This is a genomic window from Pseudomonas moorei (assembly GCF_042846945.1).
Classification (GTDB): Bacteria; Pseudomonadota; Gammaproteobacteria; order Pseudomonadales; family Pseudomonadaceae; genus Aquipseudomonas; species Aquipseudomonas moorei.
Genome location: NZ_AP035776.1, coordinates 1 through 55,528, shown reverse-complemented (window position 1 = coordinate 55,528; position 55,528 = coordinate 1). Strand labels below are relative to the sequence as shown.

53 protein-coding genes, 1 tRNA gene and 1 pseudogene are annotated in these 55,528 nt (G+C 58.8%); 35 read left to right on the top strand and 20 right to left on the bottom strand.

Annotation, left to right across the window (positions count from 1 at the left end; genetic code table 11):
- Nucleotides 1-118: 118 nt before the first annotated feature.
- Nucleotides 119-1,642, bottom strand: coding sequence for a fumarate hydratase (locus ACGJAX_RS00275; protein ID WP_090324817.1), 1,524 nt, complete (start codon nt 1,640-1,642; stop codon nt 119-121).
- A 424-nt stretch (nt 1,643-2,066) separates the two neighbouring features.
- On the opposite strand from ACGJAX_RS00275, the gene ACGJAX_RS00270 reads away from it, so the two are divergent.
- The 3 genes from ACGJAX_RS00270 to ACGJAX_RS00260 are packed head-to-tail and all read left to right on the top strand — an operon-like array spanning nt 2,067 to nt 4,880.
- Nucleotides 2,067-3,173, top strand: a complete 1,107-nt coding sequence (locus ACGJAX_RS00270) for a diguanylate cyclase (RefSeq protein WP_090324815.1) — start codon at nt 2,067-2,069, stop codon at nt 3,171-3,173.
- Nucleotides 3,166-4,101 carry an iron-sulfur-binding ferredoxin reductase gene (locus tag ACGJAX_RS00265; protein WP_390957150.1) on the top strand — a complete coding sequence of 312 codons (936 nt, stop codon included), beginning with the start codon at nt 3,166-3,168 and terminating at the stop codon, nt 4,099-4,101. The genes ACGJAX_RS00270 and ACGJAX_RS00265 overlap by 8 nt, the downstream gene beginning before the upstream one ends.
- 29 nt (nt 4,102-4,130) lie before the next feature.
- Nucleotides 4,131-4,880 (top strand): enoyl-CoA hydratase-related protein, encoded by a 750-nt coding sequence (locus ACGJAX_RS00260; RefSeq protein ID WP_248916045.1) that lies wholly within the window; start codon nt 4,131-4,133, stop codon nt 4,878-4,880.
- A 188-nt stretch (nt 4,881-5,068) separates the two neighbouring features.
- Here ACGJAX_RS00260 and pyk read toward each other — a convergent pair whose 3' ends face one another.
- Nucleotides 5,069-6,520 carry a pyruvate kinase gene (gene pyk, locus ACGJAX_RS00255; protein ID WP_090324811.1) on the bottom strand — a complete coding sequence of 484 codons (1,452 nt, stop codon included), beginning with the start codon at nt 6,518-6,520 and terminating at the stop codon, nt 5,069-5,071.
- Between the two features lie 173 nt (nt 6,521-6,693).
- Here pyk and ACGJAX_RS00250 point away from each other — a divergent pair, with 173 nt between their 5' ends.
- The 3 genes from ACGJAX_RS00250 (at nt 6,694) to sbcB (ending at nt 9,228) form a co-directional block, all read left to right on the top strand.
- On the top strand, nt 6,694-7,077 hold the full coding sequence (locus ACGJAX_RS00250; RefSeq protein WP_090324809.1) for a tol-pal system YbgF family protein: 384 nt from the start codon (nt 6,694-6,696) through the stop codon (nt 7,075-7,077).
- 247 nt (nt 7,078-7,324) lie between these two features.
- Nucleotides 7,325-7,684, top strand: a complete 360-nt coding sequence (locus ACGJAX_RS00245) for a PilZ domain-containing protein (protein ID WP_198132529.1) — start codon at nt 7,325-7,327, stop codon at nt 7,682-7,684.
- Between the two features lie 113 nt (nt 7,685-7,797).
- A complete protein-coding gene (gene sbcB / locus ACGJAX_RS00240) occupies nt 7,798-9,228 on the top strand; it encodes an exodeoxyribonuclease I (RefSeq protein ID WP_390957149.1) in 1,431 nt (476 codons plus the stop codon).
- A 100-nt stretch (nt 9,229-9,328) separates the two neighbouring features.
- Here sbcB and mvaT read toward each other — a convergent pair whose 3' ends face one another.
- Nucleotides 9,329-9,706, bottom strand: coding sequence for a histone-like nucleoid-structuring protein MvaT (gene mvaT / locus ACGJAX_RS00235; RefSeq protein WP_007933316.1), 378 nt, complete (start codon nt 9,704-9,706; stop codon nt 9,329-9,331).
- A 335-nt stretch (nt 9,707-10,041) separates the two neighbouring features.
- Between mvaT and purU the strand changes: the two genes are divergently transcribed.
- Entirely contained in the window at nt 10,042-10,890 is an 849-nt protein-coding gene (gene purU / locus ACGJAX_RS00230) for a formyltetrahydrofolate deformylase (RefSeq protein WP_020797876.1), read from the top strand.
- Nucleotides 10,891-10,979: 89 nt separating this feature from the next.
- Nucleotides 10,980-11,156: a hypothetical protein gene (locus ACGJAX_RS00225; protein ID WP_247257348.1), complete on the top strand. Its 177-nt coding sequence runs from the start codon at nt 10,980-10,982 to the stop codon at nt 11,154-11,156.
- Here ACGJAX_RS00225 and ACGJAX_RS00220 read toward each other — a convergent pair.
- The 5 genes and pseudogenes from ACGJAX_RS00220 to ACGJAX_RS00200 form a co-directional block, all read right to left on the bottom strand.
- The gene (locus ACGJAX_RS00220; protein ID WP_390957148.1) at nt 11,143-12,138 is read right to left on the bottom strand and encodes a flippase-like domain-containing protein; all 996 of its coding nucleotides are present in this window, start codon (nt 12,136-12,138) and stop codon (nt 11,143-11,145) included. The genes ACGJAX_RS00225 and ACGJAX_RS00220 overlap by 14 nt on opposite strands.
- Nucleotides 12,135-12,911, bottom strand: coding sequence for a DUF2334 domain-containing protein (locus ACGJAX_RS00215; RefSeq protein WP_390957147.1), 777 nt, complete (start codon nt 12,909-12,911; stop codon nt 12,135-12,137). The genes ACGJAX_RS00220 and ACGJAX_RS00215 overlap by 4 nt, the downstream gene beginning before the upstream one ends.
- A complete protein-coding gene (locus ACGJAX_RS00210; RefSeq protein ID WP_247257345.1) occupies nt 12,904-14,025 on the bottom strand; it encodes a glycosyltransferase family 1 protein in 1,122 nt (373 codons plus the stop codon). The genes ACGJAX_RS00215 and ACGJAX_RS00210 overlap by 8 nt, the downstream gene beginning before the upstream one ends.
- Before the next feature lie 142 nt (nt 14,026-14,167).
- Nucleotides 14,168-14,932: a methyl-accepting chemotaxis protein gene (locus ACGJAX_RS00205; RefSeq protein ID WP_390960034.1), complete on the bottom strand. Its 765-nt coding sequence runs from the start codon at nt 14,930-14,932 to the stop codon at nt 14,168-14,170.
- 141 nt (nt 14,933-15,073) lie between these two features.
- Nucleotides 15,074-15,913 (bottom strand): annotated as a pseudogene (locus ACGJAX_RS00200) (cache and HAMP domain-containing protein); the annotation flags it as partial.
- Between the two features lie 333 nt (nt 15,914-16,246).
- Here ACGJAX_RS00200 and ACGJAX_RS00195 point away from each other — a divergent pair.
- Entirely contained in the window at nt 16,247-17,734 is a 1,488-nt protein-coding gene (locus tag ACGJAX_RS00195) for a helicase HerA-like domain-containing protein (protein WP_390957146.1), read from the top strand.
- 28 nt (nt 17,735-17,762) lie between these two features.
- Here ACGJAX_RS00195 and ACGJAX_RS00190 read toward each other — a convergent pair whose 3' ends face one another.
- A complete protein-coding gene (locus ACGJAX_RS00190) occupies nt 17,763-18,218 on the bottom strand; it encodes a DUF721 domain-containing protein (RefSeq protein ID WP_090324796.1) in 456 nt (151 codons plus the stop codon).
- Nucleotides 18,219-18,527: 309 nt separating this feature from the next.
- Between ACGJAX_RS00190 and secA the strand changes: the two genes are divergently transcribed.
- The 4 genes from secA to ACGJAX_RS00170 all read left to right on the top strand — a co-directional run bounded on the left by secA (nt 18,528) and on the right by ACGJAX_RS00170 (nt 24,323).
- Nucleotides 18,528-21,263, top strand: coding sequence for a preprotein translocase subunit SecA (secA, locus tag ACGJAX_RS00185; RefSeq protein ID WP_090324794.1), 2,736 nt, complete (start codon nt 18,528-18,530; stop codon nt 21,261-21,263).
- 121 nt (nt 21,264-21,384) lie between these two features.
- The gene (gene argJ, locus ACGJAX_RS00180) at nt 21,385-22,602 is read left to right on the top strand and encodes a bifunctional glutamate N-acetyltransferase/amino-acid acetyltransferase ArgJ (RefSeq protein WP_090324793.1); all 1,218 of its coding nucleotides are present in this window, start codon (nt 21,385-21,387) and stop codon (nt 22,600-22,602) included.
- 147 nt (nt 22,603-22,749) lie between these two features.
- Nucleotides 22,750-23,382, top strand: coding sequence for a glutathione S-transferase N-terminal domain-containing protein (locus tag ACGJAX_RS00175; RefSeq protein WP_390957145.1), 633 nt, complete (start codon nt 22,750-22,752; stop codon nt 23,380-23,382).
- Nucleotides 23,379-24,323: a Nudix family hydrolase gene (locus tag ACGJAX_RS00170; RefSeq protein ID WP_248916039.1), complete on the top strand. Its 945-nt coding sequence runs from the start codon at nt 23,379-23,381 to the stop codon at nt 24,321-24,323. The genes ACGJAX_RS00175 and ACGJAX_RS00170 overlap by 4 nt, the downstream gene beginning before the upstream one ends.
- Before the next feature lie 64 nt (nt 24,324-24,387).
- Here ACGJAX_RS00170 and ACGJAX_RS00165 read toward each other — a convergent pair whose 3' ends face one another.
- From ACGJAX_RS00165 to ACGJAX_RS00155, 3 genes are read right to left on the bottom strand one after another with little or no spacing between them, the layout of a single operon-like run.
- The gene (locus ACGJAX_RS00165) at nt 24,388-24,969 is read right to left on the bottom strand and encodes a cob(I)yrinic acid a,c-diamide adenosyltransferase (RefSeq protein WP_390957144.1); all 582 of its coding nucleotides are present in this window, start codon (nt 24,967-24,969) and stop codon (nt 24,388-24,390) included.
- A gap of 2 nt (nt 24,970-24,971) precedes the next feature.
- Entirely contained in the window at nt 24,972-27,008 is a 2,037-nt protein-coding gene (locus tag ACGJAX_RS00160) for a HAMP domain-containing sensor histidine kinase (RefSeq protein WP_248916037.1), read from the bottom strand.
- A 45-nt stretch (nt 27,009-27,053) separates the two neighbouring features.
- Nucleotides 27,054-27,971: a putative 2-dehydropantoate 2-reductase gene (locus ACGJAX_RS00155; RefSeq protein WP_090324788.1), complete on the bottom strand. Its 918-nt coding sequence runs from the start codon at nt 27,969-27,971 to the stop codon at nt 27,054-27,056.
- Nucleotides 27,972-28,105: 134 nt separating this feature from the next.
- On the opposite strand from ACGJAX_RS00155, the gene ACGJAX_RS00150 reads away from it, so the two are divergent.
- Nucleotides 28,106-28,591 carry a YajQ family cyclic di-GMP-binding protein gene (locus ACGJAX_RS00150; RefSeq protein ID WP_047532521.1) on the top strand — a complete coding sequence of 162 codons (486 nt, stop codon included), beginning with the start codon at nt 28,106-28,108 and terminating at the stop codon, nt 28,589-28,591.
- Between the two features lie 137 nt (nt 28,592-28,728).
- Nucleotides 28,729-29,571, top strand: a complete 843-nt coding sequence (locus ACGJAX_RS00145; RefSeq protein WP_390957143.1) for a mechanosensitive ion channel domain-containing protein — start codon at nt 28,729-28,731, stop codon at nt 29,569-29,571.
- A 229-nt stretch (nt 29,572-29,800) separates the two neighbouring features.
- Here the strand turns inward: ACGJAX_RS00145 and ACGJAX_RS00140 are convergent, their stop codons facing one another.
- On the bottom strand, nt 29,801-31,126 hold the full coding sequence (locus ACGJAX_RS00140) for an OprD family outer membrane porin (protein WP_390957142.1): 1,326 nt from the start codon (nt 31,124-31,126) through the stop codon (nt 29,801-29,803).
- 907 nt (nt 31,127-32,033) lie between these two features.
- Here ACGJAX_RS00140 and ACGJAX_RS00135 point away from each other — a divergent pair.
- Both ACGJAX_RS00135 and ACGJAX_RS00130 read left to right on the top strand, forming a co-directional pair.
- Complete coding sequence (locus ACGJAX_RS00135; protein ID WP_390957141.1) at nt 32,034-32,459, top strand: HIT domain-containing protein; 426 nt, start codon at nt 32,034-32,036, stop codon at nt 32,457-32,459.
- Nucleotides 32,460-32,462: 3 nt separating this feature from the next.
- Entirely contained in the window at nt 32,463-32,669 is a 207-nt protein-coding gene (locus tag ACGJAX_RS00130; RefSeq protein ID WP_090324784.1) for a SlyX family protein, read from the top strand.
- A gap of 62 nt (nt 32,670-32,731) precedes the next feature.
- Here ACGJAX_RS00130 and ACGJAX_RS00125 read toward each other — a convergent pair whose 3' ends face one another.
- Complete coding sequence (locus ACGJAX_RS00125; protein ID WP_090324782.1) at nt 32,732-33,334, bottom strand: cold-shock protein; 603 nt, start codon at nt 33,332-33,334, stop codon at nt 32,732-32,734.
- 455 nt (nt 33,335-33,789) lie between these two features.
- Between ACGJAX_RS00125 and ACGJAX_RS00120 the strand changes: the two genes are divergently transcribed.
- The 18 genes from ACGJAX_RS00120 to nadA all read left to right on the top strand — a co-directional run bounded on the left by ACGJAX_RS00120 (nt 33,790) and on the right by nadA (nt 48,210).
- Nucleotides 33,790-34,140 carry a ribbon-helix-helix domain-containing protein gene (locus ACGJAX_RS00120; RefSeq protein WP_390957140.1) on the top strand — a complete coding sequence of 117 codons (351 nt, stop codon included), beginning with the start codon at nt 33,790-33,792 and terminating at the stop codon, nt 34,138-34,140.
- A 124-nt stretch (nt 34,141-34,264) separates the two neighbouring features.
- On the top strand, nt 34,265-34,486 hold the full coding sequence (locus ACGJAX_RS00115; protein ID WP_007977333.1) for an FmdB family zinc ribbon protein: 222 nt from the start codon (nt 34,265-34,267) through the stop codon (nt 34,484-34,486).
- Nucleotides 34,487-34,597: 111 nt separating this feature from the next.
- On the top strand, nt 34,598-36,373 hold the full coding sequence (gene aspS, locus ACGJAX_RS00110) for an aspartate--tRNA ligase (RefSeq protein ID WP_390957139.1): 1,776 nt from the start codon (nt 34,598-34,600) through the stop codon (nt 36,371-36,373).
- 122 nt (nt 36,374-36,495) lie between these two features.
- The gene (locus ACGJAX_RS00105) at nt 36,496-37,242 is read left to right on the top strand and encodes a YebC/PmpR family DNA-binding transcriptional regulator (RefSeq protein ID WP_247257333.1); all 747 of its coding nucleotides are present in this window, start codon (nt 36,496-36,498) and stop codon (nt 37,240-37,242) included.
- Between the two features lie 148 nt (nt 37,243-37,390).
- Entirely contained in the window at nt 37,391-37,915 is a 525-nt protein-coding gene (gene ruvC, locus ACGJAX_RS00100) for a crossover junction endodeoxyribonuclease RuvC (RefSeq protein WP_034149140.1), read from the top strand.
- A 113-nt stretch (nt 37,916-38,028) separates the two neighbouring features.
- Entirely contained in the window at nt 38,029-38,637 is a 609-nt protein-coding gene (gene ruvA / locus ACGJAX_RS00095) for a Holliday junction branch migration protein RuvA (RefSeq protein ID WP_046818808.1), read from the top strand.
- Nucleotides 38,638-39,699 (top strand): Holliday junction branch migration DNA helicase RuvB, encoded by a 1,062-nt coding sequence (ruvB, locus tag ACGJAX_RS00090; RefSeq protein WP_390957138.1) that lies wholly within the window; start codon nt 38,638-38,640, stop codon nt 39,697-39,699.
- A gap of 127 nt (nt 39,700-39,826) precedes the next feature.
- Nucleotides 39,827-40,294 (top strand): tol-pal system-associated acyl-CoA thioesterase, encoded by a 468-nt coding sequence (gene ybgC / locus ACGJAX_RS00085; protein WP_390957137.1) that lies wholly within the window; start codon nt 39,827-39,829, stop codon nt 40,292-40,294.
- Complete coding sequence (tolQ, locus tag ACGJAX_RS00080) at nt 40,284-40,979, top strand: protein TolQ (RefSeq protein ID WP_047532507.1); 696 nt, start codon at nt 40,284-40,286, stop codon at nt 40,977-40,979. The genes ybgC and tolQ overlap by 11 nt, the downstream gene beginning before the upstream one ends.
- Nucleotides 40,980-41,002: 23 nt before the next feature.
- Nucleotides 41,003-41,455, top strand: a complete 453-nt coding sequence (gene tolR, locus ACGJAX_RS00075; protein WP_161793955.1) for a protein TolR — start codon at nt 41,003-41,005, stop codon at nt 41,453-41,455.
- Complete coding sequence (gene tolA, locus ACGJAX_RS00070) at nt 41,455-42,534, top strand: cell envelope integrity protein TolA (protein WP_390957136.1); 1,080 nt, start codon at nt 41,455-41,457, stop codon at nt 42,532-42,534. The genes tolR and tolA overlap by 1 nt, the downstream gene beginning before the upstream one ends.
- A gap of 17 nt (nt 42,535-42,551) precedes the next feature.
- Entirely contained in the window at nt 42,552-43,832 is a 1,281-nt protein-coding gene (gene tolB / locus ACGJAX_RS00065; protein ID WP_162842395.1) for a Tol-Pal system beta propeller repeat protein TolB, read from the top strand.
- 52 nt (nt 43,833-43,884) lie between these two features.
- Nucleotides 43,885-44,382, top strand: a complete 498-nt coding sequence (gene pal, locus ACGJAX_RS00060) for a peptidoglycan-associated lipoprotein Pal (RefSeq protein WP_090187413.1) — start codon at nt 43,885-43,887, stop codon at nt 44,380-44,382.
- Between the two features lie 6 nt (nt 44,383-44,388).
- Nucleotides 44,389-45,231: a tol-pal system protein YbgF gene (gene ybgF, locus ACGJAX_RS00055; protein WP_390957135.1), complete on the top strand. Its 843-nt coding sequence runs from the start codon at nt 44,389-44,391 to the stop codon at nt 45,229-45,231.
- Nucleotides 45,232-45,398: 167 nt separating this feature from the next.
- On the top strand, nt 45,399-46,046 hold the full coding sequence (gene queE / locus ACGJAX_RS00050; RefSeq protein ID WP_390957134.1) for a 7-carboxy-7-deazaguanine synthase QueE: 648 nt from the start codon (nt 45,399-45,401) through the stop codon (nt 46,044-46,046).
- Nucleotide 46,047: 1 nt separating this feature from the next.
- Nucleotides 46,048-46,740 carry a 7-cyano-7-deazaguanine synthase QueC gene (queC, locus tag ACGJAX_RS00045; RefSeq protein WP_090324765.1) on the top strand — a complete coding sequence of 231 codons (693 nt, stop codon included), beginning with the start codon at nt 46,048-46,050 and terminating at the stop codon, nt 46,738-46,740.
- 63 nt (nt 46,741-46,803) lie between these two features.
- Nucleotides 46,804-46,879 (top strand) — tRNA-Lys (locus ACGJAX_RS00040).
- A gap of 272 nt (nt 46,880-47,151) precedes the next feature.
- A complete protein-coding gene (gene nadA / locus ACGJAX_RS00035; protein WP_248915958.1) occupies nt 47,152-48,210 on the top strand; it encodes a quinolinate synthase NadA in 1,059 nt (352 codons plus the stop codon).
- A gap of 133 nt (nt 48,211-48,343) precedes the next feature.
- Here nadA and ACGJAX_RS00030 read toward each other — a convergent pair whose 3' ends face one another.
- The 6 genes from ACGJAX_RS00030 to gcvH all read right to left on the bottom strand — a co-directional run bounded on the left by ACGJAX_RS00030 (nt 48,344) and on the right by gcvH (nt 55,522).
- Entirely contained in the window at nt 48,344-48,832 is a 489-nt protein-coding gene (locus ACGJAX_RS00030; RefSeq protein ID WP_390957133.1) for an RDD family protein, read from the bottom strand.
- A gap of 95 nt (nt 48,833-48,927) precedes the next feature.
- Nucleotides 48,928-49,140: a cold-shock protein gene (locus tag ACGJAX_RS00025; RefSeq protein ID WP_010220199.1), complete on the bottom strand. Its 213-nt coding sequence runs from the start codon at nt 49,138-49,140 to the stop codon at nt 48,928-48,930.
- A 402-nt stretch (nt 49,141-49,542) separates the two neighbouring features.
- Nucleotides 49,543-50,667: a glycine cleavage system aminomethyltransferase GcvT gene (gene gcvT / locus ACGJAX_RS00020; protein WP_248915956.1), complete on the bottom strand. Its 1,125-nt coding sequence runs from the start codon at nt 50,665-50,667 to the stop codon at nt 49,543-49,545.
- Nucleotides 50,668-50,703: 36 nt separating this feature from the next.
- Nucleotides 50,704-52,080 carry an L-serine ammonia-lyase gene (locus ACGJAX_RS00015; protein WP_390957132.1) on the bottom strand — a complete coding sequence of 459 codons (1,377 nt, stop codon included), beginning with the start codon at nt 52,078-52,080 and terminating at the stop codon, nt 50,704-50,706.
- A 203-nt stretch (nt 52,081-52,283) separates the two neighbouring features.
- Nucleotides 52,284-55,136 carry an aminomethyl-transferring glycine dehydrogenase gene (gene gcvP / locus ACGJAX_RS00010; protein ID WP_390957131.1) on the bottom strand — a complete coding sequence of 951 codons (2,853 nt, stop codon included), beginning with the start codon at nt 55,134-55,136 and terminating at the stop codon, nt 52,284-52,286.
- Nucleotides 55,137-55,147: 11 nt separating this feature from the next.
- A complete protein-coding gene (gcvH, locus tag ACGJAX_RS00005; protein WP_390957130.1) occupies nt 55,148-55,522 on the bottom strand; it encodes a glycine cleavage system protein GcvH in 375 nt (124 codons plus the stop codon).
- Nucleotides 55,523-55,528 lie beyond the last annotated feature (6 nt).

Genomic DNA, 55,528 nt, shown 5'->3' with positions numbered 1-55,528 from the left:
AGACCGTGTCGTCCATGGGTCCATCGCGAGCAGGCTCGCTCCTACAGGGGCACGCGTCTGGCAATAAAAAAGGCGACAGGGGTAGCCCTGTCGCCTTTTCGGTGGTCAGTCGAAAGGCTTACTGCACTTCCACTGCCAGGCTGTCACTGATCTTTTTCTGCCAGATGGCAGGACCGGTGATGTGTACCGACTCGCCGTTGCTGTCGACTGCAACAGTGACCGGCATGTCTTTCACGTCGAACTCGTAGATTGCTTCCATGCCCAGTTCGGCGAAAGCCACCACGCGGGATTTCTTGATGGCTTGCGCCACCAGGTAAGCCGCGCCACCGACAGCCATCAAGTAGACGGCCTTGTGGTCCTTGATCGCGTCGATGGCGGTCGGGCCACGCTCGGATTTACCGATCATGCCCAGCAGGCCGGTTTGCTCGAGGATCTGACGGGTGAACTTGTCCATCCGCGTGGCGGTGGTCGGGCCAGCCGGGCCAACCACTTCTTCGCGGACCGGATCGACCGGGCCGACGTAATAGATGAAGCGGCCCTTGAGGTCTACCGGCAGGGTTTCACCCTTGTTCAGCATCTCGACCATGCGCTTGTGCGCGGCGTCGCGACCGGTGAGCATCTTGCCGTTGAGCAGGATGGTTTCGCCCGGCTTCCAGCTCTGCACTTCTTCCGGGGTCAGGGTGTCGAGGTTGACGCGACGAGCCGACGGACCCGCTTCCCAGACGATTTCCGGGTAGGCGTCCAGCGGTGGCGCTTCCAGGGATGCCGGGCCGGAACCGTCGAGCACGAAGTGTGCGTGGCGGGTGGCGGCGCAGTTCGGGATCATGCACACCGGCAACGAAGCGGCGTGAGTCGGGTAATCCATGATCTTCACGTCGAGCACGGTGGTCAGGCCGCCCAGGCCTTGTGCGCCGATACCCAACTGGTTGACCTTCTCGAACAGCTCCAGACGCATTTCTTCGATGCGGTTCTGTGGGCCGCGGGCCTTCAGTTCGTGGATGTCGATGGATTCCATCAACACTTCCTTGGCCATCACCGCGGCTTTCTCGGCGGTGCCGCCGATGCCGATGCCGAGCATGCCCGGTGGGCACCAGCCGGCGCCCATGGTCGGAACGGTCTTCAGCACCCAGTCGACGATCGAGTCGGACGGGTTGAGCATGGCCATTTTCGATTTGTTCTCGGAACCGCCGCCCTTGGCCGCCACGTCCACTTCCACGGTGTTACCCGGAACGATGGAGTAGTGGATAACGGCCGGGGTGTTGTCCTTGGTGTTCTTGCGAGCGCCTGCCGGGTCGGCAAGGATCGAGGCACGCAGGACGTTTTCCGGCAGGTTGTAGGCGCGACGAACGCCTTCGTTGATCATGTCGTCCAGGCCCATGGTGGCGCCATCCCAACGTACGTCCATGCCCACACGGACAAACACGGTCACGATGCCGGTGTCCTGGCAGATCGGACGGTGGCCGGTGGCGCACATGCGCGAGTTGATCAGGATTTGAGCGATGGAGTCACGGGCGGCCGGCGATTCTTCACGCAGGTAGGCCTCGTGCATCGCCTGGATGAAATCCACGGGGTGGTAGTAGGAAATGAACTGCAGGGCGTCGGCAACGCTCTGAATCAGGTCGTCTTGCTTGATCACGGTCATGAGTCGCGCTCCTCTAAAAGACGGGAACATTCAATAAGGTGCTTGCAGCTTGGGTGCATCGGTCGGTTGCAAGCACCTTTCAAGGCACGCCGGGCATGCTGGCGCGACGCTAAAAAGGCGCGGCAGTATAACGCGCCTCGGTTCTGTAAACACCCGCCGGCAATCAATCGTTGGTCGCATAAGTACGCATAATCCCTGCAGGAACTGACTTGCCAGCGAAAGCGGCAGGTCTGGCAATAACGGTGTAGCCTGCGAGAACGCCTTCGCTGGCAAGTCAGTTCCTGCACAGCAGATGCCGATAAGGTTGAATCGGTTATTCGTCCCTGAAAATTGAATGGTCATTTATCGGCCATGCCACTAAAGTGACATACGGTCTGTAGAGTAGGACGCTCTGTCAGTCTCCTTTCATTCGGTGAGTCAACGATTGACCCATAACGCCATCCAGCGACTGTTGCTCAAACGTTTCGCCCTTGCGGCCGGCACCTATGGCCTGGCATTGGTATTGCTGTGGCTGGCGTTTTTCACCGGCCATTACGAGGAGTCGTTGTCGGACGTCGCCATTGGCAGCGCACTGGTGGTCATCAGCCAGGCGACGCTGTTTGCGCTGTTCTATTCGGGCTTGAACCTGCGTTTTGCCGACCCCAGCCTGACCGAAGCCCAAGTGTTGCTGGGGCTGGGGTGGCAGACCTGGCTGATCGCGCATCTGGGGGATGCCCGTGGGGCGTTTCTGGTCTTTTATGTACTGATTCTGCTGTTTGGGCTGTTCCATCTGTCCCGTCGCTCATTTGTGCGTTGTGCCGTGCTGGTTTTTCTCAGTTTCAGCGCGATCACGCTGTGGGAGGGTTACCACTTCCAGTTGCCTGACCCGGCATTGGCGGCGTTGCAGGTGTGCGTGCTGTTGATTGTGCTGGTGTGGCTGGTGCTCTATGCCGGTTATGTGCAGGCCTCGCGACACCGCATGCGTCAGCGGCGATTTGCCTTGCAGGCGCACCAGGACACATTGCGCGGGATGATGCGCCAGCTCGAGGATCTGGTGGCCACCGATGAGTTGACCGGGTTGTTCAATCGCCGGCATTTCCTGCGCCTGGCGTCCCGCGAGTTGAACGCCATGGAGGTGGGTGTCGTACATGGCCTGGCGTTGATCGACCTCGACCATTTCAAACGTATCAACGATCTGCACGGCCATGCCGCAGGCGATCAGGTGTTGCAAGCCTTTGCCGGCGTGGCCTCGGCCTGTCTTCGCGACGGTGACGTGCTGGCCCGCTACGGCGGCGAGGAGTTTGTGGTGCTGCTGCCCGATTGCAATGCCGAGCGCTTGACCTCGTGCTGCGAACGGCTGCGCATCGCGTTCACGGATGTCGAATTGATTGGGTTGAATGTGCGCAACCTCAGCTTGTCTGCCGGCATGACCCTGCTGGAACTCGGCGATGATCTCGACGATGCCTTGCAGCGCGCCGACCAGGCGCTTTATCGCGCCAAGCGTGACGGCCGCAACCGTTGCGCGGCGGCCTGGGAAAACGTCGATGCCTGAGTTACGTGTTGGCGACCGTCAATGGTCGGTGGCGGCGGGCAGTAATCTGCTGGATGCCCTGAATCAGAACGGCGTGTCGGTGCCCTACAGCTGTCGTGCCGGCAGTTGCCATGCCTGCCTGGTCCAGTGTGTACAAGGCCTGCCGAGCGACAGCCGGCCCGATGCCTTGAGCGCGGAGCAGCGTCAGCAAGGCTGGCGTCTGGCGTGTCAGTGCCAGGTGGTCGAGGACCTGCAGGTGCACACCTTCGACCCGCAGCGGGATGGCCAGCCGGCCGAGGTCGCCGCCGTCGATTGGCTGAGCGCCAGCGTGCTGCGCTTGCGCCTGACCCCCCAGCGGCCATTACGCTACAGCGCCGGCCAGCATCTGGTGTTGTGGGCGGGCAATGTGGCGCGGCCTTACTCCCTCGCCAGCCTGCCGCAGGATGATCGTTTTCTGGAGTTTCACCTCGATTGTCGACAGCCGGGGCAATTCAGCGATGCGGCGCGTCAACTGAAGATCGGCGATGGAATCCGTCTTGGTGAGTTGCGTGGCGGGGCCTTGCATTACGACCCGGCCTGGCATGAGCGGCCCCTGTGGCTAATGGCTTCCGGCACCGGGTTGGGACCTTTGTTCGGGGTGTTGCGTGAAGCGTTGCGCCAAGATCACCAGGGTGCGATACGTGTCATTCACCTGGCCCATGATGCCAATGAGCATTATCTGGCCAAACCCCTGCAAGCCCTGGCGGCGAACCGGCCGAACCTGAATATCGAGCTATGGACCGCGGCCGAGTTGCCAGCGGCTTTGGCGCAACTGCGGCTTGTTTCCCGGCAAACCCTCGCCTTACTCTGCGGGGCTCCCGACAGCGTCGACGCCTTTGCCCGGCGCCTGTACCTGGCGGGATTGCCGCGCAATCAACTGCTGGCCGACGTCTTCCTGCCCCGTGGTTGAGCGCTGATCTTTCAGACGCGAGACCTGCCATGACCAATGCCATCCAGATTGAACGCGAACGCGGCCTGCTGACCCTGCGGCTCAATCGCCCCGACAAGAAAAACGCCCTGACTCGTGCCATGTACAGCCATTTGGCCGAAGCGCTGAAACTGGCCGACAACGATCCTGAAATCAATGCCGTACTGATCACGGGTTCCAGTGATTGCTTCACCGCTGGCAACGACATTGCCGACTTCATCCAGCAACCGCCGAGCAACCTCGACAGCCCGGTGTTCCAGTTCATGCTCAACCTGCTTGAATGCCGCAAACCGGTGATCGCTGCCGTGGCGGGCGCGGCGGTGGGCATTGGCACGACGATGTTGCTGCATTGTGATCTGGTGTACGTCAGCCGCGACGCGCGCTTGCGTATGCCGTTCGTCAATCTCGGGTTGTGCCCGGAATTCGGTTCCAGCCTGATCCTGCCGCGCTTGCTCGGGCAGGCCAGGGCGGCGGAGTTGCTGTTGCTGGGTGAAGGATTCAACGGTGAGCAAGCCGCCGCATGGGGCATTGCGTCCGAAGCCTTGGGCAGTGGCGAAGAGGCCTTGGCCAAAGCACGGGAAATGGCGCTGCGCTTCGAGTCGCTGCCGCCGGAAGCGGTGCGTATCAGCAAGCAATTGATGAGAGCGCCGGATCGGGAGCAGTTGCGCAAGGTCATAGAAGAAGAGGGTGCATTGTTCACCCAGCGGCTGCGTTCGCCGGAGGCATTGGCGGCGTTGGCGGGGTTTATCAACAGGCATTGATTTTTCGGTGTCTGGGCGGGCCTCATCGCGGGCAAGCTCGCTCCCACAGTGGTATGTGGCGTTCACAAAACCTGTGGGAGCGGGCTTGCCCGCGATGAGGCCGGATCAAGCCACGTATCTACTGGATCAGAAAATAAAAAGCCCCGCCATTCACATGGCGGGGCTTTTGTTTTTCAGCGTTCGGTCACTCAGACCATCGGGTCGCCAACGTGCAGGATTTTCATGCCGTTGGTGCCGCCGGTGGTGTGGTAGCTGTCGCCCTTGGTCAGGATGACCCAGTCGCCTTTCTCCACGACGCCGCGCTTGACCAGCTCGTCGATTGCCTTCTGGCTGACTTCGTTCGGTGCCAGCGAAGCCGGGTCGAACGGAATGGTGTACACGCCACGGAACAGCGCCGCGCGGGCCTGGGCTTCGCGGTGTGGGGTGAACGCGTAGATTGGCACCGAGGAACGGATGCGCGACATGATCAGCGGGGTGTAACCGCTTTCGGTCAGGGCGATGATCGCTTTCACGCCCGGGAAGTGGTTGGCGGTGTACATGGTCGCCAGGGCAATGCTCTCGTCGCAGCGGGTGAATTCCTTGCCGATGCGGTGGCTGGAGGTCTTGCTGGTCGGGTGCTTTTCGGCGCCGACACAGATGCGGGCCATGGCCTGCACGGCTTCCAGCGGATACAGACCGGCGGCGCTTTCCGCGGACAGCATCACGGCGTCGGTGTAGTCGAGCACGGCGTTGGCTACGTCGGACACTTCGGCGCGGGTCGGCATCGGGTTCTGGATCATCGACTCCATCATCTGGGTCGCCACGATCACGGCCTTGTTGTGGCGGCGTGCGTGCAGAATGATTTTCTTCTGGATGCCCACCAGCTCGGCGTCGCCGATTTCCACGCCCAGGTCACCACGGGCCACCATCACGGCGTCGGATGCCTTGATCAGGCCATCGAGGGTTTCGTCATCGGCCACGGCTTCGGCACGTTCGATCTTCGCCACCAGCCAGGCGGTACCGCCGGCTTCGTCGCGCAGTTGACGGGCGTACTCCATGTCGGCGGCGTCACGCGGGAACGACACGGCGAGGTAGTCGACCTGCATTTCGGCGGCGAGCTTGATGTCTGCCTTGTCTTTTTCGGTCAGGGCCGGAGCGGTCAGGCCACCACCGCGACGGTTGATGCCTTTGTGATCCGACAGTGGGCCGCCGATGGTCACGGTGCAGTTCAGTTCGGTGGCGGTGGCGGTATCGACACGCATTACCACGCGGCCGTCGTCGAGCAGCAGCTCGTCGCCCACGCCGCAGTCCTTGACCAGGTCCGGGTAGTCGATACCGACCACTTGCTGGTTGCCTTCGGTCAGCGGATGGCTGGTGGAGAAGGTGAATTGATCACCGATCTTCAGCTCGATACGTTTGTTGGCGAATTTGGCGATACGGATTTTCGGGCCTTGCAGGTCACCCAGCAGGGCGACGAAGCGACCGTGCTTGGCCGCGAGGTCACGCACCAGCTGCGCGCGAGCCTTGTGCTCGTCGGGGGTGCCGTGGGAGAAGTTCAGGCGGGCGACGTCCAGGCCAGCCAGAATCAGCTGTTCGAGAACTTCCGGCGAGTTACTGGCCGGGCCAAGGGTGGCAACGATTTTGGTACGACGGACGGACATGCAAAGACTCCTGAGTTCAAGCGCTGAGTGAGGCTACTATGGTCCGAAGTTGTAGTCATTGTTCGTATGCACTACTTATTGCTTTCTTTATTGAACACCACAACTTTGCATCCCGGCCGCCTGAAGATTTCCGACCATGGGTCGATACAGCGTTCAAGACAGGAGATTTCCCCATGCGTTTCGTACTCGTTGCTGCCCTTGCCATCAGCGCTTTTAGCGTCACCGGTTGCACCCGTTGGGCGATGAATCATCATTTGAACAATGCCTACAGTGCCTATGACCGGGGCAATTGCGAGCAGGTGATGCTTGAGTTGTCCAAGGTCGAGCGCGACAGCCGCGCGCGCCCTTATGTGTGGCCGGAAGTCTCGATGATGCGCGGGCAGTGCCTGGAGCGGCAGATGATGTTTATCGACGCAGCCCAGACGTACCAGTTCATCATCGCTTCGTATCCGCAGAGCGAATACGCCTACCGTGCCCGCGCACGTCTGGAAACCTTGCAGAGCCTGGGCCACTATCCGACTCGCAGTGCCGCAACGGTACGCCCGACGCAGTTCTGATGTCAGTGGTCATCTGATGGCTGGCCGTCCGGCGGCGGTGAGCTATAGTCGAATGGATCGGTTTTAGAGTCTTGTCTCTAAACCGAGGTAACACCTGTGATCGGCAGAAGTAAGCGGCAGCGGTTTTCGAGGACTGCGGCACCGGGATCGGGGAGAGCGTGCCAGTGCCCATCCGCGCAACAGCCGGCAAGCACGTTCCGAAGCATTAGTGCGGTCCTGCTTAAGGGCCTTGCGTAGTGAATTCAGCATGTTCACCGACCGCCGGATCGAGCGGCATCAGTTGCCGTATTTTCTCAGAGTGTTCAACAGCATCACCGACAAGCCCATCGGATTCCTGGGCAACGTGTCCGAGGACGGGCTGATGCTCATCAGCCAGTTGCCCATGATGATCGGCGCGGATTTCGATTTGCGCCTGAAAATTCCCGCCATCGACGGATGCCAACAGGTCATCGACCTGCGGGCGTGCTGCCTGTGGTGCCACGAAGACGCAACCCCTCAGCACTATGACGCCGGGTTCAGCCTGCAACGGCCGCCGCCGGAGTATGGGCAGTTGGTAGAGGCATTGAGGCAGTACTTCAGTTTTCAGACGTTGCCGGCTTCGGCGTGAGCGACAGAAACTAACGCACGCCAACCAGGCAACGCTGCCTGAATAACAAGATTGCTGGCCGGGGCGGGATGTGAACGCCTAGACTTTGCCGATCTTCAGTTCAGGAATAGCCCGTGACCTCCATCTTCTGGTACGACTATGAAACCACGGGTATCAACCCCCGTTGCGATCGCCCATTGCAAATGGCAGGGCTGCGTACTGATTTCGATCTCAATGAAATAGACGAGCCGGTCAATCTCTATTGCCAACCCAGTGACGACATCCTGCCGCATCCGGCGGCCTGCGCGATCACCGGCATTACCCCAGGCCAACTGGCCGGGCAAGGCCTGAGTGAAGCCGATTTCATGACCCGGGTGCATGCGCAACTGGCGGCTCCCGGCACTTGCGGTGCGGGTTACAACACCTTGCGTTTCGACGACGAAATGACCCGATACAGCCTGTATCGCAATTTTTTCGACCCATACGCGCGGGAGTGGCAGGGCGGTAACAGTCGCTGGGATTTGATCGATGTGGTGCGTGCCGCCTATGCCTTGCGCCCCGATGGTCTCGTCTGGCCAACCGACGACGAAGGGCGGGTGACCCTCAAGCTCGAACGCCTGACCGCTGCCAATGGCATAGATCATGGCAATGCCCACGAAGCGCTGTCGGACGTTCGCGCCACCATCGCCTTGGCGCGACTGATCCGGGAGAAGCAGCCGAAGCTGTATGACTGGCTGTTCAATCTGCGCAGCAAGCAAAAGGTCCTGGATCAGATTCGCCTGCTGCAACCGATGGTGCATGTTTCCGGGCGCTTTTCTGCGGCGCGCAACTACGCGGGCGTGGTGTTGCCCCTGGCCTGGCACCCGCGTAACAAGAACGCCTTGATTGTCTGCGACCTGCACCTCGACCCTCAGGCATTGCTTGATCTGGATGCCGAAACACTGCGCCAGCGCTTGTATACCCGTCGCGAAGATCTGGCCGAAGGTGAGTTGCCGGTTCCACTCAAGCTCATCCATATCAATAAATGCCCGGTGGTGGCGCCGATGTCGGTACTTCGCCCGGAAGATCAGCAGCGGTTGGGGCTGGATATGGCGCTCTATCAGCAGCGTGCACTGCGGCTAAACGACGCGCAGAAAGTCTGGCAGGATAAAGTTTCGGCGATATATGCCCGCGAGGATTTCTCCGCAAGCCAGGACCCGGAGCAACAGTTATACGACGGCTTTATCGGTGATCGCGATCGACGTCTGTGCGAACAAGTCCGAACGGTTGATCCTGGGCAATTAGCGCAAGAGCAATGGCCTTTCGATGATGAACGTTTACCGGAATTATTGTTTCGATATCGCGCACGTAACTTTCCCGATACGTTGAGTGCCGACGAGCAAGAACGCTGGCGATTATTCTGTCAGAAACGTTTGTCAGTGCCGGAGTGGGGCGCGCCCAATACCCTGGAAAGTTTTGTCGAGGCCGCAGCCCAATTGAATGTTACAGCGACGCCGTTTCAGCGATCAGTGCTGAATGAATGGCAGGAATATGTCCAGGCCTTGCGTAAACGTTTGAATCTTTGAAATCGAAAATATCCGGAGCTTGAACTCCGGGCATAAAAAAACGCCAGCGCATGCTGGCGTTGTTTTTTGCCACAGATCAGTTTGCGACAAGCGCTGCGGCTTAGCCCAGCAGGGTCGCCCAGCCTTCAACCACGTCGCCGCCCCACTTGGCTTTCCACTCTTTCAGAGTCTTGTGGTTGCCACCTTTGGTTTCGATGACTTCGCCGTTGTGCGGGTTTTTGTATTGTTTAACTTTGCGAGCACGCTTGGTGCCGGTAGTTTTGACTGCGCCGCCGCGTGGTGCCTTGGTTTTGGATTCTGGGTCCAGCAACGCGATGATGTCACGCAGGGACTTGGAGTATTCGCCCATCAGGGTGCGCAGTTTGCCTTCGAATTCCAGCTCGGTTTGCAGTTTGTCGTCTTGGGACAGGTTCTTCAAACGGGCTTGCAGCTCTTTGATGGCTTCTTCGGTGGCGCGATATTCGTTGATCAAGGACATGATGACTACCTTATGCAGGTCAAAGGATGTAGGGGAACAGTGCCGCAATAATAGTCAGGGTGTTTCATCAAGTAAACATTAAACCGGAGTTTATTTAATTTAATCGTGGTGAATTCGCACATTGAATGTGCGGATAAATAATTCGATACATCCGGCACACATATTCACAATTGGATGCTTGTAAGTGGCCGACAACGCACTGTTTGCCCGCGCTGCCGGCGTCAGCAGATTCCTTGTCGCCGACCTTCGGCCAGGCCGAAACGTCATCATTACTTCAGTTTTTCTGCGCAATCGCTAGAATGGCCGCCTTTGCGAAGTTCTGGAGTTTCCCCCTCATGCGCACTTTTCGGCTGGTGATTTCTTGCCCGGACCGCGTCGGCATCGTTGCCAAAGTCAGTAACTTTCTGGCGTCCCATAACGGCTGGATCACTGAAGCGAGCCATCACTCGGACAATCTCAGTGGCTGGTTCTTCATGCGTCACGAAATTCGTGCCGACTCGCTGCCTTTCGGTATCGAAGCCCTGCGCGAAGCCTTTGCGCCGATTGCCGAAGAGTTCTCGATGGACTGGCGCATCACCGATACCGAGCAGAAGAAGCGCGTGGTCCTGATGGCCAGCCGTGAGTCCCACTGCCTTGCCGACCTGCTGCATCGCTGGCACAGCGATGAACTGGACTGTGAAATCGCCTGCGTGATTTCCAACCATGACGACCTTCGCAGCATGGTCGAATGGCACGGCATTCCGTACTACCACGTGCCGGTCAATCCACAGGACAAGGAGCCGGCGTTCGCCGAAGTTTCGCGCCTGGTCAAACAGCACGATGCTGAAGTGGTCGTACTGGCCCGCTACATGCAGATCCTGCCGCCGGAACTGTGCCGCGAATATGCGCACAAGGTCATCAACATTCACCACAGCTTCTTGCCATCGTTCGTCGGTGCCAAGCCGTATCACCAGGCTTCCCTGCGTGGTGTGAAGCTGATCGGTGCGACCTGCCACTATGTGACCGAAGAGCTGGACGCCGGTCCGATCATCGAGCAGGACGTGGTGCGCGTCAGCCACAGCGACAGCATCGAAGACATGGTGCGTTTCGGTCGCGACGTCGAGAAGATGGTGCTGGCCCGCGGTCTGCGTTATCACCTGGAAGACCGGGTGCTGGTGCACGGCAACAAAACCGTGGTGTTCTGACCGTCGCCACACGACACGGTTGAAATCCGGAGGGCCTGGGCGTTCAATCGCTTCAGGCCCTTCGCCGTTTCTACACTGAGGATATGTCTATGGCCGATCCACTGGACAAAGCTACGTCAAAGGCTCCCGCGACATTGGGTGAGGGCTGTTTGAGTCGTTATGACCCGGATGACATGAGCCCGGAAGATGGCACGGAGTTCCCCGGCGCGGCCGAACTGTGGGAGCAGTTACAGGAACAGCCGGAAAAACCGTCTAAGCCTGCTTGAGGTTCATCAGTTTCTTAAGCAATGGTCGGCCAAGCATCAATAGAAACACGGGCCCACCAACCAGCAGATAGAAGTAGTAAGTCACCGCGCGCCAGATCAGGATCGCCGCTGCCGCTGTGGATTTGCCCACCATGGGCGCCAACAGCGCCGCCGACGTCAGTTCCGCCGCCCCCGCACCTCCCGGCAACAGAGTGAATTGCCCGGCACTCAGGGAGAGCATCTGGATCAGAAAACTCCAGGCCCACTGCAAGTCCGCGCCGAGCCCACGCAGTGCCAGATACAACACGCTGTAGCGCAAGACCCAATGCAGGCAGGTCAGGGCAAACACGGTGATCAATGTCTGAAAGGGCAGCTTCAGTGTGTCGGTGAAGGCTGCAAGGAAATGCAGGAGCTTGCGAGCCCAGCGAACCCGGGTGCTGGCTTTGACATTGAGACGAGCCAGCAATCGACCCATCAGGCGAATCAGCCCGCGATGATAGCGAGCCACGACGATGCAACTGATCAATCCGCCGAACATCGAGACCGCGCTGACGATCAGTAACCATTCCATTCGCTGGCTCAGGTGCTGGAACAGGGCATAAATCAGAATCCCGCTCAGTGCGCAGAGAAAGAACAGCAAGTCACTGAGCTGGTCCATGGCGAACACCGCGCTGCCTCTGGCCGGTCGCACGCCGTTGCGCGCCAGCAGCGCCATGATCGTCAGCGGTCCGCCGCTGCCGCCCGGCGTGGCGCAGTAGGCAAATTCGGCGGCCATCACGACGCCAAGGCTTTTGACCGGGCTCACCTTGTTGCGTTGATCTCCCAGCAACAGACGCAAACGCAGCGTATTGACCACCCAGCACAACAGGATCATGCCGAACATGATCAACAATTCGCTCAACGGAAAACTCTGCAGTCGCGACCAGGTCTCGCTCCCGCCCAATAGCCAGGGGATCAGCACCGCCGCGAGCAGGCCGACGAACAGCAGAAAACCGCGGCTCATGCGGCACGCCCCATGCGTTCGCTGTGCCGTGCCAGCCAGCGTGCCTTGGTCATTGGTACTCGACCCTCGGCGATCAGGCGCTTGAGGGTTTGCAGCCAGTACGTGCGCGAGAACTCATGACGCATGTCCACCGGGTGCAGGCCGAGTCGAATCACCGGCGCTTGTCGCCAGCGCTGTTCGCGTTGATCGCTGAGCAGTTTCGACAATCCCCGGCGCCAGGCACTGCGCGCGCTCCAGACCAGTCCCGGGGCATCGACGACGGCAAAATCCGGCAGTCGATAGAGGTGCTGCGGGTCGCTGGTGTAACTCAGCGGCAACTGACGCAGGGCTTGGCGCGTCCCTTCGCTCATCAGCCACGCGGGAGCGACGAAGCCATGCAGGGGCCAGTGGTAACGCTGAAACATGTCGATGCCGGCGTGCAGGCGGGTGAGGGCCGCTTCCCTGGACAGGCTGTAGAACTCGCCTTCGTGGGTGTAGACCCGGCGCATGAACCAGTCGCGGGGATTGCTTGCCATCGGTCCGTCGTCGCAATGGAAATAGCCGTGCAACGCCAGCTCGTCACCGAGGGCGAGGCGTCCGCTGAGCAGGCGACGAAATCCCGGGTGCGCCTCCAGGTCATTGTGTTTGTGGAAATTCGGCACCACCAGCCAGGTCATCGGCACATTGCCCAAGGCATCGACGGCTTCGACAAAGGGCTGATAATCGGCCCAGGTTGGTGGTGCGATGTCGTGCAGCACCAACAACAGGCTGGGCGGGTCCTTGGGCTCAACCATTGGCCACCTGCGGCCATTGGCTGCCGAGCACGGCGTGATAGTGACCGAGCAGGCTGTTGACCACCGTATCCCAAGAGTAATGTCGTTCGACATGGCGCCGCGCTTGTTGGCCAAGGGCGGCACAGCCCTGTTCGAACAGTTCGCGCACGGCGTTGGCCATCGCTTGCGGATCGTTCGGCCTGCAGAGCAAGCCGCATTGATCGGTGACAATTTCCTCAAAGGCCCCGGCCGCCACGGCCACCACCGGAATACCGCTGGCCATGGCTTCGAGGATCACCAGGCCAAAGGTCTCCTGATCACCGGCATGCAGCAGCGCATCGGCACTGGCCATCAGGCGGGCGACTTGTGTGGCGGGGCAGAATTCGTCGACGACTGTGACATTGCCCGGCACCGCAGCTGGCATCGAAGAACCAACCAGCAGCAAGTGGTAGCGCCGGCCCAGGCGTTTCATGCAGGCAAGCAGCACAGGCAGGTTTTTTTCCTTGGAACCGCGCCCGGCAAAGATCAACAGGTGGGTGTTTTCATCAATGCCCAGTTCGGCCCGCAGTCCGGGATCACGGGCGCCAGGGTGGAAGGTCTGCAAATCGACGCCCAAAGGCTGCACGAAAACGTTCTTCACCCCCAGGCCCGTCAGCTTTTCAGCCATGACCCGGCTCGGCGCCAGCACCCGGTCGAAATTGCCGTAGAGCTTCCTGACATAAGCCTCGATGTTGGTGGTGACCCAATTGCCCATGCGGTTGCTGATCAACAGCGGCAGGTCCGAGTGGTAAAAGCCAATGACCGGCACGTCCAGTTGCCGCCGGGCATCGAGGGCGGCCCAGGCGGTGAGGTAAGGGTCGCCGACCTCAATCAGCTCCGGTTGCAAATCCTGGAGGACATTGCGCCAGGGCGCGAGACGCAGAGGGAAACGATACCCCTTGCCGAAGGGCAGGGCGGGCGCCGGAACGGTATAAATGCCATCGCGTTCACTGAAGGACGCGCCGGGGATCAACAAACTGTGGCGGATGCCCGGCCGGGTGAACAAGCGACGGTGCTTGGCATCCAGATAAGTGCGCACGCCACCGCTGGCAGGGGCGTAGAACATGGTTATGTCAGCGATATGCACGATGAACATCCCTCCGGTCCGTTGCTCTCCCTTGATTGACCTTAATGAAGAATAGTTGTTCGGCTGGGGATTTGTGGACGGGGGACTGAGGTAACAGCAATGTTGTGGCGAGGGAGCTTGCGCCCTCGCCACAGGGGCGGGTGATCCGGCGTCAGATCCGGAAACTGCCCACCAACTGCTGCAAGCGCGCCGCCTGCTGTTCCAGATCGGCACAGGCACGCAAGGTCGATTGCAGGTTTTCCACACCCTCTTGATTGAGGGTGTTGATTTCGGTGATGTCCACGTTGATCGACTCGACCACGGCAGTCTGTTCCTCGGTCGCCGTGGCCACCGACTGGTTCATGCCGTCGATTTCGCCGATGCGCTGGGTCACGCTGCTCAGGCGCTCGCCCGCCAGGTTGGCGATTTCCACGCTGTCCTGGCTGTGGCGCTGGCTGTCGCTCATGGTGCTGACGGATTCGCGCGCGCCAATTTGCAGCTCCTCGATCATGGTCTGCACCTGTTGCGCCGACTCCTGAGTGCGATGCGCGAGGTTACGCACTTCGTCGGCGACCACGGCAAACCCGCGTCCGGCTTCACCCGCCCGTGCTGCTTCGATGGCTGCATTGAGGGCTAGCAGGTTGGTTTGCTGGGAGATGCTGGTGATGACTTCGAGGATTTGCCCGATGTTCACGGTTTTGCTGTTGAGCGACTCGATGTTGCTGCTGGAGGCGCTGAGCATGCTCGATAGCTGATTCATCGCGGCAATGCTGCGATCTACCACCTGCTGGCCGTCTTCGGCCAGGCTGCGGGCATCGCTGGCCTGGTTCGATGCTTGCGCGGCGTTGCGGGCAATCTCCTGGGCGGCGGCGCCGAGCTGATTGATTGCAGCGGCCACGCTGTTGGTGCGCGAAGCCTGCTGGTCGGAGTTGTACATCGACGAGTTCGAGGCCGCGACGACCCTCAACGCGACTTCGTTGACCTGCCCGGTGGCCGAGCACACCTCGCGGATCGAACCGTGAATGCGCTCCACAAAACGGTTGAACGCGGTGCCAAGGATGCCGAATTCATCGTGGTTCACGATGGTCAGGCGTTTGGTCAGGTCGCCTTCGCCGTCGGCAATATCGGCCATGGCGCGGGTCATGACGTGCAATGGCTGGATCAGGATGCGGATCAGCATGCCCAGCAGGGCGATGATGATCACTACGGCAATGACGGTTGCTACGACCGCCGATGCGCGGAATTCGCTGAGCGTGGAAAAGGCTTTGTCCTTGTCCACGGATAAGCCGATGTACCAGTTCACCGACGATAACCCTTTGATCGGGGTGAAGGTCATGATGCGGGTTTTGCCATTGACCTGAATTTCACTCAGGTCGCTGCTGATGGCAGGCGTGTCCTGCGGGTAAACATCCTTGAGCGATTTCATCGCCAGCGCTTTGTCGGGATGTACCAGGATCTTGCCGTCCGAGCTGACCAGGAAGGCGTAACCCATGCCGCCGAAGTCCAGCGCGCTGAGGGTGTCGGCGATCACTTGCAAACTCAAGTCGCCACCGACGACGCCGATGTTCTGTCCGTCCTTGACCACACTGTCAACGATGGAAATCACCAGTTGGCCAGATGCCAGATCAATATAGGGTTCGGTCAATGCAGGGCCGTTCGCGCTTTGCGCACTCTTGTACCAGGGCCGGGCACGCGGGTCATAGCCATCGGGCATCTTGCTGTCCGGACGGATCATGAAGGAACCATCCTTGTTGCCCAGATAGGCGCCCATGAACGTAGACGTTACGGCCTTCTGTACAAGCAACTTGGAAACGTTATCGGCATCAGGGTTCAGTGCCACGGTTTGCGACAGGTTTTCGATCAACAAGCTGCGACCGGCCAGCCAGGTCTGGATATTGTTGGCAGTGACTCTGCCCATCTCCTGCAGATTATTGCCCAGGTCCCTTCGAATGGCGTTGCGCTGCAAATAATCGTTGTAGAGCGTGAACGAGGCGAAGGCAGTAATGACGATGAGGGCGGCGGCAAGCAGGATTTTGTGGCTGAAACGCAGGTTTTTGTTCATGACTTGGGGTTCCGCTAAGGTCTTAATGCCCAACGCGTGCTTTTATAAAGGGACGCAAGACGGGCAAGGTTGAAAGCAAGTGATATTTCCGTCGCTCCTTAAGGGAAATGTCCTACCAGATTGTGTCTGTCTGCTTTGTCGATATTTCTATCGGCCGTGTAGGACCAAAGATTAACCATGGGTGACCAAATGCCTGACTCATTGCAACTCGTCATCGGCGCCGATCTTGCGGGGCAGCCGATCGCCCAGGCCATGCGTCTGGCCAATCGCCACGGTTTGATCGCGGGCGCCACCGGCACAGGCAAGACCGTTACCTTGCAACGCATGGCCGAAGCTTTCAGTGATGCCGGCGTCGCGGTCTTCGCCGCCGATATCAAAGGCGATTTATGCGGTCTGGGCGCTGCCGGCAATCCCCAGGGCAAGATCGCCGAGCGGATTGCCGGGATGCCTTGGCTGAAGCACAAGCCTCAGGCTTATCCGGTAACGCTGTGGGACGTACACGGTCAGTCAGGTCATCCGTTACGCACGACCTTGAGTGAAATGGGGCCGCTGTTGTTGGGAAGTTTGCTGGAGCTGACAGATAGCCAGCAGTCGGCACTGTACGCCGCCTTCAAGGTGGCAGACCGTGAAGGCCTGTTGCTATTGGACTTGAAGGACTTGAAGGCGCTGCTCAATCACCTCAAGGACAATCCGGCGTTGCTCGGCGACGACGCGGCGTTGATGACCACCGGCTCCAGTCAGGCGCTGTTGCGGCGCCTGGCTACCCTGGAGCAACAGGGCGCCGAAGCGCTGTTCGGCGAACCGGCGCTGAAACTCGAAGATATTCTGCAACCGGCCGCCGATGGCCGCGGCCGCATTCATTTGCTCGATGCCAGTCGTCTGGTTCATGAAGCGCCCAAGGTCTACGCAACGTTCCTGCTGTGGCTGTTGGCTGAATTGTTCGAGCAATTGCCGGAACGCGGCGATGGGGACAAACCACTGCTGGCGCTGTTCTTCGACGAGGCGCACCTGTTGTTCGCCGGTACGCCGAAGGCATTGCAGGATCGCCTGGAGCAAGTGGTACGGCTGATTCGTTCGAAAGGTGTCGGTGTGTATTTCGTCACTCAATCGCCGGGCGACTTGCCGGATGATGTACTGGCGCAGTTGGGGCTACGCATCCAGCACGGGTTGCGCGCATTCACGGCCAAAGAACAGAAATCCCTGCGCGCGGTGGCCGAGGGTTTCCGTCCGAACCCGGCCTTCGATACCCTGTCGGTGCTGACCGAGCTCGGGATTGGCGAGGCCCTGGTCGGCACCTTGCAGGACAAGGGCACGCCGGAGATGGTCCAGCGGGTGCTGGTAGCGCCACCGCAATCGCGGATCGGGCCGCTGAGTGACGCTGAGCGCGCGGCATTGATTGCCAGTTCGCCATTGCAGGGGCGATACGACAAGCCAATCGACCGCGAATCGGCCTATGAAGTGCTGATGGGGCGCAAAGGCCTGGCGCCTGAAGCTGAAGCCGCACCCGGCAAAGCGGCTCCGCAAGAGCCAAGCTTCACCGAGCAGGCCGGGGAATTTCTCGGCACGGCGGCCGGGCAGGCGCTGAAGTCGGCGATGCGACAGGCGGCGAATCAGTTGGGGCGACAGCTGGTGCGCGGGTTGATGGGATCATTATTGGGCGGCAGTAAACGCCGCTGATCCGAGCTGGGGTATTAAATAGCCAGTATCAGCCCTTGGGCCTGGCGTGCGCCGCCAATCGTTCCAGCGCGGCCCGCAGTTTCGGGTCGCTGATGCCATCGGCCGTCGCCTGGATGGTGGCGGCGGCATCATTGGACAAATCCATGGTATGCCCGGCGGCACCTTGCTGAATGGTGGGCGGCTGTACCTTGAACAGGATTCGCGTGAGGTTGGCGAACTCGTCGAACATCTGCAATTGCCGCTGCAGGCGCTTTTGTTGATAACGCAGGCGAGTGGCCCAATGACCATCGGTGACAATCAGCAACAAACTGCCTTCGCGCCACGACGCAACGTGACAATGTTCACGGGCGGCCGGCTGCAATTGGCTTTCCAGCAGGCGTTGCAGATGACCCAGGCGTTGGGCGTGGCCGAGAATGGCCTTGAGCGGCTTGGCTTCGCGAAGCAGAACGGCGGGTGCTCTGGCCGTAAGAGGGCGAAATGCCATGATCAGACACCTGAAGTAACAGAGCCGCCATGGTAGCAGAAAGCGCCGGATGCACCTGCCCCCATTGCTTTTATGCGTGCTTTGCCCATTAAATCAACGAGTAACTTCTGTGCTGTATCGCTTGAAGTTCAGCCATTTGCCCCTATTTTAAGTGAGCCCCGTCACAGCGCTGTGCCAGCATCGTGGAATAACGCCACTTTCCTCACCATCGTTTCCGGGTAGAATGCTCGTTCGCATGCGGCCATGAGGGCTGCACGGGCGACTCACGGGGCCGCCCTCCATCCCTTTAGTGTGGAAGATCCTGCCGATATGTTTGCGCCTTTGTTAAAGAAACTTTTTGGAAGCAAGAACGAGCGTGAAGTCAAACGCATGCTCAAGACGGTGCAACTCGTCAATGCCTTCGAAGAGCAAATGGTGGCCCTTTCGGACGATCAATTGCGTGCCAAGACAGATGAGTTCAAGGCCCGCATCGCCAAAGGGGAAACCCTCGACAAGCTGCTGCCAGAAGCCTTTGCGGTCGCCCGCGAAGCCGGTAAGCGCGTCATGGGTATGCGCCACTTCGATGTCCAGCTGATCGGTGGCATGACCTTGCATGAAGGCAAGATCGCCGAAATGCGTACCGGTGAGGGCAAGACCCTGGTGGCAACACTGGGCGTTTATCTCAACGCATTGTCCGGCAAGGGCGTGCACGTTGTGACGGTGAACGACTACCTGGCTCGCCGTGACGCCAACTGGATGCGCCCGCTTTATGAGTTCCTCGGCCTGACGGTCGGCGTGGTCACGCCGTTCCAGCCGCCGGAAGAGAAGCGCGCCGCTTACGCCGCCGACATCACCTACGGTACCAACAACGAATTCGGTTTCGACTACCTGCGCGACAACATGGCGTTCAGCATGGAAGAAAAATTCCAGCGCGAACTCAATTTTGCCGTGATCGACGAAGTCGACTCCATCCTCATCGACGAAGCCCGTACTCCGCTGATCATTTCCGGTCAGGCCGAGGACAGCTCCAAGCTGTACATCGAGATCAACAAGCTGATCCCGCAGCTGGAGTTGCATATCGAAGAGGTCGAAGGCGAAGTCACCAAGGCCGGTCACTACACCATCGACGAGAAGACCCGCCAGGTCGAACTCAACGAAGCCGGTCACCAGTACGTCGAAGAGACGCTCACCCGCATCGGTCTGCTGGCCGAAGGCGAGAGCCTGTACTCGGCACACAACCTGAGCCTGCTGACTCACGTGTATGCCGGTCTGCGTGCGCACAAGCTGTTCCATCGCAACATCGAATACATCGTGCAGGACGGTCAGGTTGTCCTGGTCGACGAACACACCGGTCGTACCATGCCGGGCCGTCGTTTGTCCGAGGGCCTGCACCAGGCCATCGAAGCCAAGGAAAACCTCAACATCCAGGCCGAAAGCCAGACCCTGGCATCGACCACGTTCCAGAACTACTTCCGTCTGTACAGCAAACTGTCCGGCATGACCGGTACGGCTGACACCGAAGCGTTCGAGTTCCATCAGATCTATGGCCTGCAGGTCATGGTCATTCCACCGAACAAGCCGTTGGCCCGTAAGGACTACAACGACCTGGTGTTCCTGACCGCCGACGAGAAATACGCGGCAATCGTCGCCGACATCAAGGAAAGCATGGCGGCCGGTCGTCCGGTGCTGGTGGGTACTGCGACCATCGAAACGTCCGAGCACATGTCCAGCCTGCTTGTGAAGGAAGGCATCGAACACAAGGTTCTGAACGCCAAGTTCCACGAAAAAGAAGCCGAGATCATCGCCCAGGCCGGTCGTCCAGGCGCGCTGACCATCGCCACCAACATGGCCGGTCGTGGTACCGACATCCTGTTGGGCGGCAACTGGGAAGTGGAAGTGGCTTCGCTGGAAGACCCGACCCCTGAGCAGATCGCCCAGATCAAGGCCGACTGGCAGAAACGTCACCAGCAAGTGCTCGAGTCGGGCGGTTTGCAGGTGATCGCGTCCGAGCGTCACGAATCGCGCCGTATCGACAACCAGTTGCGTGGTCGTGCCGGTCGTCAGGGTGACGCCGGTTCCAGCCGTTTCTACCTGTCGCTGGAAGACAGCCTGATGCGCATCTTCGCCTCCGATCGGGTGAAGAACTTCATGAAAGCCCTGGGCATGCAGCCCGGTGAAGCGATCGAGCACCGCATGGTGACCAACGCCATCGAAAAGGCTCAGCGCAAGGTTGAAGGTCGCAACTTCGATATTCGTAAACAACTGCTCGAGTTCGACGACGTCAACAACGAACAGCGTAAAGTGATCTATCACATGCGTAACACGTTGCTGGCCGCGGACAACATCGGTGAAACCATCGCCGACTTCCGTCAGGACGTGCTCAACGCCACCGTCAGCGCACACATTCCACCGCAATCGCTGCCGGAACAGTGGGACGTGGCCGGGCTGGAAGCGGCGTTGCAGAGCGACTTTGGCGTCGCGCTGCCGATCCAGCAATGGCTCGACGAAGACGATCACCTGTACGAGGAGACCCTGCGCGAGAAGCTGATGCAGGAACTCGTGGCGGCGTACAACGAGAAAGAAGACCAGGCGGGCGCCGAGGCGCTGCGTACTTTCGAGAAGCAAATCGTTCTGCGCGTTCTGGACGACCTGTGGAAAGACCACCTGTCGACCATGGATCACCTGCGTCACGGCATTCACTTGCGTGGCTACGCCCAGAAGAACCCGAAGCAGGAGTACAAGCGCGAGTCGTTCACGCTGTTCTCCGAGCTGCTGGATTCGATCAAGCGCGACTCGATCCGTGTGCTGTCTCACGTTCAGGTTCGTCGCGAAGATCCGGCCGAAGAAGAAGCCCGTTTGCGTCAGGAGGCCGAAGCACTGGCGGCGCGCATGCAGTTCCTGCATGAAGAAGCCCCAGGTCTGGAGCAGCCGGAAGCGTTGGGTGAAGAGGTCGATGTGGCCCTGGCCACCGCACCGGTACGCAATGAGCAGAAGCTGGGCCGTAACGAGCTGTGCTACTGCGGTTCGGGCAAGAAATTCAAGCATTGCCACGGGCAGATCCAGTAAACCTCGTTTCATACGCTGAAATACCCGCGCCGCGACCGGCTCATGCCGTCGCGGCGTTTTGCCATTTAAACCACCGCTCTTCCTGAAGCGGTGCAGACATCATCTATTAAGGAGCGCATTCATGGCTGTTGGTCTTGGTCCTTTGCCAACGTTGCACCCGGTTGCCGGTTTTGAACTCGGTATCGCCTCTGCCGGTATCAAGCGCCCGGGGCGCAAGGATGTTGTGGTCATGCGCTGTGCCGAAGGCTCGACAGTCGCCGGCGTGTTCACCCTCAACGCCTTTTGCGCGGCACCGGTGATCCTGGCCAAGCAGCGTGTGCAAGGCCCGGTGCGTTACCTGTTGACCAACACCGGCAATGCCAACGCCGGTACCGGCGAGCCAGGCCTGGCCGCCGCCGAGCGTACGTGCGCCAAACTGGCTGAGCTGGCGGGTGTGGATGCCAGCCTGGTGCTGCCGTACTCCACCGGTGTGATCGGCGAGCCACTGCCGGTCGAGAAAATCGAAGGCGCGCTGCAAGCCGCGCTTGATGACCTGTCGATCAACAACTGGGAAGCTGCCGCCACCGGCATCATGACCACCGATACCCTGCCCAAGGGTGCCAGCCGTCAGTTCCAGCATGACGGCGTGACCATCACCGTCACCGGTATCAGCAAAGGCGCGGGCATGATCCGCCCGAACATGGCAACCATGCTCGGCTACATCGCCACTGACGCAAAGGTCTCCCGCGATGTGTTGCAAAATCTGTTGCTGGACGGCGCCAACAAGTCGTTCAACCGCATCACCATCGATGGCGACACCTCGACCAACGACTGCTGCATGCTGATCGCCACCGGTCAGGCTGCGCTGCCGGAAATCACCCGCGCCGAAGGCGAGCTGTTCGCCAAGTTGAAACAGGCGGTGTTCGAAGTGTGCATGGACGTGGCCCAGGCCATCGTTCGCGACGGTGAAGGTGCGACCAAGTTCGTCACCGTAGAAGTCAACGGCGGCGGCAATCACCAGGAGTGCCTGGACGTCGGTTACACCGTGGCTCACTCGCCACTGATCAAGACCGCACTGTTTGCCTCCGACCCGAACTGGGGTCGTATCCTCGCCGCCGTAGGCCGCGCGGGTGTACCGAATCTGGATGTCAGCAAAATCGACGTGTTCCTCGGTGAAGTGTGCATCGCCAGCCGTGGCGCGCGTGCCGCGACTTACACCGAAGCCCAGGGTGCGGCGGTGATGCAACAGGAAGAAATCACCATCCGTATCGAGCTGGGACGCGGCGATTGCAGCGAAACCATCTGGACCACCGACCTGTCGCATGAGTACGTGAAGATCAACGCGGAATACCGTACTTAAGATCGCGTCGACACCATCGCGAGCAGGCTCGCTCCCACATTGGATTTGTGTACACCTGAACAATTGTGGGGGCTAGCCTACGAGCGATGGCGGTCTGCCAGTCACTCGCTAGACTGGCCTGCCCCCCTTCATCAAAAGGTCCCGAACATGAGCCTTCACCTGATCATCGGCGACAAACTGTATTCCTCCTGGTCCCTGCGCGGTGCCCTGGCTCTCGACCTGACCGGTGCTCCCTATACCGAGGAGCTGATCAAGCTCAACCAGCCGGACACCCGCGAGCGACTGCTCAAGCACTCGCCGACTGGCAAAGTTCCCCTGCTCAAAACCGAGCACGGCACCATCGCCGATTCGCTGGCGATTGCCGAGTACCTGGCAGAACGGTTCCCGGATGCCAATCTTTGGCCCAAGGACGTCTGCGCGCGAGCCCAGGCACGTTCGGCGTGTGCACAGATGCATGCCGGGTTCTTCGCCATGCGCGGCAATATGCCTTTCGATCTGAGTCGTGATGCACCGCTGTCGCCGGTTCCGGCCGACGTGCAGGCGGACATCGAGCGCATGTCCGCGTTGTGGGCCGAGTGCCGCGCCGTCGCGACGGAAAGCGGGCCGTACCTGTTTGGCCGGGCCACCCTGGCCGACGCGTTTTTTGCACCCATCGCTGTGCGCCTGCGTACCTATCAGGTGAAACTGTCCGCTGCTGACGAGGCCTATGTGCAAACCATCTACCAATGGCCGGCCTTCAAGGCCTGGCAGAAGGCCGGACTGGAGGAAATCAAGCGGTGAAACGAGTACACGTAGCTGCCGCCGTTATCCGTGATAACAGCGGCAAGATCCTCATCGCCCGCCGCGCCGACACTCAGCATCAGGGTGGGTTGTGGGAATTCCCTGGTGGCAAGGTCGAGGCCGACGAGTCCGTTACAACGGCTCTTGGTCGTGAGCTTCACGAAGAACTGGGTATTGTCGTCGACGTCGCGCGACCGTTGATCAAGGTTCAGCACGACTACCCGGACAAGCAAGTACTGCTGGATGTCTGGGAGGTCTCGGCGTTCACCGGCGAGCCTCATGGTGCCGAAGGCCAGCCTCTGGCCTGGGTGACGCCTCGTGAACTGTCGAATTACGAGTTTCCGCAGGCCAATCGGCCAATCGTTGCTGCTGCCCGTTTGCCCGACCAATACCTGATCACACCGGAGGATCTGGAAACCCCGGCCTTGCTGAGGGGAATCCAGAAAGCCATCGCTGGCGGCATCAAGCTGATCCAGTTGCGCGCACCGAACGGTTATGACCCCAAGTATCGTGATCTGGCTGTGGACGCGGTGGGACTGTGTGCCGGCAAGGCGCAATTGATGATCAAGGGCCCGTTCGAGTGGTTGGGGGATTTCCCTTCCGCCGGTTGGCACATCACGTCGGCGCAGTTGCGTAAATACGCGGCAGCCGGTCGACCTTTGCCGGCATCGCGCTGGTTGGCTGCGTCCTGTCATAACGCCGAAGAGCTGGCGCTGGCTGAAGAGATGGGCGTGGACTTCGTGACTTTGTCGCCGGTACAGCCGACCCTCACACATCCCGGCGCTCAGCCGCTGGGCTGGGAACAGGCCTCGACCTTGATCGAGGGCTTCAGCAAGCCGGTGTTTTTGCTGGGCGGCGTTGGGCCTGCGGAAGTTCAGAAGGCTTGGGCGGCGGGTGCCCAGGGTGTGGCGGGGATTCGGGCTTTTTGGCCTGAGGCCTGATTATGCAGTGATGCTGCCGGCGCCTTCGCGGGCTTGCCCGCGAAGGGGCCCTAATAGGCGACGACTAAACTTCAGGTTTCGCCGCGGGCTGCCAAAGAATCTCCGCAACCCCTTGGCGCCGGGCAATTACCCGCGCCACCACAAACAGCAAATCCGACAATCGGTTGATGTATGCAAGGCCCACTCCGGCCAAGGGTTCAATCGCGTTCAAATGCTGACAGCGGCGCTCGGCACTGCGAGCCAGGCTGCGGCAGACGTGCGCCTGGGCAATCAGCATCGAACCGCCCGGCAGGATGAAGTTCTCCAGCGGTCCCAGCTCCTCGTTCCACACATCGATCGCCGCTTCCAGGCGTTCGATTTCTGCGGCGTTCAATGCCTGATACTCCGGCATTGCCAGTTCGCCACCAAGGTCGAACAGTCGGTGCTGACAGGGGTCCAATACCTCGATCACCTCCTTCAATCCCGGATGCTCGACGCTCTGGGCGGCCAGCCCGGCGAGCAACACACCCACCTGACTGTTGAGCGAATCGACCTCGCCAATGGCCTCGATCCGTGGATGGTCCTTGGGCACGCGGCGGCCGTCGCCCAGACCGGTTTCGCCTTTGTCGCCGGTTCGGGTGTAAATCTTCGACAAGCGAAAGCCCATGGTTACCTCGATAGCTGATTGAGTTCTTGAGAGACGACCGGGGTGCCCGCCAATGGCAGGCGCAGCGTGAAGCAGGTGCCCTGGCCGAGGGTGGATTGCACTTCCATCTGTCCCTTATGGTTGTTGGTGATGATGAAGTACGAAACGGATAACCCGAGACCGGTGCCCTGGCCAATCTCCTTGGTGGTGAAGAACGGCTCGAACGTGCGTTTGCGCACGCTTTCGCTCATGCCGACGCCGTTGTCTTCGACCTGGATTTCGGCCCAGGGCGGATTGAGCTTGGTACGCAGGATTATCCGTCCCGGTTCGCTGTCGTCTTCGCGCTGGTGAATGGCTTGGGCGGCGTTTTTCAGCAGGTTGAGCAGTACCTGCTCCAGCTCGTTGGCAGTGCCGGGTACCGGGCCCAGTGCCGGGTCGAACTGGCGAATGATCGCCTGGCCCTTGAAGTCGAAACCGATGGCCAGGTCGAAGTCGTTGCCGGCGATTTCCACGGCTTGATCAATCAGGGCCGGTAGATCGCAAGGGGCCATTTGCCGAGTGCTTCGACGACTGAAACTGAGCATGTGGGTCACGATTTTTGCCGCTCGGGCGCCGGCCTGCTGGATGCCGTCGAGCAGCTGTGGTACTTCGCGCGCTTGCAGGTAGTTATTGACCGTCGACAGTTCGACGCCCACCTGTTCGGCCTGTTCGAGGTTTTTCGGCAAGTCGGGGGACAGGCGTCGACGAATGTTCTGCACGTTATGCAGGATCGCGCCCAGCGGGTTGTTGATCTCGTGGGCCATTCCGGCGGCAAGGCCACCGACGGAAAGCATTTTTTCCGACTGCACCATCATTTCTTCCAGGGACAGGCGCTGAGTGATGTCGTCGATCCGGATCACCACGCCGCGCCCGGCGCCGCCCATCAGCGGGTAGAAGGTCAGGGCGTAGTGCTTGGGTTCATCGTCCTTGACCCAGGTCACGCGCTCAATCTTCGCCACGGTGTGTTGTTCGACGGTCTGCTTGAGTTGTGGCAGAAACGGCTTGAGCGGTTCAAAGGCGAGAAAGATTGGCTGGTTCAAGGCTTCATCAAGGCGCGTGCCGGAGAGGGCGCTGGCTTCCTGATTCCACTGCGTTACATAGAGTTGTTCGTCGAGGGCGATCAGCGCCGAGGGCATGGAGTCGATGATGCTGTTGAGATAATTCTGAAACCCGGTGAGTTTCTTCTCGATCTTGCTGCGTACCTGGACTTCGAGTTCCAGTTTTCGGTTGGTGTGTCGGGTTTCTTCGGCCAGACCCTGAGCCTGGTCATAAGCGGCCTGAGAATCATCCCGCGCCCGCTTGAGTTGCTGCTCCCGGGCTTCGATGCGCGAAAGCATGGTGTTGAAAGCTTCGGCGAGACTGCCGATTTCGTCGTGATTACCTCGCGATGCGCGCAGGGAGTAATTCTCTTCCCGTGTCACTTGTCGGGAAAGTTCTTCGAGTTGATGGATCGGCTGGGTAATCAGGCGCTTGATCTGCCGGGCGATCACCAGCCACAGCAGCACGCTGAAGATAAGAATCCCGAGACTGGCGGTCAGGGTACCGGTATAAAACGCCATTGGCAGTTCGCTGCTTGCCACCAGCAGCAAATGGCCGGGCTCGGTCCCGGGTCGAGGCAGGGTGATCACTTGATTGCTGCGAAATTCAGTGGCTTGCCAGGCTTCGATGTGTCGGTAACGCTCGGGCAGGTTCAGGTGATCGCCATGTTGTAACTGCGCCAGACGTTCACCCTTGCCGTCATAGAGCGCGGCTGCCCGCAGCGGGGAATAGCTGTTGAGTTCATTGAGCAGGCGCTCGGCATTTTGTGGCGATTGCAAGGCATCGGCCACCAGGCTCGGGTTGGACACCAGTCGGCCGATGGTCTGCAGGGCCTGGGGCGCCATGCTTTCCTGGGAGATGTAATACGCGGCGCTGATAAAGGTCAGGTTGGCGACCAGCAGGACGGTGGTCAACAGCACCAACAGGGCGGCCAGCAGTTTCTGACCGACAGGTAGGTTTTCAAGGCGCTGGCGCAATGGCATCGGGTTTATCGCTGCAGAGGAACAAGTGGCCAGCGTAGCCGCTGCTCAGTCGCTGGGCAATCCAAGGCTGAGGAGGCGGGCGATCAGCCGCTGTTGCAATTGATTGAGGTGCGGCAGGTTCAACTGGTGTCTGTCAGAGGCTTTGCAGGCGTAACCGAGCAAATAACTGATTTCGGTTCGACGTCGGTTGCTCACGTCCTGATACATCGAGGAATAGTTGGCAGCGGTGGCGAGGATCACCCGCTCCACTTCCTGCTGCAGGTTCTCGGCCGCTGCCGGCTGGCCGCAGCGCTCAAGCAACTCGGTCAATTCGCCGCAGAGGGTGGCGACTTCGCAGTGATGCTCCAGCAGACCGCCATTGCGGCAATCGTGCAGCACCGTCAGCGGATTGATCGCGCAGTTGAGCGCCAGCTTGCGCCACAGCCTGGTCAGAATCTCGGTGCTCCACTCATGGGGAATGCCTGCGGCGCTCAAATCATCGAGCCAGATTGGTGCGACTGGATGGCCAGCATCGCCGAGCCAGGTAAAGCCGTGTCCGGCGAACACCACGCGCCAATCGCTGTCACGGAAGGCGCCTTCAGTGCTTGACGCGTAAATGCAGCGTGCCTGCGGTACTTGCGCTGCGACCGCGTCCTGACTGCCCAGGCCGTTCTGTAACAAAATCAGTTCGGCACCGGGGGACAGGCGCGGCGCCAGTTGCTCCACGGCTTTTTCAGCGTCGTAGGCTTTGCAGGCGACCAACAGGCGATTGATCGGCTCGATACCGTCGGGTGTTTCGGCCGGCACTGGATAGAGTTGTGCCTCGCCGTGTTCGACCAGGGTCAGTCCGCCTGCCATTTCGTAAGCCTGCAAGCGCGCGGTATCCCGCAGGATCAGTCGCACCGGCAATCCGGCCCGTGCCAGGCGAGTCGCCCACAACGTGCCAAGGCTTCCGGCCCCCAGGACATGCCAGGTGGTGGACATCAGCTTTTTGCTCTGTTTAAGGCGCGCATGGAAGGCTCACAGTGAATGATGGAAAAGACCCGTTATAATCAGCGCGGATTTTTACCGCAAGCCAGGTGTGCTTCATCGGCGCGCCCATTTATTGGAGAAATTACATGCCGTCGTTCGACGTGGTATCCGAACTGGACAAACACGAAGTCACCAACGCGGTCGAAAACGCCGTCAAGGAACTCGATCGTCGTTATGACCTGAAAGGCAAAGGCAGCTTCGAATTCAAGGAAAAGGACCTGACCGTCAACCTGACCGCCGAAGCGGATTTCCAGCTGGAAGCGATGATTGAGATCCTCAAGCTGTCGCTGGTCAAGCGCAAGATCGACGTGCAGTGCCTTGAAGTCAAGGATGCGTTTGCATCGGGCAAGTTGATGAAGCAGGAAGCCGTCCTCAAGGAAGGCATCGACAAAGAGCTGGCGAAGAAAATCGTCGCTCACGTCAAAGACGCCAAGCTCAAGGTCCAGGCCGCCATTCAGGGTGAGCAAGTGCGCATTACCGGCAAGAAGCGCGATGACCTGCAGGAAGCCATTGCAGTGCTGCGGGCCAAGGAATTCGGCATGCCGCTGCAGTTCAACAACTTCCGCGACTGACGTACAAAGCGGGAACCTCTCGGCGTTTTCGGCGTCCGAGGCCCAAGCAACGGTAGAAATGATCGACCTTGAGCGGGTCGGTGATTTCTGCCGTTTATTTTTCGTGTGCCGGATAGCCGGAATTCAGGAGAACGTAGATGGATTTGAATGCTGAAGTAGACAACCTGGTCAAGGTATCCCAGGCCTGGATCCCGATGATCATGGAGTACGGCAGTCGAGTGTTGCTGGCTGTGATCACCCTGGCCATTGGCTGGTGGCTGATCAACAAGGTCACGCAAAAACTCGGCGGCCTCCTGGCCCTGCGCAATGCCGATCTGGCCCTGCAAGGTTTTATCAGTAGCCTGGCGAACATCATTCTCAAAATTCTGCTGATCGTCAGCGTGGCATCAATGATCGGCGTCGAAACCACTTCGTTCGTGGCGGCGATCGGTGCGGCGGGCCTGGCGATCGGTCTGGCATTGCAGGGCAGCCTGGCGAACTTCGCGGGTGGCGTGCTGATTCTGTTGTTCCGGCCGTTCCGAATTGGTGACTGGATTGAAGCCCAAGGTGTCGCCGGTACTGTCGACAGCATCCAGATCTTCCACACCGTGTTGCGAACAGGTGACAACAAGACGATCATCGTGCCAAACGGTAATTTGTCGAACGGGATCATTACCAACACCAACCGGCAGCCGACGCGCAAAGTCGTGTTTGATGTCGGCGTTGATTACGAGGCGGACTTGCAAAAAGCCCGTCAGGTATTGCTGGACCTGGCTAAAGATCCGCGTGTTTTGGCTGATCCAGCGCCACAGGCAGTGATTTCGACGTTGGGTGACAGTTCGATCACGGTTTCCCTGCGAGTGTGGGTAAAAACAGCGGATTATTGGGATGTGATGTTCATGTTTAACGAGCAGTCCCGAGATCGTTTGAAAAATGCTGGCATCGATATTCCATTCCCGCAGCGGGTTGTTCGTGTGGTTCAGGAAGCGGCAGTGCAGTAATCCATACCAAGTTAGTTGGTTGTGTGGTCCGCTAGTGGCATTAAGCCCGAGAGACTAATTGTCTCTCGGGTTTTTTTGTGACTTTTGATCAGTTCATTGAAAAAAAGACTGATGTTATGAAATGAAGTTGTTTGCTGGTTTTTTACGAATATGGCAAGCATAAAAAAACCGCCCACCTGAGGAGGTGGGCGGTTTTATTTTTTAAAGTACTTGCGGTGTTACACCCTGATTAGAGGATGTTCAGCGGGTACTCTACGATCAGACGAGTGTCGTACAGGTCTGGCGAGTAGCCGCTGTACGCTGCGTTCGAACGGTAGTTGGCGTAACGAACACGGAACGACAGGTCTTTAGCAGGGCCTTCCTGGACTACGTACTTGGACTCGAGGTTCCATTCGTATTCCTTACCTTCACCCAGACCGTTGGTCGCGATGTTGTCACCTTTAACGTAACGGGTCATGAAGCTCAGACCAGGTACGCCGTAGGTAGCCATGTTCAGGTCGTAGCGAGCCTGCCAGGATTTCTCTTCGCGACCCACGAAGTCGGAGATCTGGATGGAGTTGGATACGAAGATGGTGCTGTTACCGTCAACGCCGTAGTAGTAAGCGTTGTCACCGCTGGATTGCTGGTAAGCAACGGTGAACTTGTGAGCGCCCAGGCTATAGGCACCGGCCAGGGACCACAGGTTGTTGTCCACACCCAGGGTGCCGTCACCGATAGCGTCAACCAGGTCGCCGCGGCTTTCGCCTTTGGTTTTGTAACCGTTAAGGTCGAAGTTCAGGGACTGGTTGTCAGCGATTGGCAGGGTCAAGTTCATGTTGATGTAGTACTTTTTGAAGTACTCATCTGCATCCGACGCAGCCAGGGCAGCGGTGAAGTTATCGGTGAACGCGTAGCTTGCACCGAAGATGTTGATGTTGGTCAGACCTTTGCCGCCATTGCCATCTTCATCTGGCAGACCGCCGATGCTGTCACGACCCATGCCGGTTTGTTTGCTCAGGGAAGTGAAGCGACCAGCGCTCAGTTCCAGGCCCTTGATTTCCTTGGAAGTGATCAGGGTACCGGTAGCAACTTCTGGCAGCAGACGGCTGTCATCGGTAGCGAACACTGGGCTGGCAACGAATTGCTGGCCGTATTTCACCACGGTGTCGGAGAGGCGGAGTTTAACAGCGCCACCGAGTTTGCCTTGGGATTTTTCCGGGTTGCCATCGCTATCGTTGGCGAACAGGCCGTTACCGCGGCGGCCCGAACCGCCGTCAAGTTTGACCGAGCCCATTGCCATGGCGTCGAGGCCGAAACCTACAGTACCTTGAGTGAAGCCCGACTCGTAGGTGAGCAGTTGGCTAACACCGGTGTCCTGACGGTAGCCGGAGGTACCCGAGGACGGGTTGCTAACACCGTTTTTGTAATCGCGGTTCATGTATTCCATACGGGTTTTCAGTTTCAGGCTTTCATCGCCGAAGAAACCCTTGGAATCGTCCTGGGAAGACGCTACTGCGAACTGCGAGGTGCCTGCTGCAACAGCCAGTGCGATCATGCTCCACTTCATCACGCGCATCGTGATTTGCTCCTTTGGTTTTTAGAAGAGTACTGCCGTCCCACCTGTTTTATTATCTGGGCGGCTCTTTCTTTTTGTGTCGGCGCAAACTTATATCACGCCGACAATATTGGCGATACTTGCGCATCTAACCTTTCAGCTTCTTTACGACCCTGTCGCGATCAGCTTGCTAGATGTCGCAAATTTACAGCCCCGATGCAACAGGACTGACAACTATAATGCTGTTTCTATGCTTTAGCATCGGTAAAAAGAGTCCCTGGTGAAACGTTTGAATCTCCATCGGGCTACCTGCCACTGTTTTTTTTGGTCTCAAGGTACCCACTTCCAGCGGTGCCCTTATAGACGATGTGGGTGTGAATGCAACAAGCGTGCACAAATCAGCTTTTTGCTGAAGTTTTTTTCTGTTTGCCTGCCTGGAGCTGTAAAAACCTCATAAAACCGGGGTCTCATGCTTCTGTTGTTTGAGCTTGACGTCACGGTTTGCATCGTGTTGTACCGTCATTTCCGGCGGCGTGACAACCAAAAACGTTACCGGTTCACCCCGTCGGTGGGTAATTGGCGGATGTCGAAGCAATCAGCGTAGACGCATTGTGCGATTTCGGTGCAAAAAAATTCATTCGCTGTACTGAATTCATACAGTGGTGTGTTTGCCACAGTCAGGACGAATCGTTGGTTGTTAGTCATTTCAGCGATTTTGGTTGAGGTATCGGATCAGTAATGGTGCGTATCGACAGGAAATGTCTCATCTCGGGGCGGGCATCCTGTGATTGGCAGCTCCTTGATGGGATCCGGCGTGGGTTCGTCGTGAAGCCGGCGGCGTTCGCGGGTATGCTGCCGTCCAGTCGCCTGGCGCGCGATCTTTCGGGATGGGCGCTAAGCTGAAAAATGATGACCGGGAGTGCGCACAGTGTTTGCTTTAGATCCACGACTTCAACAAGACACGTTACCGATTGGCGATTTCCCGTTGTGCCGATTGCTCTTGTCCAACGATTCGAACTATCCCTGGTTCATCCTGGTGCCTCGCCGTGACGATATCAGTGAGATATTTCAGTTGGATGCCGCCGATCAGCTGCTGCTTTGGCAGGAAACCACTGCGCTGGCAGAACTGCTCAAGGATGCCTTTAGTGCGGACAAGTTGAACGTTGCAGCCTTGGGTAACGTGGTCAGTCAGTTACACATGCATGTGATCGTGCGTAAACATGGGGATGTCGCCTGGCCGGCTCCGGTCTGGGGCAAGCAACCGGCCAAGCCTTACAATGCCGAGCAGGTCGCGGCGATTCGTGAAAGGTTGCGTCTGCTTTTAACCGACAATTTTACGTTTGTGGAGGGCTGAGTCATGAGCCTGGAAGAACGCGTTACCGACCTTGAGAGCCGACTGGCGTTTCAGGATGACACCATCCAGGCATTGAATGATGTGCTGGTAACGCAGCAGCGGGTGTTGGAGCGCCTTCAGTTGCAGATGGCCGCACTGCTCAAGCGTCAGGAAGAAATGGTCGGTCAGTTCGAGTCTTTCGAGGAAGAGGCGCCACCACCGCATTATTAAGTGTGCGGGCAATAAAAAACCGCGAACAGCCTGGCTGTCCGCGGTTTTTTTTGTGCCTTGAATCAGCGTCGCGGAAGTGCGGCGATGACATCTTCGGCTTGCAGACCTTTGTCACGGTTCATGACGGAAAATTCCACGCGCTGGCCCTCGACCAGGACGCGGTGACCTTCGCCGCGAATGGCCCGGAAGTGCACGAAAATATCGTCGCCGGAATCGCGGGAAATAAAGCCGAAGCCTTTGGAGGTGTTGAACCACTTGACGGTGCCGGTATCACGGTTGCTCATGTCATAGCTAGGCGACGCAGCGGCGGGTGAAGATTTGTAGAAGCTGACGGCCAGATGCAGGACAACGGCAATCAGGGCGGCTACCAGGCTAAACAAAACAGCAGGTTGACCGGCAATCACCGGCATCGGCGCAATCAGAGTGAGGGTTTGCAGGACGACAGCCAGAACCAGCAAGGCGCTGACCAGGTTTTGCAATTGATGGCGCGGGCCTTTGTTCCAGTTAGGGATAACAGGAGCGAGAGTCAGGTTTAGCAGGCCGAAAAAGGCCAGGTACAGAGCATCGGGTTGTTGCAGGTAAGGTGCGGCTTCAGATCGCAGGCTAGGGATGAAGGACAGCAGCAGAGCCGCTGCGCCCATTAGCAGGTGGACGATTTTCAACATTTTGATTAACTCACGTTAAGACGGATCACAAGGAAGAGCTGTTGGAATACGGTTCGCTTCAGAACAATAAGAGGCGTTAGGCACGTACCCGGTATCAGCCTATGCGCAGCACCCGGTAAATATAGGCGCAAACGACACGCTCCCTATTTAACAGCAAAGCCGGTAGCTACTCAAATCAGGGAGTCCAGCGGTGCAACGGCGGCGAAGCCCCGCAGGTGTGGTGCGCGCGCTGTCCTCCCTTTCACTAGGCAAAATGCCCTGATCGTTGAGTGATTCATGCACGGTGGGCGTAGGAAAAAGTCCGGAGTAGGACCCGCTCCGCGATCTGCCCTCCATTGTTGGCTTATCCTACGAGGATGGTCATAAAGTCATCTGGATATAACTTTGTCCTCGCGGTTTTATAAGCAGGTAGATGTGCTTATGGAGACCAGGGATGGCAAAGGAGTGTCAACGGTATGGTTTATGAAGACAGGCAAAGCGAGGAGAGGGTCGGTCCGCACAAGGATATAAGGATTGATCCGTTTGTCAGTGAATTCGATATGGGGCTGGCCCAGCCCTTGGCCCGGTCGGTGCGGCTGAATGGCTTTGCCACCTGTTTGCGACTGGAGCAGGTTTACTGGGATATTTTGGGTGAGATGGCCAAAGTCAATCATTGCTCGGTCAGTGCGCTGTTGTCCCATGTGGATCGAGAAGTGCATTTGCGTCATGGCGGAGTGAAGAATTTCAGCGCCCTGGTGCGGGTTGTCTGTGTTGTACACAGTCTCAAGGAAGGGAGTTGCGAGGTCGTGGCTTCGCAACCGCAGTGAAATTGGTGGAGTGTCGATCTGTGCAGTCTTACGGCTGCACAGGCTGCATTTAATGGATATAATCCCGCTCTTTGCCGCCAAACCCTGTGTGTGCGGTAGTAATCTGATCACCGAGACAACCCCCATGCCGATGTACGATTATCAATGTGCTTCCTGTGGTCATCAGTTGGAAGCCATTCAAAAGATCAGCGATGCACCGCTGGTCGATTGCCCTGCATGCCAGGCGCCAGAGCTCAAGAAGATGCTGTCCATGCCGGGCTTCCGCTTGAGTGGCACAGGCTGGTACGAAACCGATTTCAAGACCGGTTCCAAGAAGAATCTGGCCGGCGGCGATAAAGCCGACTAGGGTCTGGAACCTGAGTTGAACGACACGCGCGAGCCTTTGCATCATCTGCCGACTGGTATATGAGCAAAGCCTCCAACCGAATTTCGAATTACGAGAAGTGAAACCACTACCATGATGCGCAGCCATTATTGCGGCCAACTGAACGAGAGTCTGGACGGCCAGGAAATTACCCTTTGCGGATGGGTTCACCGTCGCCGTGACCACGGTGGGGTGATTTTCCTCGATATCCGTGATCGTGATGGTCTTGCCCAGGTGGTTTTCGACCCGGATCGTGCTGAAACCTTCGCCGCAGCCGACCGCGTGCGCAGCGAGTACGTCGTGAAGATCACCGGCAAGGTTCGCCTGCGTCCGGCGGGTGCTACCAACGCCAACATGGCGTCGGGCATGATCGAAGTTCTCGGCTACGAACTGGAAGTGCTGAACGAGTCGGAAACCCCGCCGTTCCCGCTGAACGAGTTCTCCGACGTTGGTGAAGAAACCCGCCTGCGCTATCGCTTCCTTGATCTGCGTCGTCCGGAAATGGCCGAGAAGCTGCGTCTGCGCTCGCGCATGACCACCAGCATTCGTCGCTACCTGGACGAAAACGGCTTCCTCGACGTCGAGACGCCGATCCTGACTCGCGCCACCCCTGAAGGTGCTCGCGACTACCTGGTGCCGAGCCGCACTCATGCTGGTTCGTTCTTCGCTCTGCCGCAATCGCCTCAGCTGTTCAAGCAACTGCTGATGGTGGCTGGTTTCGATCGTTACTACCAGATCGCCAAGTGCTTCCGCGACGAAGACCTGCGTGCCGACCGCCAGCCGGAATTTACCCAGATCGACATCGAGACCAGCTTCCTCGATGAAAAAGACATCATGGGCCTGACCGAAGGCATGATCCGCAACCTGTTCAAGGAAGTGCTGGATCTGGAGTTCGGCGAGTTCCCGCACATGACCTTCGAAGAGGCCATGCGCCGTTATGGTTCCGACAAACCGGACCTGCGGAACCCGCTGGAGCTGGTTGACGTTGCCGATCAACTCAAGGAAGTCGATTTCAAGGTGTTCAGCGGTCCGGCCAATGACCCGAAATGCCGCATTGCCGCCTTGCGCGTTCCTGGCGGCGCCAGCATGCCGCGCAAGCAGATCGATGATTACACCAAGTTTGTCGGCATCTACGGTGCCAAGGGTCTGGCGTATATCAAGGTCAACGAGCGCGCCAAAGGGGTCGAAGGCCTGCAGTCGCCAATCGTGAAGAATATCCCTGAAGCCAACCTCGATGTGATCCTTGATCGCGTCGGTGCGGTGGACGGCGACATCGTGTTCTTCGGCGCCGACAAGTCGAAGATCGTCAGCGAAGCCCTGGGTGCTCTGCGGATCAAGCTGGGTCACGATCTGGACCTGCTGACCTGCAAGTGGGCGCCAATGTGGGTCGTCGACTTCCCGATGTTCGAAGAAAACGACGACGGCAGCTTCAGTGCCTTGCACCATCCGTTCACCGCACCGAAGTGCACCCCGCAAGAGCTGGAAGCCAATCCGGGAGCCGCTCTGTCCCGAGCCTACGACATGGTTCTGAACGGAACGGAGCTGGGTGGTGGTTCGATCCGTATCCACCGCAAAGAAATGCAGCAGTCGGTATTCCGCCTGTTGGGTATCAACGAGGCTGAACAGGAAGAGAAATTCGGCTTCCTGCTCGATGCCCTGAAGTACGGTGCGCCGCCGCACGGTGGCCTGGCCTTCGGTCTGGACCGTCTGGTGATGCTGATGACCGGCGCCCAGTCGATCCGCGAAGTGATCGCTTTCCCGAAAACCCAGAGCGCGGCAGATGTCATGACTCAGGCACCAGGGCAGGTGGATGCCAAGGCATTGCGCGAACTGCACATTCGTTTGCGCGAAACGCCTAAGGCTGAGTAAGGCTGGCCTGAAGGGCGCATCTTCGGATGCGCCCTTTCTTTATAAGGGTCGAAATTTTTTGTTTGCCGGCCAGCGCGACGCCGCGTGGCGGGTAATGTGTCAAAGAGAATTCGGAGCGAGTTATGGCAGGTCATTCCAAGTGGGCGAACATCAAGCACCGCAAAGAACGTCAGGATGCCAAGAGAGGCAAGATTTTCACCAAGTGGATTCGCGAGTTGACCGTCGCTGCCCGTCAGGGTGGCGGTGATCCGGGCTCCAATCCGCGTCTGCGCCTGGCCCTGGACAAGGCCCTGGGTGCGAACATGAGCCGTGACATCATCGATCGCGCCATCGCCCGTGGTACCGGTGCTGCCGACACTGATGACGTAGTCGAGCTGACCTACGAAGGTTACGGTCCGGGCGGCGTAGCGGTGATGGTCGAGTGCATGACCGACAACCGCAACCGTACTGCGGCGGCGGTACGCCATGCGTTCAGCAAGTGCGGCGGCAACCTGGGCACCGACGGCTCGGTAGCTTATCTGTTCGAGCGAAAGGGGCAGATCTCCTTCGCACCAGGCGCCGATGAGGATGCGCTGATGGAAGCGGCCATGGAGGCCGATGCTGACGACGTGGTGACCAACGAAGACGGTTCCATTGATGTGTTCACCTCGTTTGCCGGGTTCTATTCCGTGCGTAACGCGTTGGAAGCGGCCGGGTTCAAGGGCGAAGACGCGGAAATCGTCATGCTGCCGACCACCAGCGCCGAACTGGATCTGGAAGGCGCCGAGAAAGTCCTCAAGCTGATCGACATGCTTGAAGACCTGGATGACGTTCAGAATGTCTACTCCAATGCGGATATTCCGGAGTCGGTGGCCGCACAACTGGGTTGATGTTGCCTTTGCAGGAGCGAGCCTGCTCGCGATGAGCCCGAGAGCGGTGCGCCAATTCAGGTCGCCTGCGTCATCGTTGGCGCCCATCGCGAGCAAGTTCGCTCCTACAGGTTTGATACGTGGCTTTTTCCAATATCCCGCAGGCGTTATGACTTTAATTCTAGGTATCGACCCCGGATCACGGATCACCGGTTATGGCGTGGTTCGCGATACTGGTCGTGGCTGCGTTTACGTGGCGTCGGGCTGCATTCGCACCGGCTCGGGCGAGTTGCATGAGCGCCTGCAAATCGTCTATCGCGGTGTTCGTGAGGTTATCCAGACTTACGGTCCAGTGACCATGGGTATCGAAAAGGTGTTCATGGCGCGCAACGCCGACTCGGCGCTGAAACTTGGGCAGGCTCGTGGCGCGGCCATTGTCGCCGGTGCCGAAGAAAACCTGGAAATCGCCGAGTACACCGCTACCCAGGTCAAACAAGCGGTGACCGGGACGGGCGGGGCGAACAAAGAGCAGGTACAGATGATGGTCATGCATATGCTTAAGCTGACCAGCAAGCCGCAAATCGATGCCTCGGATGCCCTGGCCATTGCCATTTGCCATGCTCATACCCGTTCCAGCCTGTTGCCCCACGGCCTTGGCACGGCACGCAGTCGTGGCGGGCGCTTGCGTCTCTGATAGCATCAGCAGTCAATTTTATGGAATGAGGATTTTGCGCCTGAGTTGTCGGCGCAAATCCTTGCTCTTTCTGTCGCTGGCCTTGCGCTGGCCAACGCTCAAGGATCTGTAACGTGATTGGACGCTTGCGCGGCACACTGGCTGAGAAACAGCCGCCGCATCTGATTCTCGATGTAAATGGTCTTGGGTATGAGCTTGAAGTGCCCATGACCACGCTTTATCGCCTGCCGTCGGTCGGTGAACCGCTGACGTTGCACACCCATTTGGTCGTACGCGAAGACGCGCAGTTACTCTATGGCTTCGTCGGTAAGCGTGAGCGAGACTTTTTTCGCGAGTTGATCCGTCTCAATGGCGTCGGGCCGAAGTTAGCCCTGGCGTTGATGTCCAGCCTTGAAGTCGATGAGTTGGTCCGCTGTGTTCAATCCCAGGACACTTCGGCGCTGACCAAGGTGCCAGGCGTGGGCAAGAAAACTGCAGAGCGCCTGTTGGTGGAGCTCAAGGATCGCTTCAAGGCCTGGGAAACGGTACCGGCTATGTTTGCCTTGGTTCCGAACCAGCCGGATGGGCCAGCCCCGGTCAATAGCGCCGAAAACGACGCGGTCAGTGCGCTGATTTCCCTGGGGTACAAGCCGCAGGAAGCCAGTAAGGCGATTTCCGCGATCAAGGAGAAAGGCTTGAGCAGTGAAGACCTGATTCGTCGTGCCCTGAAGGGAATGATTTAAGTGATTGAAGCTGATCGTCTGATCGCCGCTACGGGTGGTCCCCGTGATCGCGAGGAAGTCCAGGACCGTGCGATACGGCCAGTCAGCCTGGCCGAATACATTGGTCAGCCGACCGTTCGCGAGCAGATGGAGTTGTTCATCCAGGCGGCCCGTGGGCGCAGTGAGTCCCTGGATCACACGCTGATTTTCGGGCCGCCGGGTTTGGGTAAGACCACCTTGGCCAACATCATCGCCCAGGAAATGGGTGTTTCGATAAAGAGCACCTCGGGGCCTGTGCTGGAGCGCCCGGGCGACCTGGCGGCGCTGCTGACCAATCTTGAGCCGCATGACGTACTGTTCATCGACGAAATTCATCGGCTATCGCCGATTGTCGAGGAAGTGTTGTACCCGGCGATGGAGGATTTCCAGCTCGACATCATGATCGGAGAGGGGCCGGCTGCGCGTTCGATCAAGCTGGATTTGCCGCCTTTCACCCTGGTCGGTGCGACCACGCGGGCGGGGATGCTGACCAACCCGTTGCGTGACCGTTTCGGGATCGTCCAGCGTCTGGAGTTCTACAGCACTGCCGACCTGGCCACGATTGTCAGTCGTTCGGCCAACATCCTCGGTTTGCCGCTGGATCCGGAAGGCGCCTTTGAAATCGCCCGCCGTGCCCGGGGTACCCCGCGAATCGCCAATCGCTTGCTGCGTCGCGTGCGGGATTTCGCCGAGGTTCGTGCCAAGGGCCACATCACCAAGCCGATTGCCGACCTGGCCCTGAACCTGCTGGATGTCGACGAGCGTGGTTTCGATCATCAGGACCGACGTCTGTTGCTGACCATGATCGAGAAGTTCGATGGCGGGCCGGTTGGGGTCGACAGCCTCGCCGCCGCCATCAGTGAGGAGCGTCACACCATTGAAGACGTACTTGAGCCCTATCTGATCCAGCAGGGCTACATCATGCGCACGCCGCGCGGGCGGGTAGTGACGCGTCATGCATACCTGCACTTTGGCTTAAACATTCCGTCACGATTGGGTGATATGCCCGTGATAGACGAGTTCCTTGACGCCGTGGACGATTAATAACCTTTGCGTGCTGATTTATTCGGGCATTGTGCTGTCCTATGACCGCGCTTTTGCAAGAAAGCCGCAGAACAATGAAAAACAGTTGCCTGGCCGGATTGGCAACCTGAGGAGTAAGCACTAGAGTATGCGCGCGCAAAACGGGCTTGAGCCTTTCGCACATCGTTGTCGCGTTTATTACGAGGACACCGATGCGGGCGGCATCGTGTATTACGTAAATTACCTCAAGTTTATGGAACGGGCTCGAACCGAGCGGCTACGAGATCTGGGCTTCGCCCAATCGCAGCTGGCAGGTGAGGACCTGTTGTTCGTCGTGCATTCCAGCGAAGCGCGCTACCACGCGCCGGCGCGACTGGACGACGAGCTGCTGGTAAGCGCTGAAGTAATCGAATTGAACCGTGTCAGCCTGCGCTTTAAACAGCAGGTCAGGCGGGCTACGGATAATGCGCTGCTCTGCGAGGGGCAGTTTTTGGTGGCCTGTGTGCGCACTAACAGTTTGAAACCCCGGGCCATTCCCGAAGCTCTACGAGCGGCCTTTGCCGACGTGAGCGGCGCGGGTACACACTCAAAGCAGGAGATAAATCGTGGAAGCTAACGTCGTCGACCATTCCTCCATGTGGAGCCTGGTCAGCAATGCCAGTGTCGTGGTGCAATTGGTAATGCTGATCCTGGTAGCCGCATCGGTGACCTCGTGGATCATGATTTTTCAGCGCAGCAATCTGATACGCGCTGGCCGACGTGCCCTGGAGAGCTTTGAAGAGCGCTTCTGGTCGGGTATCGACCTGTCCAAGCTCTACCGTCAGGCCGGCAGCAACCCGGACCCTGATTCGGGTGTCGAGCAGATCTTCCGCGCCGGTTTCAAAGAGTTCTCTCGTCTGCGTCAGCAACCTGGCGTCGACCCTGAAGCGGTCATGGAAGGCGTGGCTCGCGCCATGAGGGTTGCCATTTCCCGCGAAGAAGAAAAGCTCGAGCAAAGCTTGCCGTTCCTGGCCACTGTTGGCTCTGTCAGCCCGTACATCGGTCTGTTCGGTACGGTCTGGGGCATCATGAACTCCTTCCGTGGCCTGGCGACTGCCCAGCAAGCAACGCTGGCGACTGTGGCCCCTGGTATCGCCGAAGCCCTGGTCGCCACTGCGATCGGTCTGTTCGCCGCCATCCCGGCCGTTATCGCTTACAACCGCTTCTCTGCTCGCAGCGAAACCCTGCTGAGCCGTTACTACACCTTCGCCGATGAATTCCAGGCGATCCTGCACCGCAAAGTGCACACCAGCGAAGAATAAGCAGGTAATTTCCAATGGCTTTAATCGCTCGAGCTCGACACAAGCGCAAGCCGGTCGCCGAGATGAACGTGGTGCCCTACATCGACGTGATGTTGGTGCTACTGGTCATCTTCATGGTGACCGCGCCGATGCTCAATCAGGGCGTGAAAGTTGATTTGCCCAAGGTTTCCAGCGAAGCCTTGCCGCAGGACAACAACACCCAGGTCCTGACCATTTCGATCAAGGCTGACAAGACCTATTACTGGAACCTTGGCAGCGAAGTCGACACAGAGAAGCAACAGGACAGGGCCATGACCCTGCCTCAGATGACTGACGCGGTGACCAAGATCATTCGTGCCGGCAATGAAGGCGGCAAGCACACCCAGGTCTTCATTCGCGGCGACAAGTCCGTCGATTACGGCTCTGTCATGGGCGCCATGGGCGGATTGCAGAAAGCCGGGGTCGGTAATGTTGGCTTGATTACCGAGGCCCCCTGATGCAGCAGCAGCGAGAGCCGTCCGCCTCGGAAAGCTACTTCTGGCCTAGTGTCTGGGCGATTGGCTTGCACGTGCTGGTGTTCGGCATGCTGTTTGTCAGTTTCGCCATGACACCGGAACTGCCGCCGGCCAAGCCGATTGTCCAGGCGACCTTGTACCAGCTGAAATCGAAAAGTCGGGCGACCACCCAGACCAATCAGAAGATTGCCGGTGAAGCGCAGAAATCTGCTGCGCGTCAGACCGAAGTCGAACAGATGGAACAGAAGAAGGTCGAGCAGGAAGCGATAAAGGCTGCGGAACAAAAGAAAGAAGAAGCGGCTCAAAAGGCCGAGGAAGCCAAGAAGGCCGACGAGTCGAAGAAAGCGGCAGAGGCGAAAAAGGCTGATGAAGCCAAGAAAGCCGATGAAGCGAAGAAGACCGCCGAAGCCAAGAAGGCAGAAGAGAAACAATTGGCTGATATAGCCAAGAAGAAAGCGGAAGAAGAAGCCAAGAAGGCTGCTGAAGAAGAGGCCAAGAAAGCGGCCGCTGAAGAAGCGAAGAAGAAGATCGTCGAAGACGCGAAGAAGAAAGCCGCGGAAGACGCCAAGAAGAAAGTTGAAGCTGAAGAGGCGAAGAAGAAAGTCGCCGAAGAAGCGAAGAAGAAAGCTGCTGCCGATGCTGCGAAGAAGAAATCGCAGGATGCGGCGCGTAAATCCGCCGAAGACAAAAAGGCCCAGGCCCTGGCAGATTTGCTTTCCGATACGCCGCAGCGTCAGCAGGCCTTGGCCGATGAGCAGGGTGACGAAGTCGCCGGCAGTTTCGATGACCTGATTCGGGCTCGTGCAGCGGAAGGCTGGGCTCGTCCACCTTCGGCCCGCAAAGGCATGACGGTCGTGTTGCAAATCGGCATGTTGCCGGACGGTACGGTGACTACGGTCAGTGTGGCCAAGTCCAGTGGCGACGGTCCATTTGACGCATCGGCTGTAGCAGCGGTGAAGAATATTGGACGTTTGACAGAAATGCAGGGAATGAAGCCGAGTGATTTCGCTCAGTATCGTTCATTCAAGATGACATTCACACCTGAGGATCTAGCCTTGTGAGAAACCTTCTTCGAGGAATGCTGGTCGTTATCTGCTGCATGGCAGGGATGGCGATGGCAGATGAGAAAAACATTCTGGTCACCAGCGGCAGCGATCGGGCTACTCCGATCGCCGTCGTACCGTTCGGTAACCAGGGCGGCAGCGTCCTGCCGGACGACATGGCCGAAATCATCGGTAATGACCTGCGCAATTCGGGTTACTACTCGCCGATTCCCAAGCAGAACATGATCAGCCAGCCGAGTCAGGCCAGCGAAATCATCTACCGTGACTTCAAGGCACTGGGTGCCCAGTACGTCATGGTCGGCAGCATTGTTCCGGCCGGTGGCCGCCTGCAGGTGCAATACGCGCTGTTCAACGTCGCCACCGAGCAGCAAGTGCTGACCGGCAGTGTATCGGGCGGCGTGGATCAGCTGCGAGATATGGCGCACTACATCTCCGACCAGTCGTTCGAAAAACTCACCGGCATCAAAGGTGCGTTCTCGACTCGTTTGCTGTACGTGACTGCCGAGCGTTTCTCCGAGAAGAACACTCGCTACACACTGCAGCGTTCGGACTATGACGGTGCACGCGCCGTGACTCTGCTGCAATCGCGCGAGCCGATTCTGTCGCCGCGCTTCGCGCCGGATGGCAAGCGCATCGCCTACGTTTCGTTCGAGCAGAAGCGTCCCCGTATCTTCATGCAGAACATCGACACCGGTCGCCGTGAGCAGATCACCAACTTCGAAGGCCTGAACGGAGCACCTGCCTGGTCGCCGGATGGCAACCGCCTGGCATTCGTACTGTCGAAGGATGGCAACCCGGACATCTATGTGATGAATCTGGGCTCGCGTCAGATCACCCGTGTCACCAACGGTCCTGGTATCAACACCGAGCCGTTCTGGGGCAAGGATGGTTCGACCATCTACTTCACTTCAGACCGTGGCGGCAAACCGCAGATCTACAAAACCAGCGTGGGCGGTGGTGGTGCCGAGCGTGTGACCTTCATTGGTAACTACAACGCCAACCCTAAACTGTCGGCCGACGAAAAAACCCTGGTGATGATTCACCGCCAGGACGGTTTCACCAATTTCAAAGTGGCGGCTCAGGATTTGCAACGCGGTAGTGTAAAGATCCTCACTGATAGCACTCTGGACGAGTCGCCCACTGTTGCGCCCAACGGCACCATGGTAATCTACGCCACCCGCCAGCAGGGCCGGGGAGTCTTGATGCTCGTGTCTATCAATGGACGCGTAAGGCTCCCGCTTCCTACCGCTCAAGGCGAAGTCAGAGAACCTTCCTGGTCCCCTTACCTGAACTGACGCGGCGCTATACGTTTTACTTAACACACTGGGGTTCATTAGGAGTTTCACGATGGAAATGCTGAAGTTTGGTAAATTTGCTGCGCTGGCTCTGGCCATGGCTGTAGCTGTAGGTTGCTCGTCCAAAGGCGGCGACAACGCCGGTCAAGGCGCTGTTGATCCAAACGCTGGTTATGGCGCCAACACTGGTGCTGTTGACGGTTCCCTGAGCGAAGAAGCTGCTCTGCGCGCAATCACCACCTTCTACTTCGAATACGATAGCTCGGACCTGAAGCCAGAAGCCATGCGCGCTCTGGACGTTCACGCCAAAGACCTGAAAGCAAACGGCGCTCGCGTTGTTCTGGAAGGCAACACCGACGAACGTGGTACTCGTGAGTACAACATGGCACTGGGCGAGCGTCGTGCGAAAGCCGTTCAGCGCTACCTGGTACTGCAAGGTGTTTCCCCAGCTCAGCTGGAACTGGTTTCCTACGGCGAAGAGCGTCCAGTTGCTACCGGCAACGACGAGCAGTCCTGGGCTCAAAACCGTCGCGTCGAACTGCGTAAGTAATTCGTCATGCGAACGTGCCGTCGTGCTGTAACTGTTCTGGCTCTCAGTCTCGCACCGCTCGCGGTGTGGGCTGCGGTTCCTGTGGTCGATAACAACTCCGGTTATAACAATAGCGGGAGCAGTTATCCGCCTGCAGGTTACGGTACGAACGGCGCCTATGCCGGGGGAGGGGTTTCGGCCCCTGTCTCGGCACAGGGCGAGCTGTTCAACCAACTGCAATCGATGCAGCAACAAATCGAGCGTCAGCAAGGCGCAATCGAGGTTCTGCAAAATGATGTAGCGCGCATGAAGCAGGAAAACCTGGAGCGATACCAGGACCTGGATCGGCGCATAGGAACCGGCGCTGCACCGGCCGCGACTCCTGAGAATTCTTCTTCTACCGGTGGCGATTTGAACGCCCCCGTTGCAGCAGCAGGCGCAGGTGCAGGGGCGGCCGCCGCTCAAGCACCGGCCGCGGGTAGCGAACCGGCGGACCCGGCGAAGGAAAAGCTCTATTACGACGCAGCCTTCGACTTGATCAAAGCCAAGGATTTCGACAAGGCCAGTCAGGCTTTCGCCGCATTCCTGCGCAAATACCCGAACAGCCAATACGCGGGTAACGCCCAGTACTGGTTGGGCGAAGTGAACCTGGCAAAGGGCGATCTGCAAGGCGCAGGTCAGGCGTTTGCCAAGGTTTCGCAGCTGTACCCGAAGCACGCGAAGGTGCCTGATTCGCTGTACAAGCTCGCTGATGTGGAGCGCCGTCTCGGTCATACCGACCGTGTCAAAGGCATTTTGCAGCAGGTGGTTTCCCAATATCCGGGGACTTCCGCCGCTCAGCTGGCTCAACGCGATTTGCAGCGCATGTAAGCCTGCTTGACTCGTTTCGAAGAAACCCGCGCTTGTCGCGGGTTTTTTCGTTAGAATTCACCCCCTTTTTTCTGAAACACGCTTTTTGGGACCTGCGCATTGCCGGGGTTCCTTGAAGTGCCTGACGGAGGCGGACAGCCTGTTTAGCTGTTACGCCCGTGGCGACTATGCAAGACACATTGAGAATTACCGAAGTTTTCTACTCGTTGCAGGGTGAAACTCGGACTGCCGGCCTGCCCACTGTTTTTGTGCGTTTGACTGGCTGTCCGTTGCGTTGCCAATACTGCGACAGCGCCTACGCCTTCACTGGCGGAACCCTGCGTACGCTCGACGACATCCTCGAGCAAGTGGCCGGTTTCCGTCCGCGTTATGTCTGTGTCACCGGCGGCGAGCCCTTGGCACAACCCAACGCCATTCCACTGCTCAAGCAGTTATGCGATGCCGGTTACCAAGTGTCACTGGAAACCAGTGGTTCTCTCGATATATCGGCGGTAGATTCCCGGGTCAGTCGCGTCGTCGACCTGAAAACTCCAGGTTCGAAAGAAGCGCATCGCAACCGTTACGAGAACATTGAGTTGCTCACGTCCAACGATCAGGTGAAGTTTGTGATCTGCTCGCGGGAAGACTATGACTGGTCGGTGTCCAACCTGATCCAGTACGGTCTTGATCGGCGCGCCGGCGAAGTCCTGTTCTCGCCGAGTCACCATGATCTTAATGCTCGAGACCTGGCTGACTGGGTGGTGGCAGACAACCTGCCAGTACGCCTGCAATTGCAGCTGCATAAATATCTTTGGAATGACGAGCCGGGGCGCTGAAATGACAGAACAACTGAACACTGCTGAAAAACGTGCGGTCATCCTGCTTTCCGGAGGTTTGGACTCGGCGACCGTCGTCGCCATGGCCCGCGCCGAAGGCTACAGCTGCTACACCATGAGCTTCGACTATGGTCAGCGGCACCGTGCTGAATTACACGCCGCCGAACGTGTTGCCCGCGATCTGGGTGTGGTCGAGCACAAGGTCATCGGACTGAATCTGAATGGCATTGGCGGTTCAGCGTTGACCGACAGCAGCATCGACGTCCCTGAATCGCCAAGCGAAGGCATTCCGGTGACTTACGTCCCGGCACGCAACACGGTGTTTCTGTCGCTGGCGCTGGGCTGGGCGGAAGTGCTGGGCGCGCGTGACATCTTTATCGGTGTGAATGCGGTCGATTACTCCGGTTACCCCGACTGCCGTCCCGAATTTGTCGAAGCGTTCGAGCGCATGGCCAATCTGGCCACCAAGGCGGGTGTAGAAGGGCAGGGGTTTCGCATCCAGGCGCCACTGCAAAACCTGAGCAAGGCGCAGATCGTTCAGGCGGGCGTGAAGCTTGGTGTGGATTACAGTCTGACCGTTTCTTGCTATCAGGCCGACGATAACGGCCGTGCCTGCGGCAAATGCGATAGCTGCCGATTGCGTGCGGAAGGCTTTTCGGCGGCCGGAATCAGTGATCCAACACCTTATTTTTGATTTATTTCAAAATAGGTGTTGAATAGTCCTTAAAAATCAGTATTATACGCGCCACCACACAGCGGGTCGTTAGCTCAGTTGGTAGAGCAGTTGGCTTTTAACCAATTGGTCGTAGGTTCGAATCCCACACGACCCACCATTTTCAAGCTGTTTTAAAAGTCTGGAAGGCCCACGAAAGTGAGGATTTCCGGATTTTTTTTTGCCTGCGATTCAGGGTTGCTCAGATTCTGGGCGTCACCGCATGACGCAAGTCAGAATCATCTTTTGCATCGTCGGGATATTCTGTAGCCTTGCGCAGCTTCAACGCTGTCCGTGCCTGATCAATACTCACTTTCCCGGCGGTACCCAGCAGGGTCTGGAGCCGGGTGTATACTCGACTTTCGCGCGAATGCGCCTGCAGGTCTTGCGAACATGACGCAGATTTCCGAACGCCTTCTGGTTCAAGCCCACCTCGACGCCAAGCAGCCCAAGCCGCTGACCGCCGATGAGGAAGCCCATTACCGTGCCGCCATCGCTGCCGAGCTCAAGGCTCAGGACGCAGTGCTGGTTGCTCACTTCTATTGTGACCCGATCATTCAGGCCCTGGCCGAAGAAACCGGTGGCTGTGTCTCCGACTCGCTGGAGATGGCTCGCTTCGGCAATGCTCATCCGGCCAAGACCGTCGTGGTCGCCGGTGTGAAGTTCATGGGCGAAACCGCCAAGATCCTTAATCCGGAAAAAAGAATCCTGATGCCGACCCTGGAAGCGACCTGTTCGCTGGACCTGGGTTGCCCGGTCGACGAGTTTTCCGCGTTCTGCGATCAGCACCCCGAGCGTACGGTGGTGGTTTATGCCAATACGTCGGCGGCGGTCAAAGCCCGGGCGGATTGGGTGGTGACCTCAAGCTGCGCGCTGGAGATCGTCGAAAGCCTGATGGATAACGGCGAAACGATCATCTGGGGGCCGGACAAGCACCTGGGCACTTACATTCAGCGCCAGACTGGCGCCGACATGCTGCTTTGGGATGGCGCCTGCATCGTTCACGAAGAATTCAAATCGAAGCAGCTCGAAGACATGAAGGCGCTGTATCCGGATGCGGCAATTCTGGTGCACCCGGAATCGCCGACATCGGTGATCGAGCTGGCGGATGCCGTTGGTTCCACCAGTCAGTTGATCGCGGCGGCGCAGAGCCTTCCGAACAAGACCCTGATTGTCGCCACTGATCGTGGCATTTTCTACAAGATGCAGCAGTTGTGTCCTGACAAGGTCTTTATCGAAGCGCCAACGGCCGGTAACGGCGCTGCATGCCGCAGCTGCGCGCACTGCCCATGGATGGCGATGAATACCCTTGAGCGCACGCTCAAGAGCTTGAAGGAAGGGGCGAATGAGATCTTTGTTGATCCTGCGCTGATTCCACAGGCGATTCGACCGCTGAAGCGGATGCTCGACTTCACCCAGGCTGCGCGGATGAAACTGGCGGGCAACGCCTGAGATCCACCGGCTATTAGAAAAAACTGTGGGAGCGAGCCAGCTCTCGATGGCGGACTGTCAGTCACAGGCATGTTGACTGATAAGCTGCCTTCGCGAGCGGGCTCGCTCCCACAATGATTTGTGCGGTGCGTATTTATTTGGATTTCTTTGGAATCTGCACCAGTTGAGTATTGGAATACATGTCATGCCAGCTGCGTTTCTGCTTGTCGAACAGCGACCAGAAGAAACCCAAGCCCAGGCATAGCAACGACGCGATAGACACCACGAAACGCAGCAAAGCTTGCCACAGGCTGATTGAGGAGCCGTCGGCATTCTGGACGCGGATGCACCAGACCTGCATCCCCAACGTCTGGCCAGACCAGGTCCAGAACTTGGCGAAAAATCCGAACAGTACGAACAGGAGCACTGTCGACAGCAGTGGATCGCCATCCAGCGCGCCAGATTCGGTGAGGGCGCGCATTTTGTCTTCGCCGATGATCACCATTTGAACCATCTTGTAAATGCCGCTCGTAACGATCAATAGAGCCGTGCACAGCAGGAAGTCATAGAACATCGCTGCCAGACGACGACCCAGGCCCGCGGCAGGAAATTCGCCCTGGGGGGTAAGCAGGTGTTTCGGCATGGCAGGCTCTCGGCGAAAAAAGAAGCCATTTTACGGATTTGCGCGCACAAAAAAGCCCCTGATGTCAGCATCAGGGGCTTTTTCGTAACAGAAAATTAGGCTTCTGCGATGACTTCGTCAGCCTGCATGCCTTTCTGGCCTTGCACGGCGATGAAAGTCACTTTTTGGCCTTCTTTCAGGCTCTTGAAGCCGTTGCCCTGGATGGCGCGGAAATGTACGAACAGATCCGGACCGCTCTCTGGAGTGATAAAACCAAAACCTTTCTCGTCGTTAAACCACTTGACGGTACCGCTCTGACGTTGGGACATTTCTTATTTCCTTTGACGCTAAAATTAATGACAGTCTCCTTCTCATGAAAGAGTACTGGGGCTGGTTGCAGGAGAGTAAGAAGACGTCGAACGGGATGTAGCTAACTTGTAGGCTACTGCCCAGGTCACGATTCCAAGCGACCCATGCAAACACAGTGAACAAACTCTACGCCAACTATGGGAGAAAAAACAAGCCCTGCGAAGTCCCCGGATTTCCTCAGTTTGAGCAATTTTCCGGCCTGTTAGTGGGTGCTTATTCGTTATGCTGGTTCAATTGTTTTCGATCGTTATAAGCAAAGTTCATAATCGAAGCTTAGAGTCAAACGATGCACTATTTTATGGCGGTTGCGTTACACATTAGTGCACTGTTAACGCAACCGCGTTACTTATAGGAACAGTCAATCAGCCGCGATAGTAGCGTTGTGGAACAAATGGCATTTTGCTTACAAGCAAAGGCACCTTTTTCCCACGAACAATTGCCCACACCGGCGTATCGAGAGCGATGTAGGCGCTGTCGAGGTAGCCCATCGCCAAAGGACCGCCGAGGGTCGGCCCGAAACCGCCGCTGCAGACGCTGCCGATGATCTCGCCGGCTTCGTTGACGATCTCTGCGCCTTCGCGCACCGGGGTGCGTTCCTGCGGCAGCAGGCCGACCCGTTTGCGGTTAACGCCGCCCTGTTGTTGGGCGAATACGATCTCTGCACCCGGGAAGCCACCGGCGCGCGCGCCATCGGCACGGCGTGGCTTGGATATGGCCCACAACAGGCTGGCCTCGATCGGGGTGGTGTCGGTGTTCATGTCGTGGCCGTACAGGCACAGGCCGGCTTCCAGGCGCAACGAGTCGCGCGCGCCGAGGCCGATGGCTTCTACTTCCGGTTCTGCCAACAGGGCGCGGGCCAGGGCTTCGGCATTTTGCGCCGGCACGGAAATTTCGAAGCCGTCTTCACCGGTGTAGCCCGAGCGGCTGACAAAACACTCCACGCCCAAAAGTTTCACACGGGTGAACTGCATGAACGTCATCTTCGCCACTTCCGGCGCCAGTCGTGCCAGGACAGTGACCGCCGTCGGGCCTTGCAGTGCGAGCAGGGCGCGCTCTTCGAACAGAGGCTCGATGGTGCATTGATCGCCAATATGCTTGCGCAGGTGCGCCAGATCCTGATCTTTACAGGCGGCATTGACCACCAGGAACAACTCGTCGTTACCCAGGTTGGCGACCATCAGGTCGTCGAGGATGCCGCCGCTCTCATTGGTGAACATCGCGTAACGTTGCATACCCACTGGCAGGTCGATGATGTCCACCGGCACGAGGGTTTCCAGGGCCTTGGCGGCATTGGCACCGGTCAGGCGGATCTGGCCCATGTGCGAAACATCAAACAGTCCGGCCTGGTCGCGGGTGTGCTGGTGTTCTTTCATCACGCCCAGCGGGTACTGCACAGGCATGTCATAGCCTGCGAACGGAACCATGCGTGCGCCGAGTTCGATATGCAGGGCGTGCAACGGGGTTTTCAACAGTGGTTCGGTGGACATATTCAGCTCCTGAAGAAGTGTGCAGGTGAGCGCACATCAGCACTCGATAATGTTGACCGCTAGACCGCCACGGGCGGTTTCTTTGTATTTGCTTTTCATGTCGGCGCCGGTCTGGCGCATGGTGCGAATGACCTTGTCGAGGGAGACGAAGTGTTGCCCGTCGCCGCGCATGGCCATGCGCACGGCATTGATGGCCTTGACCGAGCCCATGGCGTTGCGCTCGATGCAAGGCACCTGCACCAGTCCGCCAATCGGGTCGCACGTCAGGCCGAGGTTGTGTTCCATGCCGATTTCGGCGGCGTTTTCCACTTGCTGAACGCTGCCGCCGAGAACTTCGCACAGAGCACCGGCAGCCATGGAACACGCTACGCCCACTTCACCCTGGCAGCCGACTTCGGCGCCGGAGATAGAGGCATTTTCCTTGTACAGGATGCCGATGGCCGCAGCGGTCAGCAGGAAGCGCACCACCCCGTCATTGTTCGCGCCGGGAATAAAACGCATGTAGTAATGCAGCACCGCCGGAATGATCCCGGCCGCGCCATTGGTGGGGGCCGTGACCACGCGCCCGCCGTTGGCGTTTTCTTCGTTGACGGCCAGGGCGTAGAGGTTGACCCAGTCCAGCACGGACAGTGGATCGCGCAAGGCGGACTCTGGATTGCTGCACAGTTGTCGATGCAGCGCGGCCGCCCGCCGTTTGACCTTCAAACCGCCAGGCAGGATGCCTTCGTTGCGGCAACCGGCGGCGACGCAGTCCTGCATCACTTGCCAGATTTTCAGCAGGCCGGCACGGGTTTCCGCTTCCGGGCGCCAGGCGCTTTCGTTGGTCAGCATCACCTGGCTGATAGACAAGCCATAGGTGGTGCAATGACCGAGCAAGTCCTTGGCACTTTTGAAGGGAAAGGTCAGGGGCGTGGCATCTTCAACGATGCGGTCGGCGCCAGCGGCATCTTCATCGACGACAAACCCGCCGCCGACCGAGTAATACTCGCGACTGCGAATTTGCAGGCCGGCTGCGTCAAATGCGCGGAAGATCATGCCGTTGGGGTGATAGGCCAATGGCTTGCGAATCATGGCCAGGTGTTCTTTATCGTTGAACGCAATGCTGTGTTCGCCGAGCAGGTTCAAGCGTCCGTTGCCGCGAATCTGTTGCAGACGGGCGGCGACGGTTTCGGTATCTACGGTGTCAGGGTGTTCGCCCTCCAGGCCGAGCAGCACAGCCTTGTCGCTGCCGTGGCCTTTGCCGGTGGCGCCGAGCGAGCCGTAAAGCTCGACCTTGACGCAGGCAGTCGTTGTCAGCAGTCCTTCACGGCGCAAGCCTTCGGCAAAACGCGCGGCGGCGCGCATCGGGCCGACGGTGTGGGAGCTGGAAGGACCGATGCCAATCTTGAACAGGTCGAACACGCTTAACGACATGGTTGTTCTCCGGTTTCTTGTTATAGGAATGGACGGAAATTCTGCCTTGATGCATTCCTTGTGGGAGCTGGCTTGCCAGCGATGGCGGTGGGTCAGGCAACAGATACGTAGACTGATCCACCCTCATCGCTGGCAAGCCAGCTCCTACAGGGGGTTCTGGTGTTCTTGAAAGTGGGGGCGAGCAAACCCGCCCCCTCATTCGATTAAGCGTAGCTTTCGATCGACGGGCAGGCGCAAACCAGGTTGCGGTCGCCGAAGACGTTGTCGACGCGACCGACCGGCGGCCAGTACTTGCCTTCGATCAGCGACGCTACCGGATAAACCGCCTGCTCCCGGCTATACGGATGCGACCACTCGCCCACCAGCTCCGCCGCCGTATGCGGGGCGTTTTTCAACGGGTTGTCGTCCTTGTCCAGGCTGCCGTTTTCCACCGCGCGGATTTCTTCGCGGATGCGGATCATGGCGTCGCAGAAGCGGTCCAGTTCTTCTTTGGATTCGCTTTCGGTCGGCTCGATCATCAGCGTGCCGGCCACCGGGAAGGACATGGTCGGGGCGTGGAAGCCGAAGTCGATCAGGCGCTTGGCCACGTCGTCCACGCTGATGCCGCTGCTGTCTTTGAGCGGACGCAGGTCGAGGATGCACTCGTGCGCCACCAGGCCGTTGCTGCCGGTGTAGAGCACCGGGTAGTGCTCTTCGAGGCGACGGGAAATGTAGTTGGCGTTGAGGATCGCCAGCTGCGAGGCGCGCTTGAGACCGGCGCCGCCCATCATGCGGATGTACATCCAGGTGATCGGCAGGATGCTCGCGCTGCCGAACGGCGCGGCGCACACCGCGCCTTCTTTGCGCGCCATTTGCGCGTGGCCTGGCAGGAACGGCGCCAGGTGCGATTTCACGCCAATCGGGCCGACGCCCGGGCCGCCACCGCCGTGGGGAATGCAGAAGGTCTTGTGCAGGTTCAGGTGCGAGACGTCGCCGCCGAACTTGCCCGGGGCGCAGAGGCCGACCATGGCGTTCATGTTGGCGCCGTCGATGTACACCTGGCCGCCGTGGTCATGGATGATGCCGCAGATTTCGCGGATGCCTTCCTCGAACACGCCGTGGGTCGAGGGGTAGGTGATCATCAATGCGGCGAGGTGTTCGCGGTGCTCGATGGCCTTGGCGCGCAGGTCTTCGATGTCGACGTTGCCACGGGCATCGCAGGCGGTCACGACGACGCGCATGCCGGCCATCTGGGCGGTGGCCGGGTTGGTGCCGTGGGCCGAGGACGGGATCAGGCAGATGTCGCGGCGGTCTTCGCCACGGCTCTGGTGGTAGGCGCGAATCGCCAGCAGGCCGGCGTACTCGCCTTGGGAACCGGCGTTCGGCTGCAGGGAGATCGAGTCGTAACCGGTGGCGGCGCAGAGCATCGCTTCCAGTTCGTCGGTCAGCTGCTGATAGCCGGCGCTTTGCTCGGCCGGGGCGAACGGGTGCAGGGCGCCGAACTCGGCCCAGGTCACCGGGATCATCTCGCTGGCGGCGTTGAGTTTCATGGTGCACGAGCCCAGCGGGATCATGGTGCGATCGAGCGCCAGGTCCTTGTCCGCGAGTTTGCGCAGGTAGCGCATCAGCTCGGTTTCCGAGTGATAACGGTTGAACACCGGGTGGCTGAGGATCGGCGACTGACGCACCAGCGCGGCCGGGATGGTCGCTTGGGTCGAAGCGGCGAGGGCGGCGAAGTCCGGCAGGGTGTTGCCATTGGACAGCAAGGCCCACAGGGTTTCCACGTCGGCCTGGGTGCTGGTTTCGTCGAGGGACAGGCCCAGACGCTCGGCGTCGATCACGCGCAGGTTGATCTGTTGGGCTCGCGCCTGGTCGTGCAGCGCGGCAGTTTCAACGCCGGTCTTGATCGTCAGGGTGTCGAAGAAACTGGCTTGCTCGACATGCAGACCGATGGCTTTCAGGCCTTGGGCCAGGATCGCGGTCAGCTGATGCACGCGGTTGGCAATCTGCGTCAGGCCTTTCGGGCCGTGGTACACGGCGTACATGCTGGCGATGTTGGCCAGCAGCACCTGCGCGGTGCAGATGTTGGACGTGGCCTTCTCGCGGCGGATGTGTTGCTCGCGGGTCTGCATCGCCAGGCGCAAGGCCGGCTTGCCGAAACGGTCCACCGAGACACCGACCAGACGGCCCGGCATGTCGCGCTTGAACGCGTCCTTGGTGGAGAAGTAGGCCGCGTGCGGGCCACCGAAGCCCAGCGGCACGCCGAAGCGTTGGGCGCTGCCGATGGCCACGTCGGCACCGAACTCGCCCGGCGGGGTCAGCAGGGTCAGGGCCAGCAGGTCGGCGGCCACGGCCACCAGGGCGTTGGCGGCGTGGAAACGCTCGGTCAATGCGCGGTAGTCGAACACGTCACCGTTGCTCGCCGGGTACTGCAGCAGGGCGCCGAAGAACGGGGTCACGTCGCTCAGTTCGTGCTCGTCGCCAACCACCACCTCGATGCCCAACGGCTCGGCACGGGTGCGCAGCACGTCGAGGGTCTGCGGGTGGCAATGCACGGAGGCGAAGAACTGGTGGCTGCCCTTGTTCTTGCTCAGGCGCTTGCAGAAGGTCATGGCTTCGGCGGCGGCGGTGGCTTCGTCGAGCAGCGAGGCGTTGGCGATCGGCAGGCCGGTGAGGTCGCTGATCAGGGTCTGGAAGTTCAGCAGGGCTTCGAGGCGACCCTGGGAAATTTCCGGCTGGTACGGGGTGTAGGCGGTGTACCAGGCCGGGTTTTCCAGCAGGTTGCGCAGGATCGGCGACGGCGTGTGCGTGCCGTAGTAACCCTGGCCGATGTAGGTCTTGAACAGCTGGTTCTTGCCGGCGATGGATTTGATCATCGCCAATGCATCGGCTTCGCTCAGGCCGTCTTCCAGGCCCAGCACGCTGGTGCCCTTGATGCTGTCGGGAATCACGCTGGCGCTCAGGGCTTCGAGGGAATCGAAGCCGAGGCTGTTGAGCATGGCTTGCTCGTCGCCGGCGCGGGGGCCGATGTGGCGGGCGATGAATTCGTTGGCAGTGGTCAGATTCACTTGGGTCATTTCAGCGCTCCTCAGGCTTCGGCGTTGGCTTTGATCAGACGGTCGTAGGCGTCCTGATCCAGCAGTTTGGCGACAGCCGAAGCGTCAGTTGGCTGGAAGCGGAAGAACCAGCCTTCGCCCAGTGGATCTTCGTTGACCAGCTCAGGGCTGCTGTCCAGTGCCGGGTTCACTTCCAGCACTTCACCGTCCAGTGGCATGTACACGCCGCTGGCAGCTTTTACCGATTCTACGGTGGCGGCTTCAGCGCCTTTTTCGTAGGACTGCAGCTCAGGCAGTTGTACGAAAACCACGTCGCCCAATGCGTTCTGCGCGAAAGCGGTGATGCCGACTGTGACCGTGCCGTCAGCTTCGGTACGCAGCCATTCGTGATCTTCAGTAAAACGCAACTCGCT

What these genes read in the sequence shown, in the direction of transcription:
- ACGJAX_RS00275 (WP_090324817.1), bottom strand. Translation starts at nt 1,642, where the DNA reads ATGACCGTGATCAAGCAAGACGACCTGATTCAGAGCGTTGCCGACGCC.
- ACGJAX_RS00265 (WP_390957150.1), top strand. Translation starts at nt 3,166, where the DNA reads ATGCCTGAGTTACGTGTTGGCGACCGTCAATGGTCGGTGGCGGCGGGC.
- ACGJAX_RS00260 (WP_248916045.1), top strand. Translation starts at nt 4,131, where the DNA reads ATGACCAATGCCATCCAGATTGAACGCGAACGCGGCCTGCTGACCCTG.
- pyk (WP_090324811.1), bottom strand. Translation starts at nt 6,520, where the DNA reads ATGTCCGTCCGTCGTACCAAAATCGTTGCCACCCTTGGCCCGGCCAGT.
- ACGJAX_RS00250 (WP_090324809.1), top strand. Translation starts at nt 6,694, where the DNA reads ATGCGTTTCGTACTCGTTGCTGCCCTTGCCATCAGCGCTTTTAGCGTC.
- ACGJAX_RS00245 (WP_198132529.1), top strand. Translation starts at nt 7,325, where the DNA reads ATGTTCACCGACCGCCGGATCGAGCGGCATCAGTTGCCGTATTTTCTC.
- mvaT (WP_007933316.1), bottom strand. Translation starts at nt 9,706, where the DNA reads ATGTCCTTGATCAACGAATATCGCGCCACCGAAGAAGCCATCAAAGAG.
- purU (WP_020797876.1), top strand. Translation starts at nt 10,042, where the DNA reads ATGCGCACTTTTCGGCTGGTGATTTCTTGCCCGGACCGCGTCGGCATC.
- ACGJAX_RS00225 (WP_247257348.1), top strand. Translation starts at nt 10,980, where the DNA reads ATGGCCGATCCACTGGACAAAGCTACGTCAAAGGCTCCCGCGACATTG.
- ACGJAX_RS00220 (WP_390957148.1), bottom strand. Translation starts at nt 12,138, where the DNA reads ATGAGCCGCGGTTTTCTGCTGTTCGTCGGCCTGCTCGCGGCGGTGCTG.
- ACGJAX_RS00215 (WP_390957147.1), bottom strand. Translation starts at nt 12,911, where the DNA reads ATGGTTGAGCCCAAGGACCCGCCCAGCCTGTTGTTGGTGCTGCACGAC.
- ACGJAX_RS00210 (WP_247257345.1), bottom strand. Translation starts at nt 14,025, where the DNA reads ATGTTCATCGTGCATATCGCTGACATAACCATGTTCTACGCCCCTGCC.
- ACGJAX_RS00205 (WP_390960034.1), bottom strand. Translation starts at nt 14,932, where the DNA reads ATGTACAACTCCGACCAGCAGGCTTCGCGCACCAACAGCGTGGCCGCT.
- ACGJAX_RS00195 (WP_390957146.1), top strand. Translation starts at nt 16,247, where the DNA reads ATGCCTGACTCATTGCAACTCGTCATCGGCGCCGATCTTGCGGGGCAG.
- ACGJAX_RS00190 (WP_090324796.1), bottom strand. Translation starts at nt 18,218, where the DNA reads ATGGCATTTCGCCCTCTTACGGCCAGAGCACCCGCCGTTCTGCTTCGC.
- secA (WP_090324794.1), top strand. Translation starts at nt 18,528, where the DNA reads ATGTTTGCGCCTTTGTTAAAGAAACTTTTTGGAAGCAAGAACGAGCGT.
- argJ (WP_090324793.1), top strand. Translation starts at nt 21,385, where the DNA reads ATGGCTGTTGGTCTTGGTCCTTTGCCAACGTTGCACCCGGTTGCCGGT.
- ACGJAX_RS00175 (WP_390957145.1), top strand. Translation starts at nt 22,750, where the DNA reads ATGAGCCTTCACCTGATCATCGGCGACAAACTGTATTCCTCCTGGTCC.
- ACGJAX_RS00165 (WP_390957144.1), bottom strand. Translation starts at nt 24,969, where the DNA reads ATGGGCTTTCGCTTGTCGAAGATTTACACCCGAACCGGCGACAAAGGC.
- ACGJAX_RS00160 (WP_248916037.1), bottom strand. Translation starts at nt 27,008, where the DNA reads ATGCCATTGCGCCAGCGCCTTGAAAACCTACCTGTCGGTCAGAAACTG.
- ACGJAX_RS00155 (WP_090324788.1), bottom strand. Translation starts at nt 27,971, where the DNA reads ATGTCCACCACCTGGCATGTCCTGGGGGCCGGAAGCCTTGGCACGTTG.
- ACGJAX_RS00150 (WP_047532521.1), top strand. Translation starts at nt 28,106, where the DNA reads ATGCCGTCGTTCGACGTGGTATCCGAACTGGACAAACACGAAGTCACC.
- ACGJAX_RS00145 (WP_390957143.1), top strand. Translation starts at nt 28,729, where the DNA reads ATGGATTTGAATGCTGAAGTAGACAACCTGGTCAAGGTATCCCAGGCC.
- ACGJAX_RS00140 (WP_390957142.1), bottom strand. Translation starts at nt 31,126, where the DNA reads ATGCGCGTGATGAAGTGGAGCATGATCGCACTGGCTGTTGCAGCAGGC.
- ACGJAX_RS00130 (WP_090324784.1), top strand. Translation starts at nt 32,463, where the DNA reads ATGAGCCTGGAAGAACGCGTTACCGACCTTGAGAGCCGACTGGCGTTT.
- ACGJAX_RS00125 (WP_090324782.1), bottom strand. Translation starts at nt 33,334, where the DNA reads ATGTTGAAAATCGTCCACCTGCTAATGGGCGCAGCGGCTCTGCTGCTG.
- ACGJAX_RS00120 (WP_390957140.1), top strand. Translation starts at nt 33,790, where the DNA reads ATGGTTTATGAAGACAGGCAAAGCGAGGAGAGGGTCGGTCCGCACAAG.
- ACGJAX_RS00115 (WP_007977333.1), top strand. Translation starts at nt 34,265, where the DNA reads ATGCCGATGTACGATTATCAATGTGCTTCCTGTGGTCATCAGTTGGAA.
- aspS (WP_390957139.1), top strand. Translation starts at nt 34,598, where the DNA reads ATGATGCGCAGCCATTATTGCGGCCAACTGAACGAGAGTCTGGACGGC.
- ACGJAX_RS00105 (WP_247257333.1), top strand. Translation starts at nt 36,496, where the DNA reads ATGGCAGGTCATTCCAAGTGGGCGAACATCAAGCACCGCAAAGAACGT.
- ruvC (WP_034149140.1), top strand. Translation starts at nt 37,391, where the DNA reads ATGACTTTAATTCTAGGTATCGACCCCGGATCACGGATCACCGGTTAT.
- ybgC (WP_390957137.1), top strand. Translation starts at nt 39,827, where the DNA reads ATGCGCGCGCAAAACGGGCTTGAGCCTTTCGCACATCGTTGTCGCGTT.
- tolA (WP_390957136.1), top strand. Translation starts at nt 41,455, where the DNA reads ATGCAGCAGCAGCGAGAGCCGTCCGCCTCGGAAAGCTACTTCTGGCCT.
- tolB (WP_162842395.1), top strand. Translation starts at nt 42,552, where the DNA reads ATGCTGGTCGTTATCTGCTGCATGGCAGGGATGGCGATGGCAGATGAG.
- pal (WP_090187413.1), top strand. Translation starts at nt 43,885, where the DNA reads ATGGAAATGCTGAAGTTTGGTAAATTTGCTGCGCTGGCTCTGGCCATG.
- ybgF (WP_390957135.1), top strand. Translation starts at nt 44,389, where the DNA reads ATGCGAACGTGCCGTCGTGCTGTAACTGTTCTGGCTCTCAGTCTCGCA.
- queE (WP_390957134.1), top strand. Translation starts at nt 45,399, where the DNA reads ATGCAAGACACATTGAGAATTACCGAAGTTTTCTACTCGTTGCAGGGT.
- queC (WP_090324765.1), top strand. Translation starts at nt 46,048, where the DNA reads ATGACAGAACAACTGAACACTGCTGAAAAACGTGCGGTCATCCTGCTT.
- nadA (WP_248915958.1), top strand. Translation starts at nt 47,152, where the DNA reads ATGACGCAGATTTCCGAACGCCTTCTGGTTCAAGCCCACCTCGACGCC.
- ACGJAX_RS00030 (WP_390957133.1), bottom strand. Translation starts at nt 48,832, where the DNA reads ATGCCGAAACACCTGCTTACCCCCCAGGGCGAATTTCCTGCCGCGGGC.
- ACGJAX_RS00025 (WP_010220199.1), bottom strand. Translation starts at nt 49,140, where the DNA reads ATGTCCCAACGTCAGAGCGGTACCGTCAAGTGGTTTAACGACGAGAAA.
- gcvT (WP_248915956.1), bottom strand. Translation starts at nt 50,667, where the DNA reads ATGTCCACCGAACCACTGTTGAAAACCCCGTTGCACGCCCTGCATATC.
- ACGJAX_RS00015 (WP_390957132.1), bottom strand. Translation starts at nt 52,080, where the DNA reads ATGTCGTTAAGCGTGTTCGACCTGTTCAAGATTGGCATCGGTCCTTCC.
- gcvP (WP_390957131.1), bottom strand. Translation starts at nt 55,136, where the DNA reads ATGACCCAAGTGAATCTGACCACTGCCAACGAATTCATCGCCCGCCAC.